Genomic DNA, 55,106 nt, shown 5'->3' with positions numbered 1-55,106 from the left:
ATCGGCGGGGTCAATGACACCGTCATCCCACAGCCGGGCAGTTGAGTAGTAGGGACTGCCCTGGTCCTCGTACTGCCGGCGGATGGGCGCCTTGAAGGCTTCCTCGTCCCCGGCGGCCCAGTCCTCGCCGGCCGCTTCGTACTGGTCCCGTTTTACGGTGGCCAGCACGCTGGCTGCCTGGTTGCCGCCCATCACGGAGATCCTGGCCGCGGGCCACATCCACAGGAAACGCGGCGAATAGGCCCGGCCGCACATGGAGTAGTTTCCCGCGCCGAAGGAGCCGCCAATGACCACCGTCAGCTTGGGCACGCGGGCCGTGGCGACGGCTGTCACCATCTTGGCGCCGTTCTTGGCGATGCCGCCCTGCTCGGCGTCCCTGCCCACCATGAAGCCGGAGATGTTCTGCAGGAAGAGCAGCGGGACGCCGCGCTGGTCGCACAGTTCAATGAAATGCGCACCCTTGAGCGAGGACTCGCTGAACAGCACGCCGTTGTTGGCCACAATCCCTACGGGGTGTCCGTCAATGCGGGCAAATCCCGTAACCAGGGTGCTCCCGTAGTCCTTCTTGAACTCGTGGAACTTGCTGCCGTCCACCAACCGGGCAATGACCTCGTGGACGTCGTAGGGCGCGTTGACGTCCGTGGGCACGGCGCCGTAGAGCCCTTCCGGGTCCACGGCGGGTTCGACGGCGGATTCCACCTGCCAGGCCGGCGCGGCCGGGGGCGGGAGGGTGGCAACGATGTCCCTGATGATCTGGAGGGCGTGTTCGTCATTTTCCGCCAGGTGGTCGGTGACCCCGGAGATTTTCGAGTGCACCTCGCCCCCGCCCAGTTCCTCAGCGGTCACGATTTCCCCGATGGCTGCCTTTACCAGCGGGGGCCCGCCCAGGAAGATGGTGCCCTGGTTCCGGACAATGACGGTTTCATCGCTCATGGCGGGGACGTAGGCGCCGCCGGCGGTGCAGGACCCCATGACGGCGGCGAGCTGCGGAATCTTGGCGGCGGAGAGGCGTGCCTGGTTGTAGAAGATCCGGCCAAAGTGCTCCTTGTCCGGGAAGACCTCGTCCTGCATGGGCAGGAAGGCCCCGCCCGAATCGACCAGGTAGATGCAGGGCAGCCGGTTTTCCAGGGCGATCTCCTGGGCGCGGAGGTGCTTCTTCACCGTCATGGGGTAGTAGGTTCCGCCCTTGACGGTGGCGTCGTTGGAGATGACCAGCACCTGCCGGCCGTGCACCAGACCGATCCCGGCGATGACTCCGGCGCCGGGAGCATCGTCGCCATACATGCCATTGGCGGCGAGCGGGGCGATTTCCAGGAAAGGGCTGCCGTCGTCCAGCAGCTGGTCGATCCGATCCCGCGGCAGCAGCTTGCCCCTGGCCACGTGGCGGTCCCGCGACTTCTGGGGGCCGCCCAATGCAGCATCCGCCAGCTTCTTCCGCAGCTCCCCCGCGAGCGATGACTGCTCCTCCCGATTGGCACGGAAGGACTCGCTTGCCGGGTCGAGCCGGGTGGCCAGGGTCTCCATCGACGCTCCGTCCTAAAGTGGGTCCGGGCGGCCATAAAGGCCAACTCGGTTAGTGACTAATAACTGAAATTCAGGTTAGTCTCGATTAACTGTGATGTCCAACACAGCATCGCATTGCTAGACTCTGGGACGGTCCAAGGAGGAAAAGTGTCCAGCAATACCGCGCAGCCGGCCCCTGCCGCCCAGGCGCCCACCACCCAGCGCGGCAAGGCCAAGGAGAACCGGCGGCAGGCGCTGCTCTCCGCCGCCGCCGCCCTGTTCGCGGCCAATGGCTTCAACCGGGTTTCGCTCGAAGACCTGGGCGCGGCAGCAGGTGTCAGCGGACCTGCCGTGTACCGCCACTTTTCCGGCAAGCAGGCAGTCCTGGCCGACCTGCTGGTCACCGTAAGCCAGGAACTGCTCGACGGCGGCCGGCAGGTCGTGGAGCGCACGGCCGACCCCATGGCTGCGCTGCGGGAGCTGGTGGAGTTCCAGGTCAACTTCGCACTCGGCAAGCCGGACGTCATCAGGGTGCAGGACCGGGACCTTCCCAATCTGTCGGAGCAGGACCAGTCCGCGGTGCGCGCCCTGCAGCGCAGCTATGTGGAAATCTGGGTGGACGTGCTGGCGCGGATCCATCCCGATACCGACGTTTCGGACCTGCGGATGCGGGCACACGCCACGTTCGGGCTCATCAATTCCACCCCGCACTCCGTCCGCAGCCATGGGCGCAGGATGGCCTCAAGGACCGCCCGGCCCCTCCTGGAGGCCATGGCCATGGCCGCCCTGACGGTGCCCGCGGCCTGACCCAACCCCGCATCCGGGACACCAACGGCCGCCGGCCGCACAACCGGCCCCGGGCAGCACCGCTTGTGCGGGCCGGGGCCGGTAATACGGACTCCGCTAGACCATGGTGAGCACCATGCCGGGCTCGGCCAGGATGGCTCCCACGTCCGCCAGGAACCGGGAACCCTGTTCCCCGTCCACCAGGCGGTGGTCGAAGGACAGGCTCAGCGTGAGCACCTGGCGCAGCGCCACCTCACCGCGGTATTCCCATGGCATGGTCCGGACAGCCCCGAGGCCAAGGATCGCCGCCTCCCCCGGGTTGAGGATGGGCGTGCCGGCGTCGATGCCGAAGACGCCGATGTTGGTTATGGAGATCGTTCCGCCGGAGAGCTCCGCAGGCGTGGTCTTGCCCGCCCGCGCGGTTTCGGCAAGCGCCGTGAGCTCCTGCGCCAGCCGCGGGAACGGCAGGGCGTCGGCGTCCTTGATGTTCGGAACCGTGAGCCCGCGGGGCGTGGCGGCGGCGATGCCCAGGTTCACGTAGTTGAAGGTGACGATCTCCTGGTTCTCTTCGTCCCAGCGGGAGTTCAGCGCCGGGTTCCGCCCCAGCGCGATCAGCAGGGCTTTGGCGGCCAGCGTCAACGGGGTGAGCTTGATACCGGCGAATTCCCTGCTGGTCTTGAGTTTGGCCAGGAGTTCAAGGCTCGGCGTGACGTCCACCGTGAGGAACTCGGTGGCATGGGGCGCGGTGAAGGCGCTCTGCACCATGGCGGCGGCGGTGTGCTTGCGCACCCCCTTGATGGGCGTGCGGGTCTCCCGCTCCCCCGGCCGGGCACCAGCCGGGGATACGGCTCCCCGCTGCTGCGTGGCCGGTTGTTCGGCGTGGCCGGAAAACTCCTGAACGTCCTCCCGCGTGATGAGGCCGCCGGGACCGGTGCCCGGAACCTGCGCGAGGTCCAGCCCCAGGTCCTTGGCCAGCTTGCGGACAGGAGGCGTGGACCGTGGACGTTCGGCTGGCCTGGTTTCGACCGGCTCCACCACCGGGGGCCGGGGTTCGGCTGGCCTGGTTTCGACCGGCTCCACCACCGGGGCAAAGTTCCGCGCCCGGCGCGTGGGGCGCCCGGAACCTTCGACGACGGCGCCGTACCCCACGAGGTTGGGTTCCCTTTTCGGCGTCTCCGCCACGGTCTCCGCTGACCCCGCGCCCGGGGTGCCGGCCGGCACCGAAGGTGGGGCGCCGGCGTCGTCCGCCACCTCAAAGGAGACAATCGGCTTGCCCACCTCCACCACGGAGCCGGGCTGTTCGTGAAGTTCCTTGATGACCCCGGCGAACGGCGAGGGAAGCTCCACCACGGCCTTGGCGGTCTCCACTTCGGCGATGACCTGGTTCAGGCTGACGGTGTCGCCAACGTCCACTTTCCAGCTGAGGATTTCGGATTCTGTGAGTCCCTCGCCCAGGTCCGGGAGCCGGAATTCCTTGATCATGGTGGCGGTCATCCTTCCAGTCCGCTCAGGGAATTGGGGCGGCCCAGGGCACGGTCCACGCCGTCCAGGATGCGGTCCAGGCCCGGCAGGTGGTGCATTTCCAGCTTGGAGTACGGGTAGGGGATGTCGAAACCCGTGACGCGTACCGGTGCCGCCTCAAGGTGGTAGAAGCACCGTTCGGTGATGCTGGCCGCCACTTCCGCGCCGAGCCCGCCGGACTGCCCTGCCTCGTGCGTGACCACCAGGCGTCCGGTCTTCCGCACGGACGCCACCACGGGCTCGTAGTCCACGGGCGCCAGCGAGCGGAGGTCGATGACTTCGATGGCGATGCCCTCGTCCGCTGCCGCGGAGGCCGCGTCCAGCGCTGTCTTGACCAGGGGCCCGTAGGCCACCAGCGTGACGTCGCTGCCGTCGGTCAGCACCCGCGCCTTGTCCATGGGCAGGGCCGAGGCGGGATCCGTGTTTTCGTCCACCTCGCCTTTGTCGTGGTAGCGGCGCTTGGGCTCGAAGTACAGGACGGGATCGTCACAGGCAATGGCCTGCTGGATGACGGTGTAGGCGTCCTGCGGGTTGGCAACGGTCACCACGCGCAGCCCTGAGGTGTGGGCGAAATAGGCTTCCGGGGACTCGGAATGGTGCTCCGGTGAACCGATACCGCCGCCGAACGGGACCCTGATGGTGATGGGCATCTTGACTGCCCCGCGGGTGCGGTAGTGCAGCTTGGCCACCTGACTGACGATCTGGTCGAACGCGGGGTAGATGAACCCGTCGAACTGGATTTCAACCACGGGCCGGTAGCCGCGGTAGGCCAGGCCGACGGCGGTTCCCACGATGGCGGACTCGGCCAGGGGGGTGTCCACCACCCGGTGGGTGCCGAAGTCCTTCTGCAGCCCGTCCGTCACCCGGAAGACGCCGCCCAGGGCGCCGATGTCTTCCCCAAGGAGGACCACCTTGGAGTCGTTTTCAAGGGACTTCCGGAGCCCGGCGTTGATGGCGCGGGCAAAGGTTAACTGGGTCATCAGCGGGCACCTTCTTCTGAAACGGCTCCTGCGGGATCACCGAAGGAAGCCAAATACCTGGCGTAGTGGTCCTGCTGGCGCTCCAGCGAGGAATTGGGCGTGCTGTAGACATGCTTGAAGATGTCCATGGGCAGGGGCTCGGGCATGGTGGTGCATCCACGGCGCATTTGCGCTGCCACCGTGTCGGCTTTGTCCTTCACCTGCTGCTGCAGCTCCGCGGTCAGCAGCCCCTTCCGTTCCAGCAGGCCGGCCAGCCGGGAAATGGGGTCCTTGGCGGCCCAGTCCTCCAACTCGTTGGCGTCACGGTAGCGGGTGGGATCGTCGGCGGTGGTGTGCGGGCCCATGCGGTAGGTGACGGCTTCGATGAAGGTGGGGCCGCCGCCGCGCCGCGCCCGGTCCAGGGCCAGCCTGGTGGCAGCCATGACCGCCAGGACGTCATTACCGTCCACCCGGAGGTTGGGGATGCCGAATCCGGCGGCCCGGTCCGCGAGCTGGATGTGCGACTGCAGGCGCACGGGCTCCGAGATGGCCCAGTGGTTGTTGGTGCAGAAGAACACCACCGGCGCCTGGAAGCTGGCCGCGAATACCATGGCCTCGTTGACGTCGCCCTCGCTGGTGGCACCGTCGCCAAAGTAGGTGACGGCCACGGCATCGGCACCGTCGTTCTGGATGCCCATGGCGTAGCCGGTGGCATGCAGGGTCTGGGCGCCGATGATGATCTGCGGAGTGGCCATATTGATGCTGTACGGGTCCCAGCCGCCGGAAGCGTTGCCGCGCCAGACCCGGAGGAGGTCCGTCAGGTCCACGCCGCGGCAGTAGGCCACGCCGTTCTCGCGATAGCTGGAGAACACGAAATCGTCGGCGCGCAGTGACCGCCCGGAGCCGATCTGGGCTGCTTCCTGCCCCAGGAGCGGGGGCCAGAGGGCAAGCTCACCCTGCCGCTGCAGCGCCGTGGCCTCAACATCGATCCGCCGGATGACGGTCATGTCCTCGAAGAGGGAGCACAGTTGGTCGTCGGTGATGTCCCTGACCCAGAAATCGAACTCCGGGTGGCTGATCCGCTCACCGCCCGGGGTGATCAGCTGGAGGAACTCCGGCCCGGTCACGCCAGCATTTCCTGCGTTGCCGGGGGTACTTGCGCCGCTATGGCCCGTTTGGTCTGTAGACACGATTGCCGCAACCTTCGAACGTCGTTGACCTGTGGTTTTGGGGCTTTTGGCTCCTGCCGCCACCGGCCTTCCGGGCGTCATTGCCCCAGATACTGTGACCCTACTCACAACAGCCAGGAGGTACAACCACTGCTGCCATTACTGAGCAATGTGCCCTGTCCGGGTCCGCTGCACCGTGCTAGCGTTGCGCATTATGCGAGCTTTGGATGGCACTGACACCCGGCTGCTGGCGGCGTTGGCGCAGGACCCCCGCCGGACCGTGGTAGCCCTCGCGCAGAAGCTGGGGCTGTCCCGCAATACCGTCCAGGCGCGCATGGCGCAGCTGGAAAAGAAGCACGTCTTCCTGTCCTTCGAGCGGCGCCTCAACCCGGCAGCCCTGGGCTATCCGCTCATGGCCTTCATTTCGGTCCACGTGCAGCAGCAGAAGCTCGGGCGGCTGGCAGGGGAAATCGCCGCAATCCCCGAGGTCCTTGAGGGTTACGGGCTGACGGGTTCGGCAGACCTGCTGCTGCGCGTGGTGGCCAAAGACGCCGAGGACCTCTTCCGCATCAACGGCAAGATCCTGGCCTGCGACGGCGTGGAGCGGGCGGACACGGCCCTGGCCATGGGCGAATTGATCCCCTTCAGGGTGCAGCCGCTGCTGGACCGGGGCTCCGAAGCCGGGTAGCGGCAGCGTCGGGCCGCAGCAACAAGGACGACGCCGGCGGGCGGAGTTATAGGCTGGTCCCAGTCATGCGCCGGGCCGGGAAGGTCCGGGCCACTTAGCCGGCGCCGCAGCGCCTGTTCGACGAAAGGCTCCCCCTTTGAGCAGTTCCCACGGTCCGGGCAGTTCCCACGGTCCGGGCAGTCCCGAGGACCCGCACCCGCAGGGCCAGGCCGGGTCCACCCCACAGGGGTTGCCCCCGATGCCGTCCCGGCCGGCGCCGTTCGGCCTCCCAGGGGAACCACCACCGCCGAGGAGCCGCCGGAGGCTCTGGATCATCCTGGGCAGCATTGGCGGGGTGCTGCTCCTGGTGATCCTCGGCGTCGTAATCCTGGTGAATGTGGTGGGCAGCGCCACGAACCAGGCCCGGGGCCTGGCCGACGACTTCACCAAGAAGGTGATTGCCGGCGATACCTCGGGCGCCTACGACCAATACCTTGACCCTGCCCTGCAGAAGCAGCTTTCCAAGGAGGCTTTCATTTCCGGCGTGCAGAGCCTGGAAATGGACAGTTCCTGCAAGCCCGCGTACAACGACCTCAAGGTGGCCACCGAGAACGGCGTCAAGTCCGCCGAGGTGGTGGGACAGATCAGCTGCGCGGGCAAGAAGGTGGACCTCGCCTATCGGTTCCAGGGCACCGACAAACTGCTGATGACCAACATTAAGCTGCGGCCTGCGGCCTAGCGCGGACCAGAAGGACGGAAAAAGGAAAGCGTACTGATTTTTTTACCCATCCGACCGCGGCAATGATCCGAATCGCTTCCGAGGGCCCCATCCGGGGGCCGCATCCGGCGGGACAATCCACCCGCCCTGAAGAAAGGATTCGGGCCATGCGCAATTCACCCAACCGCCTCGTCGCCTCCGTTTTCGGAGCCGTCTACCTGCTGGTGGGCCTCTTGGGCTTCGCCGTGACGTCCGGGGTCCGTTTCGTGGCCACGGAGGGCGCGAACCTCATCATCTTCGAGGTGAACCCGCTGCACAACGTGATCCACCTGGCCATCGGCGCCGCACTGCTCTTCGCCGGGCTCCGCGGGATTGACAGCGCGCGCACCGTGAACTCCGCCGTCGGTGCCGTCTACTTGCTGGTCGGCATCGTGGGGCTGTTCCTGCTGAATTCGCCGCTGAACATCATCGCCCTGAACGGTGCCGACAATGTCCTCCACCTCGCCAGCGCCGTGCTCCTCCTCGGCGTGGGCCTGTCCCTGGACAAGTCCCCGGCCGCTGCCCGGGCCTAGCATGCCAAGGTCCGGCATGGCTCCGATCCGGCCGGCGGCACCGCCCGCCCACCCGATGACGGTGAAGTCCACGGGTTCCTGGGTCCGCCTGGTCACCGGGTTTGCCGGCTTCGGGGCAGGCTCGGTCAACCTGGCCATCTCCGCCAGCTTCCTCGCAGCGGGTTCCCATGGACCAGCAGCGCTCCTTGCTAGCGCGGTGGCCGGGCTATGGGGCACCGCGCTGCTGGCCGGATCCGTGGCCTTCCTGGCAAAAGACCGGCTGGCCGGCAACCGGTGGACGCGGTACGCCCTCGCAGCCGCAGCCGCCGCCCACCTGGCCGCCATCGCATTCCCCAACCCCATCACCTCGGGGCTCAGCCTCACGCAGCTATCGGCGCTTCTGCTGACGCTGATGATCATCGCCTCGCTCAGCTGGCTCCAGCGGCACAGTTCCCGGCAGGACGGGCGGCAGCCGGCAGGGCCCGGCATGCGGCCGGGGAGGCTGTTGCTGGCAGCGTTCGCCGGCGCCGTGCTGGTGGCTGGCATTACGACGCCGGGCCTCGCCGCCTCGACGGCCGGCCAGTACGCCGTGCCCCACGGTGGACACGGGAACCTGGCGCCCGGCGGCCACCACCAGCGCTGACCGCCCGCGGGAAACCTACCGGGGCCCCAACGAAAGAGCCTCCGGCCGCAGTCCGCGGCCGGAGGCTCTTGGCGTTGCGCCGGAACAGGTCCGGAGCTGGACGTTGTGCTCCCTGTTTGGGGCGCCGGCCTAGTGGTCCACCGCCTTTTCGGCACCGATGCCGGTCAGTGAGCGGACTTCCATCTCGGCCTGCTTCGATGCGTCCTCCCGCTTCTTGTCCAGGGTTGTCCCCAGCCAGCCCAGGAAGAAGGCCAGCGGGATGGAGACGATGCCCGGGTTGCTGAGCGGGAAGAGGGCGAAGTTTGCCCCGGGGATCATGGAGGTCTTCAGCCCCGATACCACCGGGGAGAAGACTATGAGCAGGATCGCCGAGGCCAGGCCGCCGTACATGCTCCACACCGCGCCCTGGGTGGTGAACTTCCGCCAGAACAGCGAGTAGATGATGGTGGGCAGGTTCGCCGACGCGGCGACGGCGAAGGCCAGCGCCACCAGGAAGGCCACGTTCTGGCCGTTGGCGAAGATGCCACCCAGGATGGCCAGGACGCCGATGACCACCACGGTGCGCCGGGCCACGCGGACTTCCGTGGCGGCGTCGGCCTTGCCCTTGGCGATGACGTTGGCGTAAATGTCATGCGCAAAGGATGCTGCCGCCGTGATGGTCAGGCCTGCCACGACGGCCAGGATGGTGGCGAACGCGACAGCCGAGATGAAGCCGAGCAGCAGCGGGCCGCCCAGGTGGAAGGCCAGGAGCGGGGCGGCAGCATTCACGCCGCCGGGTGCGGACTTGATGGTGTCTGCCCCCACCAGGGCGGCTGCACCGTAGCCGAGCACCAGGGTGAACAGGTAGAACAGGCCGATCAGCCAGATGGACCAGACGACGGACTTGCGCGCTTCCTTGGCCGTGGGGACGGTGTAGAAGCGCATCAGCACGTGCGGCAGGGCGGCCGTGCCGAGCACCAGGGCCAGGCCCAGGGACATGAAGTCCAGCTTGGAAGTTTCGGTCTTGCCGTACTGCAGGCCCGGGTTGAGGACTGCCGGATTGTTGGCGGTTTCCACAGCACCGCCCAGCAGGGCCGAGAGGTTGAAACCGTAGATGGCCAGGACCCAGAGGGTCATCACTGCGGCGCCTGCGATCAGCAGCATGGCCTTGATGATCTGGACCCAGGTGGTGCCCTTCATGCCGCCGATCAGGACATACATGATCATGAGGGCGCCGACGACGATGATCACCAGTGCCTGTCCGCCCCAGTCGCTGATGCCCAGCAGGAGGGAGATCAGACTTCCTGCGCCGGCCATTTGGGCCAGCAGGTAGAAGAAGCAGACCGCGAGGGTGGAGATGGCGGCGGCGATCCGGACCGGGCGCTGCTTGAGCCGGAAGGACAGTACGTCTGCCATGGTGAACTTGCCGGTGTTGCGCAGCAGTTCGGCCACCAGCAGCAGAGCCACCAGCCAGGCCACCAGGAACCCGATGGAGTACATGAACCCGTCGTAGCCGTTGATGGCGATGGCGCCGGTGATGCCCAGGAAGGATGCCGCGGACAGGTAGTCGCCTGCGATGGCGGTGCCGTTTTGCGAGCCGGTGAACGAGCGTCCGGCGGCGTAGTAGTCAGCGGCGGTCTTGTTGTTCCTGCTGGCACGCAGCACGATCACCATGGTCACGGCCACGAACAGGCCGAAGATGCCCATGTTCAGGAGGGTGGTGTCCTTGAGCGCGGCGACATCCACCGCAGCGGGTATTGCGATCATTTGTTGGCTCCGCCCACTCGGTTCGGGTTCTTGTCGAATTCGTGGCCCTCGATCTCGTGTCTGATCTCCGAAGCAATGGGGTCCAGCCGCTTGTTGGAGTAGTGGACGTACCAGCCGGTGATGGCGAACGTCGACACGAACTGGAGCAGGCCCAGGATCAGTCCGACGTTGATGTTGCCCCAGACCTTGGTGGACATGAAGCCCACCGCGTAGTCGGCGAGCAGGACGTAGGCGAAGTACCACAGCAGGAAGGCCACTGCCATGGGGAAGACAAAGCTGCGGTGACGCTTGCGCAATTCCTGGAACTGCCCGGTCGACTGGACCTGCTCGAAGTCCACGGACGCCGCTGCGTCCGGAGTATGGGCATCGTTACCCATCGTTCCTCCTCATTGAGTTGCCGGAACACACCGGGCGGAGAGCCCCGGACTGCCGGACAGGGTCCCTGGCCGGCAGCACCACGCGGGGGCACCGCAGATGTGACACCAATCACTGTGCCGCCCTGCCGTGGCCCTGTTCCAGCACTTGGCCGCCCGCCGTCGCTCAACGGCTGCGATGCTGCGGCAAGCGGCACCCGCCGCTACGCTGGGCACCATGCCGGACTCCCCCCTCCTCACCGCCGCGGCCGTTGCAGTGATCGCCATGGCCATTGCCGTCGTCGTCGGCGTGGGCCTGAAGGTGCTCCGCTCGTTCCGGGAGCTGGGCACCGACGCAGAGCGCGCCACGTACCATACGCTCCACGCCGCCTCCCAGGCCGGGCAGCACCTGCGGCGCGGCCTGAATCCCGCCGGCGCCGCGAAAGCCAGCCGCCAGCTGCGGACCCTCCTCGCCTGCGATGCACTGGCCATCACCGACACGTCCGGCGTCCTGGCCTGGGACGGGGGTGCTGAGGACATCCGGCCGCGCCTGATGGAACTCGCAGCGGATGTCCTGGCATCCGGCCGGACAACAGTACTCTCCGCGGGGACGGAGGGAACCGGTGGCCAGCTTGCCGGCGTCATCGCCCCGGTACGCGCCGGCACCCGTGTGGTGGGCGCGGTGGCAGCCTTTGCACCGTCCGCCGGGGCAGGCCTGGTCAGGGCAACGGGGGAAGTGGCCGACTGGGTGGCGGTCCAGGTGGAACTTGCCGAACTGGACGCCTCCCGGACGCTCCTCATGGAAGCGGAGGTCCGGGCGCTGCGGGCCCAGATCAGCCCGCACTTCATCTACAACTCGCTCAATGCCATCGCCTCCTTCATCAATACCGATCCGGAACGGGCCCGGGAACTGGTGGTGGAATTCGCGGATTTCACCCGCTACTCCTTCCGGCGGCACGGCGACTTCACCACCCTCGCCGAGGAGCTCCGCTGCATTGACCGCTACCTGCTCCTGGAGCGGGCCCGGTTCGGCGAGCGCGTCCAGGTCAGCCTCCTGGTAGCCCCGGAAGTGCTGGGCACCGTCATTCCGTTCCTCAGCCTGCAGCCGCTGGTTGAAAACGCCGTCCGGCACGGGCTCGAGGCCAAGGAGGGCCCGGGGCACATCACCATCACGGCCGAGGACGCGGGGGCGTTCGCCGAGGTCACCATCGAGGACGACGGCGTGGGGATGGATCCGGAGCAGCTGCGGTCCATGCTGGCGGGCCATACAGACGGGGACCACGTGGGGCTGCGGAACGTGGATGCGCGCCTGCGCCAGGTGTACGGCAACGACCACGGGCTGGTGGTGGAAACGGCGCCGGGCGAGGGAACGCTGATCACCATGCGGGTCCCGAAGTCCCAGCCCGGGCACGATGCATGAGGCCGCCTGCCGCTGGAAGTAACCTAGGAGCATGATTAACGTCCTCGTCGTTGATGATGAGTTGCCCGCCGTTGAGGAGCTGGCCTTCCTGCTGGGCAGGGACGAACGCATCGGCAAGGTCCTGCGGGCCACGTCGGGCGCCGAGGCGCTCACGGCCCTGTCCGGCGGCAGCATCGACGCTGTCTTCCTGGACATCCATATGCCTGCGGTCTCGGGCCTGGACATCGCCGCCGCCATCGCCCGGAGCAGCAATCCGCCGGCCGTAGTCTTTGTCACCGCCGACGAGGACCACGCCCTGGCCGCGTTCGAACTTGCCGCCGTCGACTACCTGCTCAAGCCGGTGCGTGCGGAGCGCCTCGCGCGTTCGGTTGGGCGGATCTGCGAACTGCGCGACGGCGGAGCGGCGCCGGAGATGATCACGGTGGACCAGGGCGGCACCACCAGGATGATCCGGCGCGACGACGTCACGTACGTCCAGGCCCAGGGCGACTACGCCCGGCTCCACACGGCCGACGCAAGCTACCTCATCCGGGTGCCGCTGGCTGACCTTGAACAGCAATGGGCGGACGCCGGCTTCATCCGCACGCACCGCTCCTACCTGGTGGCACTCAAGCACGTGTCCTCGATGAAGCTGGCCGCCGACGGGCCGCGCGTCACGGTGGCCGGCGCCGGGCTGCCCATCAGCCGGCGGCACCTGCCCATCGTGCGGGAGAAGCTGGAGGCAACCAGGATCAGGCCGCACGCATGACCCGGGTCCGGGTTACGGCCCCCCGCGCGGCCGCCGGCACCGCCGTCCGTGGTGCTCCGCGCCCGTTTGAGTCGCGGGAAGCGGCGCAGGATTCCGAGGTAGGCCAGGTGTTTGTCCGGTCGCTGGTCAGGTCCCAGCTGCGGCTGGCCCTGGTGGTGGCCGGCGGCTTCCTGCTGATCCTGGCGGCATTCCCACTGACCTTGGTGCTGGTTCCGGGCCTGGCGGACACCCGGATCGCCGGCATCCCGTTCGACTGGCTGCTGCTGGGCGCGGGAATCTACCCGGTGATCGGGTTGGGCGCCTGGCTCTATGTCCGGACGGCGGCGCGCAATGAGGCTCGCTACCGGGACCTGGCCGGGGACCAGTGACGCGGCCGTGAACGCCGGAATCGCGATCACCGCAGTGACGGTGGTATCGGTCGCCACCGCCATCATCGGTTTTTACGGGCTGCGCATCTCACGCACCACGGGGGATTTCTACGTGGCGTCCCGGACCGTGCGGCCCTGGTGGAATGCGTCGGCGATCGGCGGCGAGTACCTGTCCGCGGCAAGCTTCCTTGGCGTGGCCGGGCTGATCCTGGTGTCCGGGACCAATGCGCTGTGGTTCCCGGTGGGCTATACCGCCGGTTACCTGATGCTGCTGCTCTTCGTCGCCGCCCCGCTGCGCCGGTCCGGCGCCTACACCATTCCTGACTTCACCGAGTCCAGGCTCGCCTCCCGGACTGTCCGCCGGGTCACCAGCCTGGTGGTGGTGATGGTGGGGTGGCTGTACATCGTGCCGCAGCTGCACGGCGCGGCCCTGACCATCCATATCGCCACGGGGCTGCCCAACTGGGTGGGTTCGCTTGCCGTCGTGGTGGTGGTGTGCCTCACCGTGGTGGCGGGTGGAATGCGGTCCATCACTTTTGTCCAGGCCTTCCAGTACTGGCTCAAGTTGACCGCACTGGCCGTGCCCATCCTGTTCATCCTGTTCGTGCTGGCCGGTCAGGGAACAGAACCCGAGTCCGCTCCCGCGGTGAACCCCACGGGCGCGGCACCCGCGGGGCTCTACCAGAACGTGTCCCTGCTGGTGGCGCTGCTCTTCGGCACCCTCGGCCTGCCGCACGTGCTGGTTCGGTTCTACACCAATCCTGACGGGCATTCGGCACGGCGGACCACCCTGATCGTCCTGGGATTGCTGTCCGTGTTCTACCTCTTCCCCACGGCGTACGGCCTGGTGGCAAGAATGTTTGCCCCCGATCTTGCCCGCTCCGGGCAGCCGGACGCCATGGTCCTGCGGCTGCCCGGTGAACTCATTGGCGGGGTGGCGGGAGACCTGCTCTCGGCCCTGGTGGTGGCCGGGGCTTTCGCAGCATTCCTGTCCACCACCTCGGGCCTGGTGGTGTCCCTGGCAGGTGTCATCAGCCAGGACGTCCTGGGCGGCAGCGTCCGTGGGTTCCGGCTCGCCGCCGTCATTTCCGCCGTCGTCCCGCTTGGCTTTGCGTTCATGACTGGCTCGCTGGCCCTGGCGGGCAGCGTGGGCCTGGTCTTCGCTTTCACGGCGTCTACGGTCTGCCCCGTGTTGTTGCTCGGCATCTGGTGGCGGGGCCTGACCGACGCCGGGGCCATCGCCGGCATGGTCACCGGCGGGGTGCTGTGCGGCGGGGCGATGATCGCCGGCGCACTGCCCGGATCCGGCCCCACGCCGCCTTGGCTGGCGCAGCCTGCGGCCTGGAGCGTGCCGGCCGCCTTCGCCGTGATGGTCATCGTGTCCCGGGCAACTTCACACCGGATTCCCGGGACCATGCCCCGCATCATGACCCGGCTGCACACCCCGGAACGGCCGCTGGCAACGGAGCGGTGATCGGGAGGACAATAGCGCCATGTCCACCGAGGACGGCGGCGCCTCCCACCAGCAAAGCGGGGTCCCTCCCTCCGTGCGGGCCCAGTTGCTCGCCACGGAACACTGGGGCCTGCTGGCGTCACGCAGTACGGCCCAGGGCGAGGTGCTGACCCGCATCAGCATGTTCCTGACGTTCACCTCGGCCAGCATTGTCAGCGTGGCCCTGGTGGGGCAGGCCACGGGCTTTTCGGATGCGTTCGTCATGCTGGCTGTGGCGGTCCTGCTAATCGACACGGCAATCGGGCTGCTGACCCAGATCCGGGTGATGAACGTGGCCCACGAGGACCTGATGTACGTCACGGCCATGAACAGGCTGCGGGCCGCCTACGTGGACCTTGATCCGGGCGTGGCGCGCTACCTGATGGCTGCGCACCATGACGACGAGGCCGGTTCGAGGCAGACCTACTACTTCTTCGGCAACCGCGGCTCGTTCAGCCACGTCGCGGGCAGCAGCATGATCTTCATGACGACGGCGAACGCCGCCCTGATTGCCATCGTCGCCGGGTTGCTGGTTACCTTGGCCGGGGCCGGGACATCAGGCGGGCTCATTGTTGGCGCGCTGTGCGGGCTGGCCTTCCTGGCAGGGGCCGCCGTTCACGGGTACCGGAGCTACCAGGAGGTGTGGCGCGGCTTCGCGCCGATCTCCCCCACCCCGCCGGCCGGCGACTGAGCCCCTGCAGGGCAGTCAGTCGATGGCTGCCATCAGTTCGACAACGCGGTCCAGGAAGGCGTCCACCTGCGATTCCTCGTAACCGTCCCGGCCCACGGCCGGGCGGAAGACCGCGCGGCGCACGCTGTCCACGCTCAGCGGCTTGTCCTGTTCCAGGTAGGCGATGAGTTCGTGGCACAGCCGGTCGACGTCGCCGGTGTTGTAGCTGCGTGCCCTGTTCTTGCCGGGCCGGCGGAAGCGGTCTCCGTCGGGCCGGTGCAGGCGTCCGCGGAGGATGCCGGAGAGGCTGCCGATTTCCCGCAGCCAGGCTTCTTCCCCCCGCGCCGCGATCAGCTCGTCACGCTCCCGGCGGGCGAACGCGTCCTCGAGCCGGTCCAGCGCGGCGTCCACGACGGCGGCGGAATAGCCGCCCTTGACGGGATCGAAGGAAACGGCCCGCACGTCGGCACTGTTGACGGGATCAGTGGCTGCCTGGGGCGTTTCCAGGGAGATCCGTGCCCGCTGCAGGAACTGGTCAACCTGCCGGGCGTTGTACCCGTACTCGCTGCGCTGCACGCGCTCAAAGGACGCAGGGATCTGCCGATGAATGTCCAATGCCACTTCGATTCCTTCAATGCTGTTCAGCCGTAGTGCTTCCGCACCAGTTTAGGTTGCCGGGACCAGCGCGGCCGCGGGTTCCCGGTTGTGTGTCATTTCCAGGCCTTGCGGCGCCGGAGGGGTTATGCGCCGGCCACCATGCCATACAGGATGAAGGCCACCGGTGAGGCGAAGACGATGGAGTCGAGCCGGTCCATCACTCCACCGTGCCCGGGCAGGATGGAGCTCATGTCCTTGACGCCCAGCTCACGCTTGACCATGGACTCGGCGAGGTCGCCGGCGGTGGACGCTGCCACGGTTCCGACGGCCAGGACCGCCCCCACCCACCACGGCTTGTCCAGCACGAAGATGGCGGCCAGGACGCCGATCAGCATGGCGCCCGCCACCGACCCGGCGAAGCCTTCCCAGGACTTCTTGGGGCTGATTTTGGGGGCCATGGGGTGCTTCCCGATGGATGCGCCCACCAGGTAGCCGAAGGTGTCGTTGGAGACCACCAGCAGCAGCATGACGGCGATCTCCCACGCCCCGATGGGGGCAAGGCCGCCGGGCCACAGTCCCAGCGGGGTGGTGCCGGCCGCGTGCAGCGGCAGCGCCGCGAAGCTGATGAAGAACGGGACCCACCCCAGGGTGAACACGCCGGCGAAGATGCTGTTCGCCGAGCCGGCGGCACTTTCGATCGACCGCCACAGCAGCACGGCGACGGCACTGAGCAGCAGGGCGAACAGCTGGCTCTCGATGCCGCCGAAATAGGCGGCGAATGGCATGGCCAGCGTGCCGGTCATGACCGGCACGATGGGCATCCTGGTGCCGTTGGCTTCCAGCGCCCGGTAGATCTCCCACACGCCAAAGACGGCGAAGGCAGTGACGATGGCGACGAAGGCCAGCGGGACGAACAGCAGGCCGCCCAGCACGGCGATGAGCATGGCCAGGCCCACCACGACGGCGGCGGGCAGGTTCCGCCCGGCCTTTGGCGTCGGGTTGCTCCTGGGCTGCTTCCCCCTTATGCGCGCCCGTGGTGCGGGGGCCTGATCTGCCTGGCCCATCAGACTTCGAGCAGCTCTGCTTCCTTGCGCTTGAGCAGCTCGTCGATGCCGTCCACATGGGCCTTGGTGAGGTTGTCCAGTTCCTTTTCGGCCCGGTTGCCTTCGTCCTCGCCGGCCTCGCCGTCCTTGACCAGGCGGTCAAGGGTTTCCTTGGCCTTCCGGCGGATGTTGCGGATGGAGATCTTGGCGTCTTCGCCCTTGGTCTTGACGATCTTCACGTATTCCTTGCGGCGTTCCTTGGTCAGTTCAGGAATGGTGATCCTGATGACGCTGCCGTCGTTGGACGGGTTGGCTCCGACCTCGGAATCGCTGAGGGCGCGTTCGATGTCCCGCATGGCGGTCTTGTCGAACGGGGTGATCAGGATGGTGCGGGCGTCCGGGATGGCGAACGAGGCCAGCTGCTGCAGCGGCGTGGGCGAGCCGTAGTAGTCCACCAGGACCTTGTTGTAGAGGCCGGGGTTCGCGCGGCCGGTGCGGACGGCGGCGAAGTCTTCCTTGGCTACCTCTACTGCCTTGTCCATCTTTTCTTCGGCTTCGAGCAAGGTTTCTTCGATCACGGTCTCTCCTGACGGTTCTGGTGCAGTCCGGGGCGCCGGTTCGCTGCACTCACGTGGTTCTATGTTGCCGTTTCCGTCCCCGCCGGGTGGGGCGGGGACGGAACTGTCCTGAAATCATCCTAGCCGCAGCTAGGCGGTGACCAGGGTGCCCAGCTTTTCGCCGAGGATGGCGCGGGTGACGTTGCCTTCACCTTCCATGCCGAAAACCACCATGGAGAGGTCGTTGTCCTTGCACATGGTCATGGCCGTCTGGTCCATGACGCGGATGTCGCGGCGGAGGGCGTCGTCGTAGCTGAGGGTTTCCAGCCGCTCGGCGGTGGGGTCCTTCTTGGGATCAGCGGTGTACACGGCGTCCACCCCGCTCTTGGCCATGAGGACCACATCGGCGTGGACTTCCAGGGCGCGCTGGGCCGCCACGGTGTCGGTGGAGAAGTAGGGCAGGCCTGCGCCTGCTCCGAAGATGACCACACGGCCCTTTTCCATGTGGCGGATGGCGCGCCGCGGGATGTAGGCCTCTGCCACCTGGCCCATGGTGATGGCGCTCTGGACGCGGGTTTCGACCCCCGCCTGCTCCAGGAAGTCCTGCAGGGCCAGGCAGTTCATGACCGTTCCCAGCATGCCCATGTAGTCGGCACGGGAGCGGTCCATGCCGCTCTGGGACAGTTCGGCGCCGCGGAAGAAGTTTCCGCCGCCCACCACGATGGCCACTTCCACTTCGGGAACGGCTGCGGCAATCTGTTTGGCGACGTTGCGGACGGTCTCGGGATCTACACCGAGCTTCCCGCCGCCGAAGACCTCTCCGGAGAGCTTCAGGAGGACCCGCCGCCGGCTCTTCTCCGAATGCGTGACAGTGTTGACGGCTTCCATGATGCCTTCCCGTTGGTGACTCTGAAAAAAAGGGTATCCTGCCGGCTCCGGTGGTCGGAACCGGCGGCGGTCCCAGCGGACTGTTGCTGCAGCCGTTTGGGCGCATGCAAAAGGGGCGGCCACCGAAGTGGCCACCCCCTTGCAGTTTCGACTAGGAGCCGACGCGGAAGCGTGTGAACGCGGTTCCCTTGACACCGGCCTCTTCGAGGACCTGTGCCACGGACTTCTTGGCGTCCTTGGCGAATGCCTGGTCAACCAGGACCTCGCCCTTGTAGAAGCCGGTTACGCGGCCTTCCACAATCTTGGTGAGGGCTGCTTCGGGCTTGCCCTCGGCCTTGGCGGTCTCTTCGGCGATGCGGCGCTCGGACTCGACGAGCTCGGCCGGAACGTCCTCACGGGTGAGGTAGTTCGGGGCCATTGCGGCGATGTGCACGGCGACGTCGTGGGCGGCGGCGGTGGCGGCTTCGCCTTCACCGTCGACGGCGAACAGCACGCCGACCTGGGCCGGGAGGTCCTTGGAGGTCTTGTGCAGGTAGGCGTCAACCGTTGCACCCTCAACGCGGGAGATGCGGCGGACAACGACCTTTTCGCCCAGGATGGCGCCTTCTTCGACGACAACCTCGGAGAGCGGCTTGCCGTCAACGTCGGTGGCCAGCAGGGTCTCGAGGTCGGCAGCGCCTGACTCGACGGCGACGGCCAGGACCTTGTCGGCCAGCTGGATGAACTTGTCAGCCTTGGCAACGAAGTCGGTCTCGCAGTTGACCTCGATCATGACGCCGACGCCGTTGCTGACCTTGGCGGCCACGAGGCCTTCAGCGGTGGAGCGGCCTTCGCGCTTGGTAGCGCCCTTGAGGCCCTTGATGCGGATGATCTCGATGGCCTTTTCGGCGTCACCGTTGGCTTCGTCAAGAGCCTTCTTGACGTCCATCATGCCGGCGCCGGTGCGCTCGCGCAGGGCCTTGATGTCCGCGGCAGTGTAGTTCGCCATGTGAACCCCTCTGTCTAGAAATGTGTGGTGGTGTACGGACCGACAGGACGGCAGCCCACGGTGGTGGGCTGCCATCCTGTCAGCAGCTCCGGCTGCGGACAGCGCGGAGAATCCGGTTTTTGTGTGACTTACTTGGCGTCTTCGGCGGGAGCCTCGGCAGCTGCCGGGGCTTCCTCGGCGGCCGGAGCTTCAGCGTTCTCTGCCGGAGCCGCAGCGGCTTCTGCCTTGCTGCCTTCGAGGAGCTCACGCTCCCACTCGGCCAGCGGCTCTTCCGGAGCTTCAGCAGCGCCCGTGCCGCGGTTGTTGCGGGCGATCAGGCCCTCTGCAACGGCGTCGGCAACAACGCGGGTCAGCAGGTTCACGGAGCGGATGGCGTCGTCGTTGCCCGGGATCGGGAAGTCGACTTCGTCCGGATCGCAGTTGGTGTCCAGGATGGCAACAACCGGGATGTTCAGCTTCTTGGCCTCGTCAACGGCGAGGTGTTCCTTCTTGGTATCAACAACCCACAGCAGGGACGGAGCCTTGGTCAGGTTGCGGATACCGCCGAGGTTGGACTCCAGCTTGGTGAGCTCGCGCTTGAGGAGCAGGAGTTCCTTCTTGGTGTAAGCGGAACCGGCGACGTCGTCGAAGTCGATCTCTTCGAGTTCCTTCATGCGCTGGATACGCTTGGCAACCGTCTGGAAGTTGGTCAGCATGCCGCCGAGCCAACGCTGGTTGACGTAGGGCTGGCCCACGCGGGTTGCCTGCTCGGCAATTGCTTCCTGGGCCTGCTTCTTGGTGCCGACGAAGAGCACGGTGCCACCATGGGCAACAGTGGCCTTGACGAACTCGTAGGCGCGGTCGATGTAGGACAGCGACTGCTGCAGGTCGATGATGTAGATGCCGTTGCGCTCGGTGAAGATGAAGCGCTTCATCTTCGGGTTCCAACGGCGGGTCTGGTGTCCAAAGTGGACGCCGCTGTCAAGCAGCTGGCGCATGGTTACGACGGGCATTCCGGCGCTCCTTATTTTCCGGCAGGTCATTCATGAGAAAACCCGGAGGCTTCTTACCCTGCCAATAGTTGACGGTTGATCAGCGTGGCCCGGACGGGCCGTGCTCCTGGCATCCCCCGCCCTTCCCATCAGGACCAAGCCTGACCGCAGGAAGCGCGGTCCTCCTTGGACAACGCCGGGGCGTTGTCTGCCGGAAGGCCGGATGCGCGTAGTCAGCCGCTGCTCCCCCACACTCCTGAATGAGATGTGCCGACGCCGTCCGGACAGGGGAATGCACCGCGGGGGTGGACCGCTGGGACGGAAGGCGTTGAGGGCGCAGCAGACTGCTCCATCAAGTGTACTACAGGCACCCCCACCCGCCGGACACCGCGCACCCGTATGGGACGTTGTCCACATAGCAGGAATCCGCCCTGCCGCCGGCGGGCCGGGGCGGGGAGTCTGGTGGCATGAAGACACCAGTCCTGCTGGCGGCAGTCCTGCTGCTGCCGGCCTCAGTTGCCTCCGTGGGCCCCGGCGTCCCACTCGCGCCGATCACCATGGGCCCCCCGGTCCAGGCAGCTGTTCCGTATCGGGCAGGAGTGCCGACGGCGGTGGGCCAGCCAGGTGCCCGGGCCTCCTGGCAGTGGCCACTGGCTCCCCGGCCGGCGGTGCTGCGCGGATTCGATCCCCCGCCGAAACCGTGGTTGAGCGGACACCGGGGCGTGGATCTCGCCACGCCCGTGGCCGGTGCCGGGGTCCACGCCCCGGCGGCAGGAACGGTGAGTTTCGTGGGCGTGGTGGTGGACCGGCCCGTGATCACCATCGACCATGGCGGCGGCCTGCGCAGCAGCTTCGAACCCGTGGAAAGCACGCTGCCGCAGGGCGCTGCCGTGGCGGCGGGCCAGGTGATTGGCACTGTACTGCCGGGGCACTGTCCGGCGTCGCAGTGCCTGCACTGGGGCGTGCGGGAAGGCGAGGACTACGTCAATCCCCTGCAGTTCGTTCTGGACCTGCGGCCATCCATCCTGCTGCCGCTGGCCGGTGGGCCATGACCACGGAACGCAGGAATTGGCCGCGGAACATCTGGCAGTCAGGCAACTGCCAGCCCGGGGCGTCCCGCCTACACGATGGCGGAGATGCCGGTGATGGCGCGGCCCGTCACCAGGGTGTTGATTTCGGCAGTGCCCTCGTAGGAGTAGATGGCTTCGGCGTCGGCGAAGATTTTGGCCATCCCGTAGTCGGTCACGATGCCGTTGCCGCCCAGGATGCTGCGGCCCAGCGCCACGCTCTCCCGCATGCGGTCAGTGGCAAAGGCCTTGGCCAGCGCTGACTGCTCGTCCTTGGCTTCCCCGGCATCCTCCAGCTGCGACAGCCGGACCATCATGCCCATGGAGCTGACGGTGTTGCCCAGGATCCGGACCAGCTGGTCCTGGATGAGCTGGAACGAGGCCAGGGGGCGGCCGAACTGCTGGCGCTCCACGGCGTAGCGGCGGGCAACATCGAACGCGGCCATCTGGAGCCCCACGGCCTGCCAGGCAACCGACAGGCGGGTGACCTTGAGTACTTTGTTGACGTCGCGGAAGCTGTTGGCGTTGGCGAGCTTGAAGTGGTCCGGGACCACCACGTCCTGTAGAACAATGTCGGCATTCTGGACGGTCCGGAGCGAAATTTTGTTCTCGATCTTTGTTGCGCTGTATCCGGCCAGCGTGGTGTCCACCAGGAAGCCCTTGACCTGGTTGTCCGCCACATCGCGGGCGTACACCACCACCCAGTCCGAGAACGTGGCGTTGCCAATCCACCGCTTTGCGCCGTTGAGGATCCAGTTGTCGCCGTCCCTGCGCGCGGTGGTGCGCGTCCCGCCGGCCACGTCACTGCCGCCCAGCGGCTCGGTCAGGCCGAAGGCACCGATCTTCTTCAGCGCATAGACGTCGGGGAGCCATTCATCTTTCTGCTCCTGGGATGCCAGCAACTCTATGGAGCCGGTGAACAGTCCGTCGTGCACCCCCAGGAAGGTGGCGATGGAGGCGTCGGCCCGGGTGGCCTCGGCGTGCAGCATACCGGCGAAGAGGTTGGAGTACCCCTGCCGCCGGACCGGGCTGACCAGGTCCAGACCGGCAAGTTTCGGAATCAGCTCCATGGGGAACTCCCCGAGGTTCCAGCAGTCCACGGCAATGGGCCTGACCTCGCGCGCCAGGAAGTCCCGGACTTCGGCGAGCCGGTCCTGCTCCTTGCCGGAGAGGAGCTGCTCGAACGCGAAGAAGTCGCCGTCGGCGTAGGGAAGCTCGGGGAAGTCGGCTGCGGAGGTGGCCATGGTTACCTTCTTTGGTGATCGGCGCTGACCATGCCGCGGAGTGGAGCACGGTATGTTACTGGTCAGTAACATACCGTAGGGTGCGGGGTTAACCAAGAAAACCGCGGCCAACAATAAATTGTCGGCCGCGGTTGGTGGGTAGGGCTACTCGGACTTGAACCGAGGACCTTAGGATTATGAGTCCCGCGCTCTAACCAGCTGAGCTATAGCCCCCAATCCCCGGAGAGCAGGCGGTGGACCGCCGTGCTCCGGCAGGGCAAAAACACTCTAGCAAACCCGGGAAAGGGTTCAGACCACTTTGTCCTCGTAGGACGCGCCGCGGTACAGGTCCTCGAAGGTCTGCAGCGTCCCCTGGATGCTGTGGGGTTCCACCATCTGCCGGCTTGCCCGGCCCATGGCGCGCTGTTCCTCCTTGGGCAGTTCCAGAACCTGGGTGATCTTCTTGGCCAGGTCGTCGCTGTCGTTGGGGGTGAAGAGATATCCGTTCTCGCCGTCGCGGACCAGGTGAGGCAGCGCCATGGCGTCCGCCAGGACCACGGGCGTGGAGGCGGACATCGCTTCCAGGGTCACCAGCGACTGCAGCTCCGCCGTTCCGGGCATGCAGAACAGGTCGGCACGGATGTAGGCGGTGCGCAGTTCCTCGTCGCTGGCCAGCCCCAGGAACTTGACCCGGCTGGTGAGTCCGAGCCGGCGCACCAGGTCCTCCAGTGCAGAGCGCACCTCGCCTCCGCCCACGATCTCCAGGTGCACATTCAGCTCCGGCGGCGTTTTGCCGATGGCCTCGATAAGTACGTCCACGTGCTTTTCCTCGGCGAGGCGGCCGGCGAACAGGACGGTGGGGTGCGCGTGCGGCTCGATGTGCTCACCGGGCTGCAGTTCGTAGGCGGCGGAGTCGATGCCGTTGGACAGCGGCAGGACTTTGCGGAGGAATGCATGCTCGTGCATGGCGCGGGCGGCAAGCGGGGTGGGCGTTGTCACCACGTCCGCCTGGCCCATGACCTTGCCCATGTCCTTCCATGAGACCCGCCCAATGATGTCCTTGAACCACTGCGGGAACGGCAGGAAGGGGTTGAGGTTCTCGGGCATGAAGTGGTTGGTGGCGATGATGCGGACGCCGCGCTTCACGGCTTCATACAGCACATGCTCGCCAATCATGTAGTGGCTTTGGATGTGCACCACGTCCGGCTTCACCCGGTCGAACAGGAGGGTGATCTCCTTCTTGATTTCCCAGGGGAAGCACAGCCGGAAGCTCTCGTGCGTAAACGCCTTGTGCGAGCGGAGCCGGTGCACGGTTGCCTCCTCGCGGAACTCGGTGAAGCTCTTTCCCTTGCTGTCGCGGGAGGCCAGGACGTGGACGTTGTGGCCCCGCGCCGTCATCCCCTTGGCCAGCCGGTATCCGAACTGGGCAGCACCGTTCACGTCGGGCGGATAGGTGTCTGCGGCGATCAGGATGGTCAGGGGGCGCTGGTCGGCTGGCGTGGTCATGGGGAGTACTCCTGATGGTCACGGTGCGGACAGCGTGGAACTGACAGCACGGTTGGCCACTGGCGCGGGGCGCCGGGCTTCGTGGGATTACTGGTGAAGTTGGACGGGAAACGGACTAGTGGGTCGGCCTTCCGGAAGCCTTCCGCGCATCCTTCTTGCGCTTGGTGACTTCCGGGTGGTGCCGGGAAAGGGCGATGACTCCAACGATAGCAAGGCAGGCCGCCGTTCCCATTGCAATGGCCATGACCGCATGCACGTCGGGCCGCAATTCGCCCAGGATGATGATGCCGATGGCTATGCCCACCATCGGGTCAACCACCGTGAGTCCGGCGATCACCAGGTCCGGCGGCCCGGTGGAGTAGGCGCTTTGCACGAACCAGGACCCCAGGCCCCCGGCGGCGATGATGGCCACCACGGAATACCACTGGACGTTCAGCAGGAAGAGCCCGTTCGGGTCCAGGAGGTGCTTACCGATGATCCGGGTGAGCACTGCCACAAAACCGAACAGGATGCCGGCGCCGAGGATATAGATGAACGCGTTCATCCGGTGCTTGAACGTCACAGCCAGCGTGCCGAACAATCCCACCGCCAGGGCCAGGAGCAGGACGATGGTGAGCTCGTCTTCCGGGCTGACATGGTGGTTCTCCTGGGTCACGTTGACCGCCAGGAGGACGAACAGCGCGGATCCGGTAACGCAGGCGGCGATGGAGACCGCCGTGGCCCGGTTAATGGTCAGGTCCTGGTCCCGGGCGTTGACCACCGTGGTGATCACCAGGGCAATGGCCCCGATGGGCTGGATCACCGTAAGCGGCGCAGAGACCAGGGCTACGGCATTCATGGCCATGCCGGTGCACAGCAGCAGGAGCCCCAGCATCCACCGGGGGTTGCGCAGGAGGCGCAGGAAACCGTTGGAACTCAACGCCAGGCCGCCGGTGTCGGCTTTGACGGCACTCCCCTGGCGCTGGGCACCCAGGGCAAGGCAGAAGGCGCCGAGCACCGCCAGGCCGACGGCAAGCCACACCATCAGCCGTTCCCGCCGTCGTGCTGTTGTTGTTCCCGGCCCTTGCGCAGCATGGCCCAAAAGTAGTTGTACGCGGCGATCCAGTGGCCCACCAGGCCCAGGCCCAGCACCACCCAGGCAGCGGTGAGGAGCGCGGCGGACATCCCGTTATCCAGGCGGGAGAGGAGCAGCAGTGGCGTGCCCAGCAGGAGCAGCCCGGTCCGCACCTTGCCCACCACGCTGACCGGGAGGTCCGGGTGGCCGTGGAAGAGGGAGAGCGTCAAGACCAGCAGGACGGCGTCGGGAACCACCAGTGCCGCCAGGTAAAGCCAATGGACGACGCCGGCAATCACCAGAGTGAAGGCCACCGCCAGCAGGGCCAGGCGGTCGGCGATGGGGTCAAGGACCCGGCCAAGCTTGGAGGCCTGGTCGAAGCGGCGGGCGATGTAGCCGTCAATCCAGTCCGTCCCCGCCATGACGGCCAGGACAACCACGCCGGCGCCGTACTCCTTTTGGGCCAGCACAAGCCAGATGAAGAGCGGAACACCCATGAACCGCACCACGGTGAGCAGGTTGGGGATGGTGGCCACACGGTCATGGTCCACTTGGGGACGGCCGGGGCGGGCGCCTGCACCAATGAACTTCACCCGTCCCCCTCTCCTTCCTGCTGCGCCGGAGCGCGGTGTTCAGTGCTTGTTGTGTACCGGGCAGTGCTTGCAAAGCAGCAGGCTAGTTGGCGCGGAAAAGCCTGCGCAGGAGGACCACCATGACCGTGCCTGCTGCGACGAAGGCGGCCAGCGGCTTCCAGCGCCTGGACAGGTCGGCGGAGCCGGACACGGCCGCGAACCGCTGCCCCGCCGCTTCCATGCCGTGCCGCGCCAGCACCTGGCCCTCGCGCGCCTTGACCTGGGCGGCTGCGAGCAGGTACCGGGCCTGGGTCTTCACGTCCAGCTCCGTGCCGAGTTCGTCCCGGACTTCGGTGAGGTGGTGGCGGCGCTGGCTCAGGCGGCGCACCAGGTCGGCTTCTGACGCGTGCGGGAATTCCTGCTCGTGCTGGGCGGCCTTGGCTTCCTTCTCTGCCTTGGCCTTGGCGGCTGCTTCGGCCTTGGCCGCCTTGGCAGCCTTGGCCTCGGGGCTCTCCGGGTCAAGGATGGCCGGGTTGAAGGCCGAACCCTCGCGGGCCACCCCAATATCGTGCCTGATGCCGCGGATGGTCTCTTCCGGCATCAGCGGCATGGCCTTCTTGAACCGCGCGAGGCCCACGAGGCCACCGATGAGGGCTATCAGCAGGAAAGCGGCGGAAACCAGGAGGGCTGCCAGCCAGGCGGGCATGATGGTGGCCAGCCCCATGATGGCGGCAACAATCAGTCCGACCACCAAGAATGCGAGGAAGAGCAGCGCGACGGCGAAGAAGGCCGCAGCCACCCCCACCTGGATTCCCTTGCGCTTGAGTTCGATCTTGGCGAAGGCGATCTCGTCGTTGAGCTGGCGGGGGGCCAACCGGAAAAGGAGTCTTGCCGTCCCGGGCAGCGCAGTGATGCGCAATCCCGGGCTGGTACGCCCGCTGTGACGTCCGCTCATCGGTTCCGCCTTACTGGTTCATGGGTCGATACTGCATCCGTTGGGTGTGGAATGTGCAGCCGCACAGTCCACGCCACCAAAACTACCATTCAGGTTCAGGGCGAACTTCGGGGCTTGCCGAAGGGCGCGGCCTACAACGCTGCAAAAACGGTCACGCCCGGGCCTAGGATTGTTCTCCGTGACCAATCCCCCCAATCCAGGCGACCTGCTGAGCCGCCGCCGGAAGCTCCTGTACATCCTCCTGCTGGGTGCCCTGACCGCCCTTGGTCCGTTTACCATCGACCTCTACCTGCCCGCCTTCCCGGCGCTGGAGGCAAGCCTGGGCGTCACGGAGGCCCAGGTCCAGCTCACCCTGGCCGGCACCACGGTCGGATTCGCGTTCGGGCAGCTGGTGGTGGGCCCCTTCAGCGACAAGTTCGGCCGCAGGACCCCGCTGATCCTGGCCACGGCGCTGCACATCGCGGCGTCGCTGGGCGCGGCCTTGTCCACCGACATCACCACGCTGGGAATCTTCCGCGTGCTGATGGGCGTGGGCGCAGCGGGCGGCGGCGTGGTGGCCATGGCCATGGTCCGTGACCTGTTCTCCGGGTACGCCATGGTGCGCATGTTCTCCAGGATGTCCCTGGTCAACGGGCTGGCACCCATCCTTGCCCCCGTCATCGGCTCACAACTCCTCCTGGTGATGCCGTGGCCGGGCATCTTCGTGTTCCTGGCAGCATACGGAACCCTGGTGATCGTCGCCGCGCTCCTCCTGGTGCGTGAAACACTGCCGCCGGAAAAACGGGGCCGGACCGGCATGACAGCCCGGCAGCGCTACAAGGCCCTGTTCAGCGACCGGATCTTCGTGGGACTGCTGATGGTTGCCGGATTCAACTTCGGCGGCCTGTTCACCTACCTTTCGGCCTCGCCGTTCCTTTTCCAGGACGTCTTCGGCTTCTCAGCCCAGCAGTACGGCCTGCTCTTTGGCATCAACTCCCTGGGCATCGTGGCGGGCGTGCAGACCAGTTCCCGGCTCATCCGGGTCGTCCCCCCGCAGTGGATCCTGGCCGGCGCCACGGCATGGATGTTCCTGATGGCCCTTTTGATCGTGGTCTTCGACCGCGCCGGCCTGGGGCTGTGGGGCGTCATGGTCCCGCTGTGGTTCTACATCCTGGGCACCGGATTCATGTTCCCCTGCGTCCAGGTGCTCGCCCTGGCCGGGCACGCAGCCCAGGCCGGCACGGCAGCGTCCCTCCTGGGAGCCGCGACGTTCCTGATGGCCGGGCTCATTTCCCCGGTGGTCGGCTGGCTTGGCATCACCAGCGCCGCGCCCATGGGCGGGGTGCAGGCAGCCTGCATCCTCCTGGCGGCCGCGGCGCTGTGGCTGGTGGTCCGGCCACGCACGGTACCCTCGATCCACTGACCCAGGCCATCATCAGGGGCGCCTGCCAGCCCCGCACCTCCCATCGAAAGGCAGCCGGTGAACCGCAAACCGCACCGCAACGGACGGGGACTGTTCCTCGGGGCGGTGCTTGGCGCCGTCGCGGGCTACTTCGCCGGCCGCGCCCTGGGGAACCCGGGCTGGGGAATCATCCTGGGGACGCTGGCAGGCGCCGCAATCCTGTACCGGGTCAACCCGGGCTCCCGCCGGCGCCGCTGAACTCCCGGCCCTGATTGCCCTGGCCGGTCCGGTGCGGCTTTACCTGCCGTCCGGGTCCCTCCCGCGATAAAATGATGCCGTGCCCAACTGGCAGAACCAACCGCCACTTCCGGCCACATGGCAACGGTGCGACGCCCGGATCCTGCCACTGTGGTGGGAACGGCTGTCTGCGCAGGCAGGCCAGCAGTCGGCGGCCCTGTATGCCGCGGGGCTGTTCACCGAAGACAGGCGCCGCCCCATCGCCCAATGGTTCAATCCCGCCTTCAACGCCGCCCTTCTGGTGGCGCCGGAAACCTCCCCTGAATGGCCGGTGCAGCGCTTCGGAATCTTCTACGCTCCCCCGGACGCCGGCTTCGTCCGGATCCATTCCGCGCCGCACGAATGGAACCCCCGCGAGCCCCGGAAGTCGCCAACCGAGAAGGAGGCCTTCCAGGCGGCCATTGCCGAGGCGGAAAGGTTCCTGCAGGTGGAAATGGATTTTGTCTGATTCGCTGCAGCGCCGTTAAAGAAAAATCCCCGCTCCTCCAAACCGGAGGAACGGGGATTTTTCGTTGCGCTCCTCCTGCTGGACTTGAACCAGCAACCCTTCGATTAACAGTCGAATGCTCTGCCAATTGAGCTAAGGAGGAATGAAGCAGGTATGACCTTAGCAAAGGAGTCCGGCAAAAGTGAAATCGGCGCAGATGCGGCCCGGCGGGCCACGTGGCGGCGCCCAAAAAGGCAGAAAAAATCCCCGTTCCGGCGGCCGGAACGGGGATTGAAGCTCCTCCTGCTGGACTTGAACCAGCAACCCTTCGATTAACAGTCGAATGCTCTGCCAATTGAGCTAAGGAGGAATGAAGCGGGTACCAGCCTAGCAAAGACCCGTCGGGGAAGTGAAATCGGACGGCCGTGACCTGGCCCACGCCGGGTTCGCGGTCCGGGCCGCCCTTACGCTTCGGCCCGCAGGGCGCGGCGTTCCATTTCCAGCATCAACAATTCCCGGTTGAGCCGCTGGTAGGTCTCCGGGTCCGCTGCAGCGTCAAGGCGCTGCAACTGGCCCATTTTGTCCGCCTTGACCCGGGTGATCTGCAGCTCGAACAGCCGGGACAGGATGTCGCGGCAGTACTTCAGGACCGCCTCCTCGGTGTGGGCCGGCAATGGCACCACGGCAAGTTCGGACACCAGCGGCCGGAGGGGCTCGGGAACCTCGTGCATCACGTGTTCCACCCAGCGCACCGGATCAACGGTCAGGCCGGGGCCGGTGGCACGCATGGCGTCGTGGACGGCCTGGAAGGCAGGGATAGCGAACCGGGCAGCGGCAAAGCGGTCCCAGACCGCGCCGGCCAGCAGCGCCGGCTGCTGCAGCGCCACTTCCAGCGCCTGCCGCTCCATGGAGGCCACGGGATCGCGGGGGTCGGGCCGGTGGAAGGACGGGACAACGCCCGACGACGGCCCGGCAGCGACGCCCGGTGCCCCGGCCTGGGCGGGGGCCGGGCGGGAGGGGCCGCCTGCCTGGGGCTGGCCCGGAGCCGGGGACCGTCCCGGTTCGCCGCGCTTTCCGGCGTTCTTCACTTCCGCGTTGACCAGGCGCAGGACCTCGTTGGGGTCCGGCATGCCCAGCCAGCCGGTCAACGCCTGGCAGTAACCGGTCCGGGTGGAGGCATCGCGGATGGCGGCCACCACCGGCACGGACGCCTTGAGGCCCTGGACGCGGCCCTCAACGGTATCGAGGTTGAACTGCCTCAAGGTGCTGCGGATGGCGAATTCGAACAGCGGACGGCGGGACTGGATCAGGGCGTGCACAGCGTCATCCCCCCGGCTGAGGCGCAGGTCGCAGGGGTCGGCACCCGTGGGTTCCACGGCCACATAGGTCTGGGCGGTGAAACGCTGGTCCTCCTCGAAGGCCCGCAGGGCGGCCTTCTGCCCGGCGGCGTCGCCGTCGAAGCAGAAGATGACCTCTCCGCCGGTGCCGTCGTCCGAAAGAAGCCGCCGGGCTACCTTGATATGTTCGGTGCCGAACGCGGTCCCGCAGGTGGCTACCGCCGTCGTGATCCCTGCAAGGTGGCAGGCCATGACGTCCGTGTAGCCCTCCACCACCACCAGCTGCCGGTCCTTGGCGATGCTGCGCTTGCCGAGGTCGATGCCGTAGAGGACCTGCGACTTCTTGTAGAGGGTGGTCTCCGGGGTGTTGAGGTACTTGGGGCCCTGGTCGTCCTCGTACAGCTTGCGCGCGCCGAAGCCGATGGTGTCCCCGGCCATGTCCTTGATGGGCCAGATCAGGCGTCCGCGGAAGCGGTCGTAGATGCTCCGGTTTCCCTCGCTGAACATGCCGGTGAGCTTGAGCTCGGCATCGGTGAAGCCGCGGCCGCGGAGGTGCTTCAGGAGCGCATCCCAGCCCTGCGGGGCGTAGCCGCAGCCGAAGTGTTCTGCGGCGGCACGGTCGAAGCCGCGGCCAAACAGGAAGTTGCGGGCCGTGGCCGCCCCGGGCGTGAGCATTTGGGCCCGGAAGAATTCGTCCGCGATCTTATGGGCGTCCAGCAGCCGCTGGCGGCGGCCCACTTCCTCGCGGTTGGGGCCGGTGCCGCCGTCCTCGTAGCGGAGCTCGTAGCCGATGCGGGAGGCGAGCTTCTCCACGGCTTCCTGGAAGGAGCTGTGGTCCTGCTTCTGGACGAAGGCGATGACGTCGCCGTCCTCGCCGCAGCCGAAGCAGTGGTAGCGGCCTACCTGGGGGCGGACGGTGAAGGACGGCGAGCGCTCGTCGTGGAAGGGGCACAGGCCTTTGAATGTTCCCAGCCCGGCGCCCTTGAGCGTGACGTAGCCGTCAACCACTTCCTTGATGTCCGTGCGCTGGCGTACTTCGTCAATATCTTCACGTTTAATCAGCCCAGCCACACAGCAATCTTAGTGTCACCGCCCGGCTTCACGTTTCCGGCGCCCGCTTCTGCGGTTCCGGCGCCTTTCCCTCCAGCAGGCTCAGGGCCAGCTTGGGGCACAGGATGACGGCCTCCTGCGCGGCTTCCCGGTCGGCGTCACGCAGCGGAACATCTGTCCGGTCGCGGCCCACCTTGCCCCGCGCCACCGGGTACCCCCAGTCGTCCCGGTCCAGGACGCCGGGAAGCAGCTCGACGCACAGTCCGCGGCCGTCGCAGCTGGTCCAGTCGATGTGCAGGTGGGTTTTCATGCCGCTGCCCCTCCCGGGCCCGTGCAGTATCCGGAAAGGTGGGCGCGGAAGTCCCCGGCGAAAACCTCCAGGGCGCTGCTGACCAGTCCGGTTGTCCCTTCCGGGTGGCGGCAGGCGCCACGTCCCGAAACCAGCTTTCCCAGCCGGTCCAGCTCGGAAGCGAGCCGGTGGTTGGTCTCCCCGCCGGCGATCCGGTTGAGGACGGACGCCATGGCCGGGAGCCCGAACATGCAGGGTCCGCATTGCCGGGCGGACTGGTCGGCCAGGTAGCTGACGATCCTGGCGGTGGCCTGGATGCCGCACGTCTGCAGGTCCAGGGCATGGATCACGCCGGCCCCGGGCCGGACGGTGCGGCCGGGCTGCCCCGCTGGGGAGAGCGCGTGCGCGGCGGGCCGCACCCACCGCCCGTGATAGCCACCCACCAGGACGGCGGACAGGGTGGCGGGGTCCATCCCCGCTTCCTGGAGGACCGCCGAAAGTTGCGCACCGCCGGGCACCTCCAGCACCACGTCCGGCACCGGTGCGGGGCCGGAAACGGACACGAGCCGGGTGCCGGGGTCCGCCGGTGTCCCCGCCTGGCGGAACCACGGCGCCCCGTAACGCGCAATCAGGGCAACCTGGGCCAGGGTTTCGACATTGACCACCAGCGTGGGCCGGCCGTTGAGGCCGGATTCGCTGAGGCGGCGCCGCTGGTCCGTGGGGACGGCGCTGCCATTGGCAATCATGTTGACGACGGCGCTCGACTCACCCGAGATGAACGTTTCGGGGGCCTGGACCATGCGGATCCGCTTGCCCCGTGGACGTTCTCCGACGGCCTGCTCCAGGCGGGGAAGTCCGGCCCCCGGCGCGTACATGTACATGCTTGCCCCGCCCAGTGCTTCGGCCAGGGCCACCAGCCCGTCGATGACCAGGTGGGGTGCATGGGTGAGGAGGGTCCGGTCCTTGAAGCTCAGGGGTTCGCCTTCTGCACCGTTCGCAATCACCACCGGCCTGGCGGCGAACATGCCTTTCCGTCCGGACCCTGCAGCGGCACTGGCCTTGCGCCAGGTTTCGAACGCGGCGCCGCCGCGGCCCGTGAGCCCGGCCGCGGCGAGGGTGTCCAGCAGCCCGGGTCCGGCAGCCTGCGCATCCCAGGGCCCAAACGCCTCATTGTGCTGTGCCCAGCCTGCGTCAGGGCCTGCGGCCAAGAGCCGCGGTTGCTGGCGCAGACTGTCCTGTTCCGTGTGGAGTGGCACCGGCTGGTGGGTGTCATTGGGGTGGCTCACGGGAGGTTTCCTTGCCTGGCGTGGGAGGTTTCGAGGAAGGAGGGGCTCAGGCGCCACAGCAGGGCCGCCGCCACGGCGACCGCCGACACGACGGCGAGCAGGAGGAACCATCCGCTGGAGACGTCGGTGCCGTTGCCCAGGGCGTGCGCCATGGCGACCGGCCAGACGCCGTAGCTGAGCCAGTGCACGGCCTTGAAGCTGCGCTGCCCGATCCGGTGCCGCAGCAGGCCCGTGACCACCACGGCGAGGACGAGGTCCAGGGCCACCGTCCCCAGTCCTTGCCAAAACGGCTGGTACGAGCCCAGGAACGGGATGACGATGTCCACCGGGTTCAGCTTGGCAAACGAGTCCAGGAGCAGGGATCCCACGTGCAGCCCGAGGAACACTGCGGCGAGCAGCGCAATGTTCCGGTGCAGGAGGCTGATGGAGAACCGGGGCAGCACCATCAGAGGGCGGCCGGATCTGTTGAGGATCCCCAGCAGCACCGACGCGGTGAACAGTGCCAGTGACACGAAGCCGCTGACCCGCCCAAAGGCCCACATTGCCTCATCCACGGCGGCCACCCCCGGCAGGGGAGCTTCCGGCGACCGGGGAAGGGCTGCCGTCTTCGGCAGGCCAGTCCGCGGTGGTGACCACCCTGCCCTGGCTGTCCACCAGGCGGGCAGCTATGCCTTCGGTCCGGAACCAGTCCACGGCGGCGAAGCCACGGACGACTGCCGCCGTGCTGTACGCGTTCGCTTCCAGGCAGGTGGGGGCGGCAACGGTCACCGACCGCCAGACGGGCGCGGCCGGCAGGCCGAACCGGGGGTCGAGGATGTGGTGCACCTGGGTCCCCTGGTGCTTCCAGCGGCGCTTTTGCGTGCTGGACGTGGCCAGGGCAAAGCCCGGTGCCAGGGAAACCTGCTGGCCGGGGTCGGCAGGGAGGTCCTGCACCATGACCTGCCACTGGCCGGGCCCGCTGTCCTCCTGCGGCCCCGGGCCTGCGCTTGCCAGGTCGCCGCCCAGGCCGACGAGCACCCCGCAGCCCTGCGCTTGGTGGACGGCGGCAGCGGCGAGGTCGGCCGCGACTGCCTTTGCTGTTGCTCCCAGGTCCAGGCGGAGGCCGGCCGGGAGGGTCAGGGTTGAGGCCCCAAGGTCCAGGCGGGACCAGCCGGGTGCGGGCGGTTCCGGAGCCTGCCGGGAAGGTGCCGGCTGCGGAAACACCGGGACGCTGGCGAGTCCTGGCCCCTGCCATTCGGGGCCATGGCCCAAGGCAGCCAGCTCGGCTCCGAGGGTGGGGTCCACATCGCCACCGGTGAGCCGGGCCGCGTCCAGCGCGCGTTCGAGCAGAAGCCGGAACAGGGGGCTGATGCCTACGCCCTGCGCCATCCGGGACTGGACCCTCATCAGTTCGGAGTCTTCCCGGAAGCGGCTGCAGGCGAGGTCCACGGCGGCCACAACGCCGCGGACGGCCTCCTCGGCTGCAGCGAGCATATCCGGATCGGTGACGGTGACCCTTGCCTCAAGTTCCCAGACAGTCCAGCTGGACTGTGCAGTGTTGCCTGCTGGTGCAGTATGTCCCGCGCGTGCGGATTGTTCGGCGGTCATGGTGCCGGCTGTGCCGGGAGCGGCCCTGCCGGAGCCTGCCATCTCAGGACCCCGAGGACCGGCCGTGAACGGTACTGCCCTTGCCCGGCTGGACCGGAGTTGTGCTGCCGGAACTGCCGTACGACTTTGAGCGGCGCGAGGTGTCGTTTTTGGTGGTTCCGCGGTCACCATCGTCGGAGCGGGCCGATCCGGATTGGGGCGTACTTGGCTGTGTGGTGCTGCTGTCCGACACCGCAGTGGTCCTGGCGATCACGGAGGGCGTGGCGGCGTAGACGGCGGACGCCGCCACCCCGGCGGCGGCGAAGCTGCCAACACCCACGGCCGCCGTGATCCCGGTGGCCAGGCGCTTGCCCCTGCTGCGAGTACTCATGACCAGCTCCCGTTCCTAGCGGCCTGTCTTTCCTCCCATGGTGCGCTTCCTTCCTGTGAAGATGCTTTAAGGAAGCTGTTGATCGGGCGGATGTCCTGCCGGACGGAGTGGTCACCAGAGCGAGGGCAGGCTTCCCACCAGGCGCTCGTACATGGCCAGGGCGGAGCCGTCCGTCAGGGACGCCACCTGGTCGATGACGACGCGAAGGCGCGCGCCGTCGTCGTCCGCCGCCCGCCAGTCCGCCGCGAACATCGGATCCAGGTGCCGGTCCCCCGTGGCGCTGAGGGCGGTGACCAGGGCGTGGAGCACTTCCCGTTGCCGCTCGTAGATGGGCTGCCGGTGCTCGGTGGTCATCACGAACGTGGTGGCCAGGCCCTTCATCACCGCGATTTCCATGACGGTTTCGTCGGGAACCATGAGTTCGGCGTTATAGCGCGTCAGGTTTTCCGGCCCATAGACGGCGCGGGTGGTTTCCAGGGCGCTCTGGCAGAACCGGCCAATCAGCTGGCTGGTCATGTTCTTCAGCGCTGCCATGGATTTGCGGCTGCCATCGGCCTCGCGCACCCAGACATCCGTGGCTTCCAGCCGGGCCAGGGCCGCATCAATGGCCGCGGGGTCGTTATGCGGCAGGTACCACTGCTTGGCGTAGCCCACCACGCGGGCCCGGTGGTCCGGGTTGTCCATCCAGCGCAGCTGGAAGTGGCCGGCAACAATCGCGTCCTCCACGTCGTGCACCGAGTAGGAGATGTCGTCCGCGAGGTCCATGACCTGGGCTTCCAGGCAGCTCCGGCGTTCCGGCGCCCCCTCGCGGAGCCAGGTGAAGATGGGCAGGTCGTCCTCGTAGGCACCAAACTTGCTGGTCCGCTGGCCGTGGATCACCGGCGCTTCCAGGGCAGACCACGGGTATTTCGACGCCGCGTCAAGGCTTGCGCGGGTCAGGTTCAGTCCCGCGGGCTGGCCGTCAGCCGTGAGCACCTTGGGCTCCAGCCGGGTGAGCAGGCGGAGGGTCTGGGCGTTGCCCTCGAAGCCGCCGATGGAGTGCGCCACCTCGTTCAGCGCCGACTCGCCGTTGTGGCCGAAGGGCGGGTGGCCAAGGTCATGGCTGAGGCAGGCCGTGTCGACCACATCCGGGTCGCAGCCCAGGGCCCGGCCCAGTTCGCGGCCCACCTGCGCCACCTCCAGGCTGTGCGTGAGGCGGGTGCGCACGAAGTCGTCAGTGTCCGGGGCCACCACCTGGGTCTTCGCGCCCAAGCGGCGCAGCGCGGACGAATGCAGCACCCTGGCCCTGTCCCGTTCGAAGTCCGAGCGGTACGTGTTCTTGGGCGGCTCTTCCACCCAGCGGGCGGAATCGTGCGTGTCGTAGCCGGGCAGGGCCAGGGCCGCGGTGGGGGTTCCCGTGGACTGGTGCCCGGCGACCGATGCTTCAGCCACCGGAGACGTCCAGTTCTGCGGCCGCAATGTCCTTGGACTGGTCCTCGTTCAGTGCCCGGGAGTCCAGCCAGTCCTTGGGCAGGGCCGGCCTTTTCGGCGAACCGGCGCGGCCGCGGGGGCCTTCGGCGTCCACCCCGGGGTAGGGCGAATCCAGGTCCAGTTCGGCCAGCGTGTCCCGCAGCACCTCCAGGCTGGTCACCAGGGCCAGCCGGGTGCGCAGTTCCCCGCCCACCACATAGCCCTTGAAGTACCAGGCAATGTGCTTGCGGATCTCGCGCAGCGCCTTGCCTTCGTCGCCAAAGGTTTCCACCATGAGTTCAGCGTGCCGGTACACCCCCTCGGCCACCTGGCGCAGGTTGGGGCGGTGCCGGACGTCGCTGCCTTCGAACGCTGCCTGCAGGTCCCCGAAGAGCCACGGCCGTCCCTGGCAGCCGCGGCCCACCACCACGCCGTCCACGCCGGTTTCGCGGACCATCCGGACGGCGTCCTCGGCGGACCAGATATCCCCGTTGCCCAGCACGGGAATGTCGGGCAGCGCCTCGCGGAGCCGGGCAATGGCGGACCAGTCGGCCTTGCCGGAATAGAACTGGGCTGCGGTCCGGCCGTGGAGGGCGACAGCGGCGACACCGGAATCGCGGGCGATGCGGCCGGCGTCGAGGTACGTCAGGTGGTCATCGTCGATGCCCTTACGCATTTTGATGGTCAGCGGAATATTGGCTTTGGAGGCCTCCTTGACGGCGGTCTGCACGATCGAGGTGAAGAGATCGATCTTCCAGGGCAGTGCCGAGCCGCCGCCGCGCCGGGTCACCTTGGGAACAGGGCAGCCGAAGTTGAGGTCGATGTGGTCGGCCCGGTCCTCCTCCACGAGCATCCGCACGGCAGCGCCCACAGTGCCGGGATCCACGCCGTAGAGCTGGACAGAGCGGACTTTCTCGTCGTCATCGTGCGAAATGATGCGGAGGGATTCGGGGGTCCGCTCCACCAGCGCGCGCGAGGTGACCATCTCCGCCACGTACATGCCGCCGCCGTATTCACGGCAGAGCCTGCGGAAGGCGGAGTTGGTGATGCCGGCCATCGGGGCCAGGATCACGGGGGTGTCAACCGTGAGGGGTCCCAGCTTCAGGGGCGGGAGTTCCAGCTTGGGGGCGGGCGGAGTTGCAGCAACAGTCACCTGTCCATTGTTGCAAAGCCGGGCAAATCGGCGCTTCCGGCCAGCGCCAAAGTACCTGTCCCCCGTCCAGGTTGGGACGCAGGTCAGCCGCGGGCCGCCCGCCGGCCGCGCCGGGTGGGGGGTGCTTCCGGGGGCGCCGTTACTTCGGTGTCCACGGCGGCGGGTTCGACGGCGGTGCGCCGGCTGCGTTCCTCAAGCACGGCGGCGGCGAGCGCCCCCGTGTCCGCGACGTCGTCCGCGTGGCTGTGCCCGTCGTCGTGCTTTCCGTGCCTTAGCGCGGCGACGGGTGGATGGACTCCGCCTGCCGGAACCCCGGTGGCCTTGACCACCATCACTGCGATCAGCGTGGTGACCGGAATGGCCAGGACCAGCCCGATGGAACCCACGAGCGTCCGGATGACTTCCTCGGACAGTTCGGCGCTGGTGAGGGTGTCCATCAGTGGCCGGTCGTAGAGCATGACGATGATCAGGATGGGCAGCGCGGCCCCGGCGTAGGCGAAGGCGATGGTGTACACCGTGGAGGCGATGTGGTCGCGGCCGATCCTCATGGCGGACGTGAACAGCTTCCGGGCACTGCTGGCCGGCGCCAGTTCGTAGAGCTCCCAGACGGCCGAGGACTGCGTGATGGTGACGTCGTTGAGGACGCCCAGGCCGGAAATGATGAGCCCGCAGAGGATCACCCCGGAAATGGAGATGTTGTGCGAGGTGTTCACCAAGGTGGCGGCGTCGTGGCTGCCCACGCCGGCCAGGTTGGCGGCGTCCGTGGCCCAGGCTGCGAGCAGCGCGGTGATGGCCAGCCCGAAGACGGTGCCCAGGAGTGCCGTTGACGTGCGCGCCGAGAACCCGTGGGCGAAGTACAGCACCCCGATCATGATCACGGTGGATCCCACCAGGGCCACCAGCAGCGGCGGTTTGCCCTCCACCAGGCCCGGGAGCAGGAAGTTTGCGAGCACGAAGTAGGCGCCCACCAGCCCGATCAGGGCCCGGAGCCCGCGCCACCTGGCGACGGCGATGACCACCACGGCGTAGAGCACGGCGAGCAGGATGATGGGCAGGGTCCGGACGAAGTCCACGAAGATGTACGCCGGGGACCCCTGGGACCCGCCGGCGCCCTGTGCGTTGGACAGGTTCAAGTACCGGATCTGGTCTCCGGGCTTAACCCCGTGGGATGAGGCCACGTCCGGGTTGATGACCACTTTGACCGGGCTGCCGCCCTTGTCCGGCTCGGTGTAGGCGAACGTGCAGTCTGAGCCCTGGCCCGGCTGCTGCGGGCCTTGTTGGCTTGTCCCCTGTGAGCTTGTCCCCTGTTGGCCGGGTGCCTGTTGGCCCGGCCCCTGCTGGCTGGTCCCCTGCATGCAGTTCTCGGTCACCACGTTCTGGATGGTGCCGGTATCGAAAGTGACGCCGGGGGCCGTGGAATACGGGTTGGCGAGCGAAATGCCTTCCTTGCTCCCCGAAGGCCACAGCGCGGCCATCCCGGCCAGGGTCAGCAGTGCCAGCGGAATTAGCACAGCGGCCAGTATCCGGTTCGCTTTGCTGCGGGCAGCCATCGCCTGGGGCGTCGGCTCCGAATGATCCAAGAAAGAGTGGGAGTGACCGGCGCCCATCAGCAGTACAACCTCATGGTTGAACTCTACGTGCGGCGCCATAGGGTTTATAAATGGACCATCGGGATGGGGAGGAACCTGGCATGGATAACCGTGGTGGGCGTGGGGGCGGCAGCAATGGAGTACCTGGGAAGGGCGGTGTTCAGACCGGGCAGGCGCCTGAGGTTACCGCCCATCAGCCGGTCCTGAGCGTCCTTGAAGCATCCGGCAACACCCGGGGCGTCGTCCTGGTCCTGCACGGCGGCAAGGCCCACAGCCGGGATCCGGTGGAGGCCCGGCACCTGAGCCCGGCCAGGATGGTCCCGTTCGCCAGGCAGCTGCACCGAGCCGGCCGGAAGCACGGGCTGGCGGTGTGGTCCCTGCGCAACAGCGTCCGCGGCTGGAACGGGCCGGACATGTCCCCGCTGCAGGATGCCCGCTGGGCCCTTCAGCAGATCGCGGACCGCCACCCGGGCGTTCCCGTCTTCCTGCTGGGCCACTCCATGGGCGGCCTGACCGCCATGTGCGCGGCAGACCATCCTCAGGTGGAGGCCGTGGTAGCACTGGCACCTTGGCTGAGCCCGGAAACCCCCGCCTACAGGGTCGCCGGCAGGAAGGTGCTGATCATCCATGGCACCACCGACCATATGACCAGCCCCTCGCAGTCGCTGGCCTTTGCCCGCCGGGCGTCCGCGGACGCGGCGAGCATGCAGTACGTCTCACTCAAGGGCGTGGGGCACTTCATGCTTCGGAAGGTCCGCGTATGGCACACCCTGGCCACCGGGTTTGTCATTAAGTCCTTCGCCGACAGCACGGGCGCCGGAGTCCAGCCGTCCCGTGCGTTCGTGGAGCTGCTTCCCGAGTCCTCCGTCCACGTCACCCTCTAGGGCCCGGTCTTATGACGTGGCGTCCGCCGCCCAACGACCGCTTCTACCGGCTGATCGTCCGCACGGGGCAGCTCCTCCGCTGGACCCTGCAGCTGGACGTTCGTGCCACGGGCGTGGAGAACCTGCCCGCCCCCGGACCGCGGAAGGGGCCATCCCGGCAAGCGGTCCGTGGAGGAGGGGCAGTCTTTGCCGTGACGCACTTCGGCTACGTCGACTTTGCCGTGCTGGAACTGCTCCTGTGGCGCCATACGCGCGCCCAGTTGCGGTTCCTGGTGCACCAGGGCGCAGCGGACCACTGGCTGGCCGGGCCGGCCATCAGCGCCAGCGGCCATGTGGTGGTGGGATATACGGGCCGCGCAGACGCCTACGCGGCTGCGGTCGCCAGGCTGCGGGAGGGCGAATACCTGGCCGTGTTTCCCGAGGCGGGGGTCAGCAGGAGCTTCACGGTCCGTGAATGCCGCACGGGGGCTGTCCGGATGGCCGCGGAGGCCGGCGTTCCCGTCATTCCGGTAGCCATTTGGGGCGCCCACCGCATCCTCACCCGCGGGCACGGCTTTTCCTTCCGCCGCAGCTGGCGGGCGCCGGTCCGGGTCCGGGTGGACGCACCGGTGGTATATGCCGCCGACGTTGATGTGGAAGCGGCAACCGAAGCCCTGCGCGGCACCCTGCAGGCGGGAATCGACCGCTGCATCGCCGGCTTTCCGATCCGCCCGGAGCCTGGAGCCTGGTGGATGCCGGCACGGCTGGGTGGTGGGGCGCCCACGGATGCCGAGCGGCAACTGCTGGACGCTGCCGACGCCGCCGCGGGCCGCCGTCGGGCTCCCCACACCAAGTAGCCGGCTTAAACTGCAGCGCCACGCGCCGTCCGGGAACGGCGCGTGGCGCACTGCAGTGGGCAATGCCCTAGTCGGAGACCACCAGCGTTTCGGCGCCGGCCAGGCGGGCCTTGCCGCCTGCCAGGAGGGGTTCGACGGCGGCACGCAGGGCGGTCATCGAATCGTCCAGTTCCAGCATGACGGGGTGCTGGTAGGCGATCAGCGCAAGCATGTCCCGGACCGCCTCTGCCGCGTCGTCGGCATCAAGCGACGGCTCGTGCCCCACGAAAACGTCCGTGGGAGTGTCGGGTCCCGTGCCCGCTTCCGTTTGCGGTGCGTCGTCAGGGCCGGCAGGGGCTGCGTAGCTGACGGCGAACGCCCGGATGCGGCCCTTCTTGCTGGGCGCCACGCCCTGCCCGAACGCCGATTCCGGCTGGGCCCGGAGCACGATGGCGCCGTGGGCCCCGGTGAGCTCGTCCAGGAAGAGCTTCTGCACCTGGCCCACGGACAGCACACCGGGTGAGTCCCAGCCGTGGATGGAGGTGTAGTACCGGCCCACCACGTCCGTCAGCTCCACCGAGCCGGTGGCCAGGTCCATGACGATGTCGGAACCGGCGTTTTCACCGTCAATGGGGCGGCCGCCATGGTCCTTGTCCGGGAAGACAGGCAGCCTCAGGGCGCCGGGCTCCACGATGACCAGCCGGGAACGCTGGATGGGTGCCAGGCCGGCCGCTTCGGCAAATGCGGCCCCGGGAGTGCCCGGTTCCACCTTGGCGCGGAGTTTGGTAACGCCCGACGGCGCGTGCCCGGCTTCGCGGCGCAGCATGGCCAGGAGGGTGGCGCCGATGCCGCTGCGGCGGTGGTCCTTGGCGACTTCGATGTAGGTCCAGAGTCGTTCCGGGTGGAGGGACGCTTCATAGACGACGCCGGCCGCGACCGGGATCCCGACGCCGTCAACGACGTCCTCGGCCACGATGCAGCGGCGCCACGTCGTGCCGTTCCCTCCGTTGGAGGACACGGCCAGGGCGCCACGGAACTGGCGGGCCTGGGCGGTCTCGGGGCCGCCCCAGATTTCCAGCAGCGCGAGGTCGTCGCCGTCCCGCCATTCGCGGTATTCGATGGCCACGCTCAGGCGCCGATCAGCCGTGCCGCCAGGTAGCCTTCCACCTTGTCCAGGGAGACGCGTTCCTGGCTCATGGTGTCCCGCTCGCGGATGGTGACGGCCTGGTCCTCGAGGGTGTCGAAGTCCACAGTGATGCAGAACGGGGTGCCGATCTCGTCCTGGCGGCGGTAGCGGCGGCCGATGGCGCCGGCGTCGTCGAAGTCGATGTTCCAGTTCTTCCGCAGCTGGGCGCCGAGGTCCTTGGCTTTCGGGGACAGGGCTTCGTTGCGGCTCAGCGGCAGCACGGCGGCCTTGACCGGGGCCAGGCGCGGGTCCAGCTTCAGGACGGTGCGGACGTCCACGCCGCCCTTGGCGTTGGGGGCCTCGTCCTCGGTGTAGGCGTCCACCAGGAACGCCATGAAGGAACGGGTGAGGCCGGCGGCCGGCTCGATCACGTACGGGGTGTAGCGCTCGTTGGTGGCCTGGTTGAAGTAGCTCAGGTCCGTGCCGGAGGCCTTGGCATGGGTGGACAGGTCAAAGTCGGTGCGGTTGGCGATGCCTTCCAGCTCGCCCCACTCGGAACCCTGGAAGCCGAACCGGTACTCGATGTCCGTGGTGCCCTTCGAGTAGTGGCTGAGCTTCTCCTTGGGGTGCTCGTAGAAGCGGAGATTCTCCTCGCGGATGCCCAGGCCGGTGTACCAGGCCATGCGCTCCTTCATCCAGTACTGGTGCCACCCTTCATCCGTGCCGGGCTCGACGAAGAATTCCATTTCCATCTGCTCAAACTCGCGGGTGCGGAAGATGAAGTTGCCGGGCGTGATCTCGTTGCGGAAGGACTTGCCGATCTGGCCGATGCCGAACGGCGGCTTCTTCCGGGAGGTGGTGAGCACGTTGTTGAAGTTCACGAAGATGCCCTGCGCGGTTTCGGGCCGCAGGTAGTGCAGGCCTTCCTCGCTGGCCACCGGTCCCAGGTAGGTCTTGAGCAGGCCGGAGAACTCCTGCGGCTCGGTCCACTGGCCGCGGGTTCCGCAGTTGGCGCAGGCGATGTCCTTCAGTCCGTTCTCGGCGGGCCTGCCCTTCTTTTCCTCGTATTCTTCCTCGAGGTGGTCGGCCCGGTAGCGCTTGTGGCAGGAGAGGCATTCCACCAGCGGATCGGAGAAGACCTCTACGTGGCCGGAGGCTTCCCAGACCTGGCGGGGCAGGATCACCGAGGAGTCCAGGCCCACCACGTCCTCGCGGCCGCGGACCACGGACTGCCACCACTGGCGCTTGATGTTCTCCTTGAGCTCGGCTCCGAGGGGCCCGTAGTCCCAGGCAGAGCGCGAACCGCCGTAGATCTCACCGGCCTGGAACACGAAGCCCCTCCGTTTGGAGAGGGAAATGACCTGGTCGAGGACGGATTTTGCTGCCATGGGTAACTCCAATTTCTACAGGGCCGCTGGGTGCGGTCCGCGGGTTGTCGGGCCCCTGCTGCCATGTGCCTGCGGCACGGCGGCAACGGGTCGGGGCGGATGAAGGAAGATCGTGGGAAAGCTTGTGTCCTAGCGTACCGGCCGCTGCCCGCGCAGCGCGCCCCGGGGCCAGGGCAGGGTGGCCAGGATGATGGCGCCGAGGGTGAGCAGGGTTCCCAGGACCGTGGCCGGCGCGACGACGGTTCCCGGGGCGGGCAGGGCAAGGTCCAGGCCCAGCGAGCCGAGCAGTTGGCCCGCGATCATGCCCAGGCCGGTGACCAGTACCCCCAGGCTGCGGACCAGCAGGGCGCCCAGCCCGATGAAGATGCAGCCCATGGGTCCGCCCAGGTAGTACCACCACTCCCCCGGCAGCGGGTTGGCGGGGCCGGCCACGGCCAGCTTCACGGCGAACGCGGTCCACAGCACGATGCAGCCGGCCACGAAGTTCACCAGGGTGGCGGCAATGGGAGTGCCGTAGTGGAGGGTGGCGGTACCGTTCATGGCCTGCTGGAAGCTCATGAGGAATCCCGCCGCCACCGGCAGCAGGAGGGGAACCAGCAACCCGGCCGCCCCGTCCCCGGAACCGCCGCTGCTGAACCTCGGCGAGACCGCCCAGGCCACGGCGGCGATGGTCAGGATGCAACCGATGATGCGGATGGCGGTTACTGACTTCTTCCCGGCCGGGCCTATGCCCAGCCGGTCCACCAGCAGGCCGCTGACGGTCTGCCCGGTGACGGTGGCCACGGTGAACAGGGCCACGCCGAGGATGCCTACGGTGAAGGACTGGGCAAAGACGAACAGGGCTCCGATGGCGCCGGCCACCACGTAGATGCGGGGAAACGCGCGGCGGCGGACCGCCGGGATGATGGCGGCCAGGCCGGCCCTGCCGCGTGGCAGCACCAGGGAGATGATGACCATGACCAGCAGGCCTGTGCTGAAACTCACGGCCGCCGCAGCGATTCCGTCATCCAGGCGTGCCCCCAGGGCGCCGTTGATGCGGCCCTGGACGGGGATGGCCAGGCCGGAACCCACGGCCAGGGGCAGGCCTGCAAGCGCCGGCAGGCGGGAAGGGGAGGTCATTGAATCCACCTTAGTTCAGGCATTATTGCTCTATGAGCAACCCCATCGAGGACGTCCCCATCCGCGACACCATGATCCGGCTCGGCCAGCTGCTGAAGCTGGCCAACCTCGTTGAGGACGGGGTGGAAGCGGCGGAGCTCATTAAGAACGGGCTGGTCAAGGTCAACGGCGAGATCGATGACCGCCGGGGCCGGCAGCTGCACAACGGCGACAAGGTCACCGTTAACGGCCAGACCGTGCGGGTCGTGGCACCCGCCGCGGACTAGCCGCACGGCTGGCGCGCCGCCGTCGTCCGTCCTATTTGTTCAGCACCTCATGCGTGAGGAACTCCCCCACGTGCCCGATTTCCTGCTGGTTGATGCCGTGCCACATGCCGGTGTAGAGGACCTTGGTGAGTTTGACGTGCTTGCGCACCCAGCCCATGGTGAATTCGATCTTGTCCTGGGTGATCACCGGGTCCTGCTGGTCCCGTCCCCAGAACATGGGCACGGTTCCGTCCAGCTCGCCGTCCTTGAAGGACGGGTCCCCGGCGGCGTCCACCACGAACCCTGAGAGTCCGACGACGGCGGCGAAGTCCGTGGGCCGCTGGCGGAGGAGCGTGGTGGCCATGGCCATTCCCATGGAGAAACCCAGCAGGGTGACGGACGGGTGCCCCACCCGGATGGTGTCGATCCATTCCAGCACGTACGCGGACGCCTTCTTGACCCGGTCCAGCGAGTACTCGATCGAGGCCGTCAGCGGGAACCAGGTGAAGCCGGGGCCCATCGCGATGGGCGCCCGCAAGGACGCGACGGCGAAGTCCCCGGGCAGCATGTCGGCCAGGCTGAGCAGGTCCTGTTCGTTGGCTCCGTAACCGTGGAGCAGCACCAGCAGCGGCTTGCCGGCGCGCTGGTCTTCCGGATGGGACCACAGGACAACGGGGGCAGGAAATACTTCGGCGTCAGTCATGGTTTCCATTCTTACAGTTACCGGAAAGTAACAACCTACGTTCGCGTAGGCAGAGGAGCGGAAGGCAGGATAGGACCGTGACTGATGCAAGCGCCGATTCCACTACTCCTTCGCCCGCCGGTTCCCATCCCTGGACCCGGTACGTGGCGATGGGCGATTCCTTCACCGAGGGCATCGGTGACCCCGAACCCTCAAGCCCCGGTGGCCACCGTGGCTGGGCCGACCGCGTGGCCGAAGAACTGGGCCGCACCCAGCCGGACTTCGCCTATGCCAACCTCGCCGTGCGCGGCAGGTTGCTCCAGCAGATCGTTGACCAGCAGCTCGCCCCCGCCCTGGAATTGAAGCCGGACCTGGTGACCCTCTCCGCCGGCGGCAACGACCTCATCCGCCCCGGCGGCGATCCCGATGCCTTGGCTGAGAAGCTCGATTCCGTGGTGCAGATCCTGTCCATGGGCGGCGCCACGGTGGTGCTGTTCAACGGGCCGGACACGGGGTCGTCGGTGCTGGGCAGGATCCGCAGCAAGGTGGCCATCTACAACGAGAACCTCCGCACGGTGGCAGCGCGGCATGACGCGGTCATTGCGGACATGTGGTCCCTGCGGCAGCTGAGCGACCCGCAGATGTGGGATCAGGACCGCCTGCACTTCTCCCCGCTGGGCCACCACACCATCGCGGCCATGGTGCTGGACGCGCTGAACGTGGAACATTCACTGGAACCGCTGCAGCCCAAGCCGCTGCCGCCGCGCACCTGGCGCGAGGCACGCAGCGGGGACTTCGTGTGGGCGCGCGAGTATTTCGTACCGTGGGTGCTGCGACGCCTGCGCCACCAGTCCTCCGGCGACGGCATCACGGCAAAACGTCCGACGCCGGGTCCCGTCTTTGGCCCTGGCGTTCCACTGGGCTCCGGCGAGGGTCCGCTTGGCACCTCCGAACCCAGCCGCCGCTAGGGCTGCCGGGGTTACGCTGGAAGGACAACACCCGAGAGGCGCGGCACCGTGAGCAGCTTGTTTTTCTGGATTATCATCCTGTCCTTCGTTGTCCCCATGGCGATGCGGGCATACCGGCGCGCCATGGCGCGGCGGGACCGGGATCAGGGCCTGCCCGGCCAGTTCCCGGGCTCGAACCAGTTCCCGGGCTACGGCCAGTTCCCTGGGTCCGCCGGGCCGCAGAGCAACCAGCCGCGTGACGGCTACACCCAGCAGGATTACTTCTCCGGCGGTTTCCGCCAGTTCGGCCAACCGCAGGGTCCTTTCGGCGGCCAGCAGCCGCCCTACCAGTACGGGCAACCGCCCATGGCGGACCCCCGCTACGGCGCTGGGTCGCAGGACTTCGGGCAGGAACCGCCGTTCCAGCAGCAGCCCCGGCAACCGACGTTCGGGCAGCAGCCGCCCTACCCGGGACACGAGCCGTCCTCCGGGCCGGCCACGCCCCCGCCGCCGGCAGCTCCCCAAGGGTACCGGGCGCGGAAGCTCGCGGAACTGGACCAGCAGTACAGCAACGGTGAGTTGTCCATGGAGGAGTACATGAAGCGCCGTGGCGACATCATGAATGGCTAGCACACCGACACGCAGCAGGCCGGGGACCGAATATTGGTCCCCGGCCTGCTGTCTCTTAACCCGCGTGCCCGGTCAAGGTGCTAGTCCACCTGGGGGAAGCCCAGGTCGATGACGGAGGTGGACGGGTCCGGCCAGCGGGTGGTGACAACCTTGCCGCGCGTGTAGAAGCGGATGCTGTCGGGACCGTACATGTGGGTGTCGCCGAACAGCGAGTTCTTCCAGCCGCCGAACGAGAACGTACCCACCGGGACCGGGATGGGGACGTTGACGCCCACCATGCCTGCCTCGACGTCGAACTCGAACTGCCGTGCCGCCCCGCCGTCGCGGGTGAATATGGCCGTGCCGTTGCCGAACTGGTTGTCGTTGACAAGCTGCACCGCGTCGCTGTAGGAGTCGACGCGGACCACGGACAGGACCGGGCCGAAGATCTCGTCGTCGTACACCTTCATGCCCGGCTTGACATGGTCCACCAGGCTGACGCCGATGAAGAACCCGTCGGAGTCGAACTGCTGGGCGCGGCCGTCCACCACCACGGTGGCTCCTTCGCCCTCTGCTCCGGAAACGTAGGATGCCACCCGCTCGCGGTGCTCCGCGGTGATCAGGGGGCCCATCTGGGAGGCCGGGTCGGTGCCCGCCCCGATCTTTAGGTCTGCCATACGGCTGGAGATCGCCTTGACCAGGTCGTCGGCGATGTTTCCGACTGCCACCAGGACGCTGACGGCCATGCAGCGTTCGCCGGCGGACCCGTACGCGGCGGACACCGCAGCGTCGGCGGCCATGTCCAGGTCGGCGTCGGGAAGCACCACCATGTGGTTCTTGGCGCCGCCCAGGGCCTGCACCCGCTTGCCGTGCTCTGCGGCCCGTTTGTAGATCGACTGGGCCACGGGCGTGGACCCGACGAAGCTGACTGCCTTGACATCGGGGTGCTCGAGCAGCACGTCGACGGCTTCCTTGTCACCCTGGACCACGTTCAGGACCCCGGCCGGCAGGCTCGCCTCGGCGAAGGCTTCTGCAATGAAGACGGCGGCCGACGGATCCTTCTCGCTGGGCTTCAGCAGCACCGTGTTGCCGCACGCCAGGGCGCTGCCGATCATCCACAGCGGCACCATGGCGGGGAAGTTGAACGGGGTAATGCACGCCACCACACCCACGGGCTGGCGGACGGAGTGGACGTCGATGCCGCTGGAGACCTGCTCCGAGCGTTCGCCCTTGAGCATGTGGGACAGGCCGGTGGCGAAGTCGATGTTTTCCAGGCCGCGGGCGATTTCACCTTCGGCGTCGGAGAGGACCTTGCCGTGCTCGCTGGTGAGGATCGCGGCGAGTTCGGACTTGCGCTGGGTCAGGATTTCGCGGACCTTGAAGAAGATGGTGGTCCGTCGGGCCAGGCTGGTTGCGCGCCATTCCGGCAGCGCGGCGCGGGCTGCGGCGATCGCTTCCTCTGTCCGGGCTGCGGAGGCGAGCGCCACCTGCTTCTCCTGCCGGCCGGTGGCGGGGTTGAACACCGGGCCGAAGCGGTCGGCATCGGTGACGCGGGAGCCGTTGATGTAGTGCGGGATGGTTTCCAAGAGAGTCTCTTTTCCTGCTGTGCTGGCGGCGCGGTTAGTTGGATGGTGCCTGGTCGGCCGGCTGGAGGGAGCCGTCCACGAGCTTGATGATCATGGAGCAGTCCTTGCCCGCGTCGCCGGCGTCGATGAGCCGCTGGAACAGCTGCTGGACGTGCTTGCCGATCTCCAGGGGCGTGCCGGTGTCCTCGGCGGCGCTGATGGCCAGGCCGATGTCCTTGTTGGCAAGCTCGGTGGTGAAGGTGGGTGCGAAGTCGTTGTTGGAGGCCGCTGTGGGCACCACGCCGGGGACCGGGTACCAGGTCCGCAGCGCCCAGGAGTCCCCGGAGGACACCGAGGCGATGTTCCAGAAGACCTGCTTGTCCAGGCCCAGCCGGTCAGCCAGGACTGCGCCCTCGGCGGTGGAGGCAAGGTTGATGAAGAGCATCAGGTTGTTGCAGATCTTGGCTGCCTGGCCGGTGGTGGGGCCGCCGGTGGGAATGATGTTTCCGGACATGGGCCCGATGTAGTCCGAGGCGTCTTTGACGGCACCTTCTTCTCCGCCGACCATGAAGGTCAGGGTCCCTGCTTCCGCGCCGCTCATTCCGCCGGACACCGGGGCGTCCACGAAGCGGAAGCCGGCGGCGGCAGCGGCGTCGTGCAGTTCCTGCGCGGACGCAATGTCAATGGTGGAGGAGTCGATGAGCAGCGTCCGGGTACCCGCATGCGCCAGCACGCCGTCGTCCCCGAGGTAGACGGCACGGGCGTGTTCACCCTTGGGCAGCATGGTGAATACGGCATCCGCGCCGTCCACTGCTTCGGCGATGCTGGCTGCGCGCTTGACGCCACCTGCCTCGGCAGCTGCCAGCGCCGCGGGGTTGAGGTCGAAGCCGCGCACGTCGTGCCCGGCCTTCACCAGGTTCACCGACATGTGGCCGCCCATGTTGCCCAGGCCGATCCATCCGATAACTGCCATGCGTAAGCTCCTTTGCTTTCATTCCGGCGTTGCTGCCGGCATGCCTGTGTCTACGATCACACCCTGCTAGAGTGCAATCAAGGGGAAAAAACACAGACGCTCTGTGCATTGATGCACACACCAGGAAGGCCACGCGTGGACTCGAGACGCTTGCCCAGCCCCGACGACCTGCTCATCCTGCTGACCGTTGCGCGCCTGGGCCGGTTCAACGCGGTGGCCGAAACCCTGGGCACCACCCACACCACCATTTCCCGCCGCATACTGGCCCTGGACAAGCAACTGGGCGGCCGGACCCTGGAACGCAGCCCGCACGGCTGGGAGTTGACGCAGCTCGGGGCAGCCGCGGTGGCGGCGGCGGAGACAATCGAAGACACGCTCGGCTCCCTGTCGAGCCTGATCAGCCAGGACCAGAGTGCCCTGGCCGGGCTGGTGCGCGTCGCCACCACCGACGGAGTGGGAGCGGTGTTCGTCACCCCGTCGCTGGTGCGGCTCCAGCAGCAGAACCCGCAGCTGAACATCGAGATGCTGAGCGCCACCAGGAAGGTCAGCCAGAACCGGTCGGGCGTGGACCTGGAAATCGTGGTGGGCCGGGCCGACGTCAGCACGGCCCAGACCATCTTCCTGAGCAACTACTACCTGCGCCTGTACGCCAGCCACGGCTATGCCGCGCGGCACGGCCTGCCGGAAACGCTCGACGACGTGGGGCAGCACGCGTTCGTCTCGTACGTGGAGTCTGCACTCCAGGTGGCGGAGCTTGGGCCCCGTTGGTCATCGCAGCTTCCGACGCCCAGGACCAGTTTCCAGGCCACCAGCGTGTTCGCGCAGGTGGAAGCGGTGCGGCAGGGCGCGGGCATCGGACTGCTGCCCAACTTCATGGTGGCGGACCGTGACGACTTCCTCCCCGTCCTGCCAGGAGACTTCGAGCGCCAGCTGCCCATCTGGGCCGTTGCCCGTCCGGAGTCGCTCCGGTCGGCCCGCGTGCAGGCGGTGATCGCGGCCCTGAAGGACGAAGTGAAGGAGCGCTCGGTGCTGCTGGCCGGGTGAGGAGCGGGGCCGGCGGTTCAGGCCGGCCCGGCGGCTCGGGCCGATGGTGAGGGTCGGCGGTCCAAGCATTCAGCTCAGGCCCGGAAGAGCCGCCGCACCACCTGCCCCGCCGCGAGCGCATCAAGGCCCTCGTTGATCTCGCTCAGTGGCCGCGTGTCGGTGTGCAGCAGCTCAACCGGCAGCCTCCCCTCCCGCCAGTACCCGAGGTACTGCGGGATATCCCGGGCGGGAACGGCGTCACCCATATAGGAGCCCAGCAGCCGCTTGCCGGCACCGGCGAATTGGAGGGCCGGGACGGTCAACTCGGCGGACGGGTGCGGCAGGCCCACCGAGACCACTGCCCCGCCCCGGGTGACCCGCTCCAGGCAGGATGCGATCACCGCGGCCGAACCCACCGCTTCAATGGCTACATCCACGCCGTCGCCCGAAGCTTCCCCAATCAGCCGGCCGGCATCCTCCGACGTTCCCACGGCGGTGGCTCCGGCGTCGAGCGCGAGCTGGTGCTTGCCCTGGTTCGGATCAATGGCGATCACGCTGGCAGCTCCGGCCAGGCGTGCCGCCATGACGGCGGAAAGGCCCACCGCCCCCAAGCCGAACACTGCCACGTGCTGCCCCTGGCTGACTCCCGCCGTGTTGAACACCGCGCCCATTCCGGTGAGCACGGCGCAACCAAACATCGCCGCGACCGTGTCCGGGACGTCGTCGTCAATTACCACCACTGATTCCCGCGCAACCACTGCATAGTCCGCGAAGGCGGAAACGCCCAAGTGGTGGTTGATGCGCTCCCCCTCCGGCGTCCGCAACAGGGCAGGCCCGTGCAGCAGGTCCCCCGAACCGTTGACCTCTGCTGCCCGGTGGCAAAGCGCGGGCCGCCCGGCCAGACAGGCCCGGCAATGGCCACAGCTGGGCACAAACACCAGCACCACGTGGTCGCCCACGGACACGTCCTCTACACCCTGGCCAACGGACACTACGCGCCCCACCGCCTCATGGCCCAACGCCATGGGAAGCGGCCGGACCCGTGAGCCGTCCACCACGGAGAGATCCGAATGGCACAGGCTCGAATAGGTGATGGCAACCCCCAGCTCACCGGCGCGGGGCTCCGGCTGCTCGAGCTCCTGCACCAGCAGCGGCCGGGCATCGGCGTAGCTGCTCTTACCGGGGGCGTTTCCAGTGGCGGGGACGGTTGCGTACAGGACGGCGGCTTTCATGGGATCCCTACTTCCTGCTGGCGGCCAACAGGTCGGCGGTGCCCTTGGCGTCGGCTGCATCCACGTCGTGGAGTGAGACGCCGCGGGTCTCCTTCAGGAAGAAGACCGCGACGGCGGTGACGGCGCAGGCGATGAGCAGGTAGACGGCCACCGGGACCGAGGACTTGTAGGTGCCCAAAAGTGAAGCGGCGATGATCGGGGCCAGGGAGCCGGCCACGATCGAGGTCACCTGGTAGCCCAGGGAGACGCCTGAGTAGCGCATCCGGGTGGGGAACATTTCCGCCATGATGGCAGGCTGCCCGGCGTACATAAAGGCGTGGAACACCAGGCCGATCATGATGGCGGCCAGGATGATGAAGTCGTTCTTCGTATCCATCATGGGGAACGCGAAGAACCCCCAGGTGGCCCCCATAATGGCGCCGGCCATGTAGACGGGCTTGCGGCCAAAACGGTCCGAGAGCTTGCCGATCATGGGCACCACGGCGAAGTGGACGGCATGGGCCAGGAGCAGCAGCAGGAGGATGCGTGTGGTGTCGGCCTGCACCACGGTCTTGAGGTAGGTGATGGAGAACGTCACCACCAGGTAGTACAGGATGTTTTCCGCGAAGCGCAGGCCCATGGCGGTGAAGACGCCGCGCGGGTAGCGGCGGAAGACCTCGGCCACGCCGTAGCCCTTGTGGCCGGCATCCACTTCCTTGCGGGCCTCGAGGAAGATGGGCGCGTCGTTGACCTTGGTACGAATGTAGTAGCCGATCAGGACGATCACCGCGGACAGCCAGAAGGCAACGCGCCAGCCCCATCCGAGGAAGGCGTCCTGGGTCAGTGTGGAGGACAGGACGAACAGCACGGCCGTGGCCAGCAGGTTGCCCAGCGGCACGGCGGACTGCGGCCAGCTGGCCCAGAACCCGCGTGACTTGCTGGGGCTGTGCTCTGCCACGAGGAGGACGGCGCCGCCCCATTCCCCGCCAACAGCGAAGCCCTGCGCAAACCGGAGGATGACCAGCAGCGCCGGAGCCCAGTAGCCGATCTGCGCGAAGGTGGGCAGGCAGCCCATCAGGAAGGTGGAGACGCCCACCAGCACGATGCTCAGCTGCAGCAGCTGCTTGCGGCCGAACTTGTCGCCGAAGTGGCCGAACACGATGCCGCCGATGGGACGGGCCACGAAACCCACGGCATAGGTGAGGAAGGCGGCGATGATGCCGTCCAGCTCGGTCCCGGCGTTGGGGAAGAAGGCCTTCCCGAACACCAGGGTGGCGGCCGATGCGTAGAGGAAGAACTCGTACCACTCCACGACGGTGCCGGCCATGGAGGCGGTCACCACTTTCTTCAGGCCTGATGCCTTGACGTCGGTTTCTTCGGTGAGCCTTGCGGCGGAGCGTTCCGTACTCATGCGAACTCCTTCGGCGTCGTCGTCGACACCACGGGGACAGTCGATGGCAGCCGCGTGTGATGTACACCACGAAAGCCGGCTTCGATGAGTATGGTCTGCCTGCCCGTGCAACCTCAACGCCCATTAGTGCAGAAGGCATCTGCACTAATGCACATTGCTGGCGGTTTGCTGGATGCCCCTAGACCAGGAAGCTGCTCCTCAGCTGTGCCCCCAGTTGCCCAATTTCGGTGAGGAACCCGTCGTGGCCGATGGGCGCCTGGATGACGTGGACGTCCACGTCGCCGGGCAGCGACTGCGCCAGCTCCCGCGACTGGGACGGGAAGTAGAGCCGGTCGGAGTCGACGGCGGCCACGAAGAAGCGTGCAGTAGCAGCCGCCAGCGCTTCGGTCAGGGTTCCCCGGCCCCGGCAGACGTCGTGGCTCATCAGTGCCTCGGTCAGGGCGATGTAGCTGTTGGCGTCAAAGCGCTTCACGAGCTTGTTGCCCTGGTGGTCCAGGTAGCTTTCCACCTGGTAGCGGCCGCGGGCTGCGAGCACTTCCCCCTGAAGGGGCGACTCGGATGCCTGGGCTGACCGGCCAAAGCGGCCTTCCAGTTCGGCGGCGGACCGGTAGGTGATGTGGGCGATGCGCCGGGCAAGGGCCAGGCCCTCTTCAGGACAGGGACCGCCGTAGTAGTCGCCGCCGTTGAAGTTTGGATCCTGCCGGATGGCCAGGGTCTGGGCCTGGGCAAAGGCGATTTGTTCTGCGGTGCTGGCAGCCCCGACGGCGATGACGGCGCAGCGCTGCACCCTTTCCGGGTACGTCACTGCCCATTCCAGTGCGCGGGCGCCGCCCATGGAGCCGCCAAGGACCGCGAACCAGCTCTTGATTCCCAGCTGGTCTGCGAGCCGGACTTCCGCCTCGGTGCTGTCCCGCAGCGTGACCAGGGGGAAGCGGGAGCCCCAGGGCGATCCGTCGGGGGCGGGAGAGGAGGGGCCTGTGGAGCCGTAGCAGCCGCCCACAATGTTGATGGACACCACGAAGAAACGGTCGGTGTCCACGGGGGCGCCGGGGCCCGCGAGTTGTTCCCACCAGCCTTCTTCGTCCGTGTCGCCACGGGTTACGTGCGTGCTGCCGGTCAGCGCATGCTCGATCAGGATGGCGTTGCTGGCGTCCGCGTTGAGGGTGCCCCAGGTTTCGTAGGCCAGGGTGACGTCCGGGAGGTATCCCCCGGCTTCGAGTTCCAGTCCCCCGATGGAGGCGTAGCGGACAATTCCGTGTTCGGGGATGGTTTTTGGGGCGACGGTAACCGTCATGGCAAGACCTCTTCTACGCGCTTGCCCGCCGTCATTTGACCGGCAGGCCAGGTCCTCACCCGGGGCACCCCACCGCGGATGGAGGGTTGCCGGCCAGCACGCCGGGGCTGTCACTGGCACTCATGACCTGGATCGAGTGTACGAAATACTCCCCGGTCCAGGCCAAGAGTGTGACTGGTTGTGACTTCCCGGCTTGCTGCCCGCCCCGCCTTACCGCCCGAGTGGAGGCCCGGCGTCGTACTTTGCCCGTCTAGGCGCTCTTCGCAGCCCTGAAGCCTGCTTCCAGGTCGGCGAGGATGTCGTCGATGTGTTCCAGCCCCACGGAAAGCCTGACGAGTCCCGGGTGCACCCCGGCCACAGCCTGCTGCTCCGGGGAGAGCTGGCTGTGGGTGGTCGACGCCGGGTGGATGACCAGGGAGCGCACGTCGCCGATGTTGGCCACATGGGAGTGCAGCTCCAGGGCGTCGACGAAGCGTTTGCCCGCCTCCGCTCCGCCGGCCAGGTTGAAGGCGACGACGGCGCCCGTCCCCTTGGGCCCGTACTTGCGGCCACGCTCGTACCAGGGGCTGGACGGCAGCCCGGCATAGGCGACCGATTCGACGTCGTCCCTTGCCTCAAGCCAGCGCGCCACTTCCGTGGCGTTGGCAACGTGGCGCTCCACCCGCAGGCTCAAAGTCTCCAGGCCCTGGGAAATCAGGAAGGCGTTGAAGGGCGAGACCGCCGAGCCCAGGTCGCGCAGGAGCTGGACCCGCGCCTTGAGGATGTAGGAGAGGTTGGCCCCCAGCGCTCCATCGGCTCCCAGATCGCGGGCGTAGACCAGCCCGTTGTAGGTGGGATCCGGGGTGTTGAAGCCTGGGAACCGTT

General features: G+C 67.4%; 56 protein-coding genes, 3 tRNA genes and 1 riboswitch (2 of these 60 running past the window's edge). Of the genes, 20 read left to right on the top strand and 39 right to left on the bottom strand.

All coding sequences use genetic code 11. From position 1 onward, the window contains the following. On the bottom strand, nt 1-1,524 hold the 5' portion of the coding sequence (locus ACFVTD_RS07300) for a carboxyl transferase domain-containing protein (RefSeq protein WP_387560240.1). It extends 84 nt beyond the left edge of the window; 1,524 of the gene's 1,608 nt are visible here — the first part of the coding sequence; the start codon lies at nt 1,522-1,524; the stop codon falls past the left edge of the window. Between the two features lie 147 nt (nt 1,525-1,671). Here ACFVTD_RS07300 and ACFVTD_RS07295 point away from each other — a divergent pair, with 147 nt between their 5' ends. After that, nucleotides 1,672-2,310 (top strand): TetR/AcrR family transcriptional regulator, encoded by a 639-nt coding sequence (locus tag ACFVTD_RS07295; RefSeq protein ID WP_387560237.1) that lies wholly within the window; start codon nt 1,672-1,674, stop codon nt 2,308-2,310. Between the two features lie 96 nt (nt 2,311-2,406). On the opposite strand, the gene ACFVTD_RS07290 is transcribed toward ACFVTD_RS07295, so the two are convergent. Genes ACFVTD_RS07290 through pdhA form a run of 3 tightly spaced genes read right to left on the bottom strand, consistent with a single transcriptional unit; the run spans nt 2,407 to nt 5,959 of the window. Next, nucleotides 2,407-3,783, bottom strand: a complete 1,377-nt coding sequence (locus ACFVTD_RS07290; RefSeq protein ID WP_387560234.1) for a dihydrolipoamide acetyltransferase family protein — start codon at nt 3,781-3,783, stop codon at nt 2,407-2,409. After that, nucleotides 3,780-4,790, bottom strand: a complete 1,011-nt coding sequence (locus tag ACFVTD_RS07285) for an alpha-ketoacid dehydrogenase subunit beta (RefSeq protein WP_387560231.1) — start codon at nt 4,788-4,790, stop codon at nt 3,780-3,782. The genes ACFVTD_RS07290 and ACFVTD_RS07285 overlap by 4 nt, the downstream gene beginning before the upstream one ends. Next, nucleotides 4,790-5,959 (bottom strand): pyruvate dehydrogenase (acetyl-transferring) E1 component subunit alpha, encoded by a 1,170-nt coding sequence (gene pdhA / locus ACFVTD_RS07280; protein ID WP_387560228.1) that lies wholly within the window; start codon nt 5,957-5,959, stop codon nt 4,790-4,792. Before pdhA ends, ACFVTD_RS07285 begins: the two co-directional genes overlap by 1 nt. A 193-nt stretch (nt 5,960-6,152) precedes the next feature. On the opposite strand from pdhA, the gene ACFVTD_RS07275 reads away from it, so the two are divergent. The 4 genes from ACFVTD_RS07275 (at nt 6,153) to ACFVTD_RS07260 (ending at nt 8,517) form a co-directional block, all read left to right on the top strand. Further along, a complete protein-coding gene (locus ACFVTD_RS07275) occupies nt 6,153-6,626 on the top strand; it encodes an Lrp/AsnC family transcriptional regulator (protein WP_387560226.1) in 474 nt (157 codons plus the stop codon). 136 nt (nt 6,627-6,762) lie between these two features. Beyond that, the gene (locus tag ACFVTD_RS07270) at nt 6,763-7,344 is read left to right on the top strand and encodes a hypothetical protein (protein WP_387560223.1); all 582 of its coding nucleotides are present in this window, start codon (nt 6,763-6,765) and stop codon (nt 7,342-7,344) included. A gap of 146 nt (nt 7,345-7,490) precedes the next feature. Continuing rightward, nucleotides 7,491-7,895 carry a DUF4383 domain-containing protein gene (locus tag ACFVTD_RS07265; RefSeq protein WP_387560220.1) on the top strand — a complete coding sequence of 135 codons (405 nt, stop codon included), beginning with the start codon at nt 7,491-7,493 and terminating at the stop codon, nt 7,893-7,895. Nucleotides 7,896-7,911: 16 nt separating this feature from the next. Continuing rightward, nucleotides 7,912-8,517, top strand: coding sequence for a hypothetical protein (locus tag ACFVTD_RS07260; RefSeq protein WP_387560217.1), 606 nt, complete (start codon nt 7,912-7,914; stop codon nt 8,515-8,517). Between the two features lie 129 nt (nt 8,518-8,646). Here ACFVTD_RS07260 and ACFVTD_RS07255 read toward each other — a convergent pair whose 3' ends face one another. Together ACFVTD_RS07255 and ACFVTD_RS07250 are read right to left on the bottom strand one after the other, a co-directional pair. After that, nucleotides 8,647-10,263: a cation acetate symporter gene (locus tag ACFVTD_RS07255; protein WP_387560214.1), complete on the bottom strand. Its 1,617-nt coding sequence runs from the start codon at nt 10,261-10,263 to the stop codon at nt 8,647-8,649. Beyond that, nucleotides 10,260-10,640 carry a DUF485 domain-containing protein gene (locus tag ACFVTD_RS07250; protein ID WP_387560211.1) on the bottom strand — a complete coding sequence of 127 codons (381 nt, stop codon included), beginning with the start codon at nt 10,638-10,640 and terminating at the stop codon, nt 10,260-10,262. The genes ACFVTD_RS07255 and ACFVTD_RS07250 overlap by 4 nt, the downstream gene beginning before the upstream one ends. Nucleotides 10,641-10,854: 214 nt before the next feature. On the opposite strand from ACFVTD_RS07250, the gene ACFVTD_RS07245 reads away from it, so the two are divergent. The 5 genes from ACFVTD_RS07245 to ACFVTD_RS07225 are packed head-to-tail and all read left to right on the top strand — an operon-like array spanning nt 10,855 to nt 15,335. Next, a complete protein-coding gene (locus ACFVTD_RS07245; RefSeq protein ID WP_387560208.1) occupies nt 10,855-12,036 on the top strand; it encodes a sensor histidine kinase in 1,182 nt (393 codons plus the stop codon). 31 nt (nt 12,037-12,067) lie between these two features. Next, nucleotides 12,068-12,784, top strand: a complete 717-nt coding sequence (locus ACFVTD_RS07240) for a LytR/AlgR family response regulator transcription factor (RefSeq protein WP_387560205.1) — start codon at nt 12,068-12,070, stop codon at nt 12,782-12,784. Next, nucleotides 12,781-13,152: a hypothetical protein gene (locus ACFVTD_RS07235; protein ID WP_387560202.1), complete on the top strand. Its 372-nt coding sequence runs from the start codon at nt 12,781-12,783 to the stop codon at nt 13,150-13,152. The genes ACFVTD_RS07240 and ACFVTD_RS07235 overlap by 4 nt, the downstream gene beginning before the upstream one ends. Further along, complete coding sequence (locus ACFVTD_RS07230; protein WP_387560199.1) at nt 13,115-14,626, top strand: cation acetate symporter; 1,512 nt, start codon at nt 13,115-13,117, stop codon at nt 14,624-14,626. The genes ACFVTD_RS07235 and ACFVTD_RS07230 overlap by 38 nt, the downstream gene beginning before the upstream one ends. 19 nt (nt 14,627-14,645) lie before the next feature. Beyond that, nucleotides 14,646-15,335: a hypothetical protein gene (locus ACFVTD_RS07225; protein WP_387560196.1), complete on the top strand. Its 690-nt coding sequence runs from the start codon at nt 14,646-14,648 to the stop codon at nt 15,333-15,335. 15 nt (nt 15,336-15,350) lie between these two features. On the opposite strand, the gene ACFVTD_RS07220 is transcribed toward ACFVTD_RS07225, so the two are convergent. The 6 genes from ACFVTD_RS07220 to rpsB form a co-directional block, all read right to left on the bottom strand. Then, nucleotides 15,351-15,935 carry a DivIVA domain-containing protein gene (locus tag ACFVTD_RS07220; protein ID WP_387560193.1) on the bottom strand — a complete coding sequence of 195 codons (585 nt, stop codon included), beginning with the start codon at nt 15,933-15,935 and terminating at the stop codon, nt 15,351-15,353. Nucleotides 15,936-16,054: 119 nt separating this feature from the next. Beyond that, nucleotides 16,055-16,975, bottom strand: a complete 921-nt coding sequence (locus tag ACFVTD_RS07215; RefSeq protein ID WP_387560190.1) for a phosphatidate cytidylyltransferase — start codon at nt 16,973-16,975, stop codon at nt 16,055-16,057. Then, nucleotides 16,975-17,532 carry a ribosome recycling factor gene (gene frr / locus ACFVTD_RS07210; protein ID WP_387560187.1) on the bottom strand — a complete coding sequence of 186 codons (558 nt, stop codon included), beginning with the start codon at nt 17,530-17,532 and terminating at the stop codon, nt 16,975-16,977. Before frr ends, ACFVTD_RS07215 begins: the two co-directional genes overlap by 1 nt. Nucleotides 17,533-17,661: 129 nt before the next feature. Beyond that, nucleotides 17,662-18,399 carry a UMP kinase gene (gene pyrH, locus ACFVTD_RS07205; protein WP_159632390.1) on the bottom strand — a complete coding sequence of 246 codons (738 nt, stop codon included), beginning with the start codon at nt 18,397-18,399 and terminating at the stop codon, nt 17,662-17,664. A 151-nt stretch (nt 18,400-18,550) separates the two neighbouring features. Further along, entirely contained in the window at nt 18,551-19,387 is an 837-nt protein-coding gene (gene tsf, locus ACFVTD_RS07200; protein WP_141161028.1) for a translation elongation factor Ts, read from the bottom strand. A gap of 128 nt (nt 19,388-19,515) precedes the next feature. Continuing rightward, nucleotides 19,516-20,379 carry a 30S ribosomal protein S2 gene (rpsB, locus tag ACFVTD_RS07195; RefSeq protein WP_141161029.1) on the bottom strand — a complete coding sequence of 288 codons (864 nt, stop codon included), beginning with the start codon at nt 20,377-20,379 and terminating at the stop codon, nt 19,516-19,518. 446 nt (nt 20,380-20,825) lie between these two features. Here rpsB and ACFVTD_RS07190 point away from each other — a divergent pair, with 446 nt between their 5' ends. Further along, nucleotides 20,826-21,410: a murein hydrolase activator EnvC family protein gene (locus ACFVTD_RS07190; RefSeq protein WP_387560182.1), complete on the top strand. Its 585-nt coding sequence runs from the start codon at nt 20,826-20,828 to the stop codon at nt 21,408-21,410. A 68-nt stretch (nt 21,411-21,478) separates the two neighbouring features. Here the strand turns inward: ACFVTD_RS07190 and ACFVTD_RS07185 are convergent, their stop codons facing one another. From ACFVTD_RS07185 to ACFVTD_RS07160, 6 genes are all read right to left on the bottom strand, one after another. After that, nucleotides 21,479-22,669 (bottom strand): acyl-CoA dehydrogenase family protein, encoded by a 1,191-nt coding sequence (locus ACFVTD_RS07185; protein ID WP_387560179.1) that lies wholly within the window; start codon nt 22,667-22,669, stop codon nt 21,479-21,481. A gap of 139 nt (nt 22,670-22,808) precedes the next feature. Further along, a tRNA-Ile gene (locus ACFVTD_RS07180) sits at nt 22,809-22,882 on the bottom strand. Nucleotides 22,883-22,957: 75 nt separating this feature from the next. Continuing rightward, nucleotides 22,958-24,154, bottom strand: coding sequence for a glycosyltransferase (locus ACFVTD_RS07175; RefSeq protein ID WP_387560176.1), 1,197 nt, complete (start codon nt 24,152-24,154; stop codon nt 22,958-22,960). A gap of 115 nt (nt 24,155-24,269) precedes the next feature. Next, nucleotides 24,270-25,178, bottom strand: coding sequence for a DMT family transporter (locus tag ACFVTD_RS07170; RefSeq protein WP_387560173.1), 909 nt, complete (start codon nt 25,176-25,178; stop codon nt 24,270-24,272). After that, the gene (locus ACFVTD_RS07165; protein ID WP_387560170.1) at nt 25,178-25,801 is read right to left on the bottom strand and encodes a CDP-alcohol phosphatidyltransferase family protein; all 624 of its coding nucleotides are present in this window, start codon (nt 25,799-25,801) and stop codon (nt 25,178-25,180) included. Before ACFVTD_RS07165 ends, ACFVTD_RS07170 begins: the two co-directional genes overlap by 1 nt. Before the next feature lie 82 nt (nt 25,802-25,883). Further along, nucleotides 25,884-26,735: a phage holin family protein gene (locus ACFVTD_RS07160; RefSeq protein ID WP_387560167.1), complete on the bottom strand. Its 852-nt coding sequence runs from the start codon at nt 26,733-26,735 to the stop codon at nt 25,884-25,886. Between the two features lie 178 nt (nt 26,736-26,913). Here ACFVTD_RS07160 and ACFVTD_RS07155 point away from each other — a divergent pair, with 178 nt between their 5' ends. The 3 genes from ACFVTD_RS07155 to ACFVTD_RS07145 all read left to right on the top strand — a co-directional run bounded on the left by ACFVTD_RS07155 (nt 26,914) and on the right by ACFVTD_RS07145 (nt 28,861). Further along, complete coding sequence (locus ACFVTD_RS07155) at nt 26,914-28,137, top strand: multidrug effflux MFS transporter (RefSeq protein ID WP_387560164.1); 1,224 nt, start codon at nt 26,914-26,916, stop codon at nt 28,135-28,137. 57 nt (nt 28,138-28,194) lie between these two features. Beyond that, a complete protein-coding gene (locus ACFVTD_RS07150) occupies nt 28,195-28,374 on the top strand; it encodes a glycine zipper 2TM domain-containing protein (RefSeq protein ID WP_387560161.1) in 180 nt (59 codons plus the stop codon). 79 nt (nt 28,375-28,453) lie between these two features. Further along, nucleotides 28,454-28,861 carry a hypothetical protein gene (locus ACFVTD_RS07145; RefSeq protein ID WP_387560158.1) on the top strand — a complete coding sequence of 136 codons (408 nt, stop codon included), beginning with the start codon at nt 28,454-28,456 and terminating at the stop codon, nt 28,859-28,861. Nucleotides 28,862-28,930: 69 nt separating this feature from the next. Here the strand turns inward: ACFVTD_RS07145 and ACFVTD_RS07140 are convergent. The 11 genes from ACFVTD_RS07140 to ACFVTD_RS07090 all read right to left on the bottom strand — a co-directional run bounded on the left by ACFVTD_RS07140 (nt 28,931) and on the right by ACFVTD_RS07090 (nt 38,911). Then, nucleotides 28,931-29,003, bottom strand: a tRNA-Asn gene (locus ACFVTD_RS07140). 134 nt (nt 29,004-29,137) lie between these two features. Then, nucleotides 29,138-29,210: transfer RNA gene (locus tag ACFVTD_RS07135), tRNA-Asn, on the bottom strand. Between the two features lie 94 nt (nt 29,211-29,304). Continuing rightward, the gene (gene dnaG, locus ACFVTD_RS07130; RefSeq protein ID WP_387560155.1) at nt 29,305-31,248 is read right to left on the bottom strand and encodes a DNA primase; all 1,944 of its coding nucleotides are present in this window, start codon (nt 31,246-31,248) and stop codon (nt 29,305-29,307) included. 28 nt (nt 31,249-31,276) lie between these two features. Then, on the bottom strand, nt 31,277-31,537 hold the full coding sequence (locus ACFVTD_RS07125) for a ferredoxin (protein ID WP_387560152.1): 261 nt from the start codon (nt 31,535-31,537) through the stop codon (nt 31,277-31,279). After that, the gene (locus ACFVTD_RS07120; protein ID WP_387560149.1) at nt 31,534-32,802 is read right to left on the bottom strand and encodes an NADH-ubiquinone oxidoreductase-F iron-sulfur binding region domain-containing protein; all 1,269 of its coding nucleotides are present in this window, start codon (nt 32,800-32,802) and stop codon (nt 31,534-31,536) included. Before ACFVTD_RS07120 ends, ACFVTD_RS07125 begins: the two co-directional genes overlap by 4 nt. Then, on the bottom strand, nt 32,799-33,356 hold the full coding sequence (locus ACFVTD_RS07115; protein WP_387560146.1) for a ferric reductase-like transmembrane domain-containing protein: 558 nt from the start codon (nt 33,354-33,356) through the stop codon (nt 32,799-32,801). Before ACFVTD_RS07115 ends, ACFVTD_RS07120 begins: the two co-directional genes overlap by 4 nt. Beyond that, the gene (locus ACFVTD_RS07110; RefSeq protein ID WP_387560143.1) at nt 33,349-34,389 is read right to left on the bottom strand and encodes an FAD:protein FMN transferase; all 1,041 of its coding nucleotides are present in this window, start codon (nt 34,387-34,389) and stop codon (nt 33,349-33,351) included. The genes ACFVTD_RS07115 and ACFVTD_RS07110 overlap by 8 nt, the downstream gene beginning before the upstream one ends. Nucleotides 34,390-34,432: 43 nt before the next feature. Then, complete coding sequence (locus ACFVTD_RS07105) at nt 34,433-34,759, bottom strand: hypothetical protein (RefSeq protein ID WP_387560140.1); 327 nt, start codon at nt 34,757-34,759, stop codon at nt 34,433-34,435. 111 nt (nt 34,760-34,870) lie between these two features. Next, a complete protein-coding gene (locus ACFVTD_RS07100; protein WP_387560137.1) occupies nt 34,871-36,190 on the bottom strand; it encodes a deoxyguanosinetriphosphate triphosphohydrolase in 1,320 nt (439 codons plus the stop codon). Next, nucleotides 36,183-37,361, bottom strand: a complete 1,179-nt coding sequence (dusB, locus tag ACFVTD_RS07095; protein WP_387560134.1) for a tRNA dihydrouridine synthase DusB — start codon at nt 37,359-37,361, stop codon at nt 36,183-36,185. The genes ACFVTD_RS07100 and dusB overlap by 8 nt, the downstream gene beginning before the upstream one ends. Before the next feature lie 83 nt (nt 37,362-37,444). Next, complete coding sequence (locus tag ACFVTD_RS07090) at nt 37,445-38,911, bottom strand: YibE/F family protein (protein ID WP_387560132.1); 1,467 nt, start codon at nt 38,909-38,911, stop codon at nt 37,445-37,447. Between the two features lie 140 nt (nt 38,912-39,051). Between ACFVTD_RS07090 and ACFVTD_RS07085 the strand changes: the two genes are divergently transcribed. Continuing rightward, complete coding sequence (locus ACFVTD_RS07085; protein WP_387560129.1) at nt 39,052-39,834, top strand: alpha/beta hydrolase; 783 nt, start codon at nt 39,052-39,054, stop codon at nt 39,832-39,834. 11 nt (nt 39,835-39,845) lie between these two features. Continuing rightward, nucleotides 39,846-40,670, top strand: a complete 825-nt coding sequence (locus tag ACFVTD_RS07080; protein ID WP_387560126.1) for a lysophospholipid acyltransferase family protein — start codon at nt 39,846-39,848, stop codon at nt 40,668-40,670. A gap of 67 nt (nt 40,671-40,737) precedes the next feature. Here ACFVTD_RS07080 and ACFVTD_RS07075 read toward each other — a convergent pair whose 3' ends face one another. The 3 genes from ACFVTD_RS07075 to ACFVTD_RS07065 form a co-directional block, all read right to left on the bottom strand. Next, nucleotides 40,738-41,775, bottom strand: a complete 1,038-nt coding sequence (locus tag ACFVTD_RS07075) for a GNAT family N-acetyltransferase (protein WP_387560123.1) — start codon at nt 41,773-41,775, stop codon at nt 40,738-40,740. Between the two features lie 2 nt (nt 41,776-41,777). Further along, a complete protein-coding gene (locus tag ACFVTD_RS07070) occupies nt 41,778-43,163 on the bottom strand; it encodes a glycine--tRNA ligase (protein ID WP_387560120.1) in 1,386 nt (461 codons plus the stop codon). Nucleotides 43,164-43,292: 129 nt separating this feature from the next. Then, complete coding sequence (locus tag ACFVTD_RS07065; protein ID WP_387560117.1) at nt 43,293-44,282, bottom strand: DMT family transporter; 990 nt, start codon at nt 44,280-44,282, stop codon at nt 43,293-43,295. 32 nt (nt 44,283-44,314) lie between these two features. On the opposite strand from ACFVTD_RS07065, the gene ACFVTD_RS07060 reads away from it, so the two are divergent. Beyond that, on the top strand, nt 44,315-44,548 hold the full coding sequence (locus ACFVTD_RS07060) for an RNA-binding S4 domain-containing protein (RefSeq protein WP_387560114.1): 234 nt from the start codon (nt 44,315-44,317) through the stop codon (nt 44,546-44,548). A gap of 31 nt (nt 44,549-44,579) precedes the next feature. On the opposite strand, the gene ACFVTD_RS07055 is transcribed toward ACFVTD_RS07060, so the two are convergent. Beyond that, the gene (locus ACFVTD_RS07055) at nt 44,580-45,230 is read right to left on the bottom strand and encodes an alpha/beta hydrolase (RefSeq protein WP_387560111.1); all 651 of its coding nucleotides are present in this window, start codon (nt 45,228-45,230) and stop codon (nt 44,580-44,582) included. Nucleotides 45,231-45,379: 149 nt separating this feature from the next. Between ACFVTD_RS07055 and ACFVTD_RS07050 the strand changes: the two genes are divergently transcribed. Next, entirely contained in the window at nt 45,380-46,177 is a 798-nt protein-coding gene (locus tag ACFVTD_RS07050; RefSeq protein ID WP_387560523.1) for an SGNH/GDSL hydrolase family protein, read from the top strand. 48 nt (nt 46,178-46,225) lie between these two features. After that, a complete protein-coding gene (locus ACFVTD_RS07045; RefSeq protein ID WP_387560108.1) occupies nt 46,226-46,786 on the top strand; it encodes a hypothetical protein in 561 nt (186 codons plus the stop codon). Between the two features lie 80 nt (nt 46,787-46,866). On the opposite strand, the gene ACFVTD_RS07040 is transcribed toward ACFVTD_RS07045, so the two are convergent. Together ACFVTD_RS07040 and mmsB are read right to left on the bottom strand one after the other, a co-directional pair. Further along, nucleotides 46,867-48,351: a CoA-acylating methylmalonate-semialdehyde dehydrogenase gene (locus tag ACFVTD_RS07040; RefSeq protein ID WP_387560105.1), complete on the bottom strand. Its 1,485-nt coding sequence runs from the start codon at nt 48,349-48,351 to the stop codon at nt 46,867-46,869. Nucleotides 48,352-48,385: 34 nt separating this feature from the next. Further along, a complete protein-coding gene (gene mmsB / locus ACFVTD_RS07035; RefSeq protein ID WP_387560102.1) occupies nt 48,386-49,303 on the bottom strand; it encodes a 3-hydroxyisobutyrate dehydrogenase in 918 nt (305 codons plus the stop codon). A gap of 111 nt (nt 49,304-49,414) precedes the next feature. Here mmsB and ACFVTD_RS07030 point away from each other — a divergent pair, with 111 nt between their 5' ends. Continuing rightward, nucleotides 49,415-50,347 (top strand): LysR family transcriptional regulator, encoded by a 933-nt coding sequence (locus ACFVTD_RS07030; protein WP_387560099.1) that lies wholly within the window; start codon nt 49,415-49,417, stop codon nt 50,345-50,347. A gap of 74 nt (nt 50,348-50,421) precedes the next feature. On the opposite strand, the gene ACFVTD_RS07025 is transcribed toward ACFVTD_RS07030, so the two are convergent. The 4 genes from ACFVTD_RS07025 to ACFVTD_RS07010 all read right to left on the bottom strand — a co-directional run. Then, the gene (locus ACFVTD_RS07025) at nt 50,422-51,558 is read right to left on the bottom strand and encodes a zinc-binding dehydrogenase (protein ID WP_387560096.1); all 1,137 of its coding nucleotides are present in this window, start codon (nt 51,556-51,558) and stop codon (nt 50,422-50,424) included. Between the two features lie 7 nt (nt 51,559-51,565). After that, nucleotides 51,566-52,948: an MFS transporter gene (locus ACFVTD_RS07020; RefSeq protein WP_387560093.1), complete on the bottom strand. Its 1,383-nt coding sequence runs from the start codon at nt 52,946-52,948 to the stop codon at nt 51,566-51,568. A gap of 178 nt (nt 52,949-53,126) precedes the next feature. Then, nucleotides 53,127-54,242, bottom strand: coding sequence for a homoserine O-acetyltransferase (locus tag ACFVTD_RS07015; protein WP_286403009.1), 1,116 nt, complete (start codon nt 54,240-54,242; stop codon nt 53,127-53,129). A gap of 12 nt (nt 54,243-54,254) precedes the next feature. Further along, nucleotides 54,255-54,370: riboswitch (SAM riboswitch) on the bottom strand. 122 nt (nt 54,371-54,492) lie between these two features. Next, nucleotides 54,493-55,106, bottom strand: partial view of a bifunctional o-acetylhomoserine/o-acetylserine sulfhydrylase gene (locus tag ACFVTD_RS07010; RefSeq protein WP_387560089.1) — the end only. Its footprint extends 703 nt past the window's final position; 614 of the gene's 1,317 nt are visible here — the last part of the coding sequence; the start codon falls outside the window, past its right edge; its stop codon occupies nt 54,493-54,495.

This window comes from Pseudarthrobacter sp. NPDC058119 (genome assembly GCF_042884655.1).
Taxonomy (GTDB): domain Bacteria; phylum Actinomycetota; class Actinomycetes; order Actinomycetales; family Micrococcaceae; genus Arthrobacter.
This window is presented reverse-complemented; position numbering and strand designations above follow the sequence as displayed.

Coding starts and splice junctions, on each gene's coding strand:
- ACFVTD_RS07020 (WP_387560093.1), bottom strand. CDS start 52,948: ATGAGTACGGAACGCTCCGCCGCAAGGCTCACCGAAGAAACCGACGTC.
- ACFVTD_RS07080 (WP_387560126.1), top strand. CDS start 39,846: ATGACGTGGCGTCCGCCGCCCAACGACCGCTTCTACCGGCTGATCGTC.
- ACFVTD_RS07060 (WP_387560114.1), top strand. CDS start 44,315: ATGAGCAACCCCATCGAGGACGTCCCCATCCGCGACACCATGATCCGG.
- ACFVTD_RS07290 (WP_387560234.1), bottom strand. CDS start 3,783: ATGACCGCCACCATGATCAAGGAATTCCGGCTCCCGGACCTGGGCGAG.
- ACFVTD_RS07225 (WP_387560196.1), top strand. CDS start 14,646: ATGTCCACCGAGGACGGCGGCGCCTCCCACCAGCAAAGCGGGGTCCCT.
- ACFVTD_RS07245 (WP_387560208.1), top strand. CDS start 10,855: ATGCCGGACTCCCCCCTCCTCACCGCCGCGGCCGTTGCAGTGATCGCC.
- ACFVTD_RS07255 (WP_387560214.1), bottom strand. CDS start 10,263: ATGATCGCAATACCCGCTGCGGTGGATGTCGCCGCGCTCAAGGACACC.
- ACFVTD_RS07110 (WP_387560143.1), bottom strand. CDS start 34,389: ATGACCGCCGAACAATCCGCACGCGCGGGACATACTGCACCAGCAGGC.
- ACFVTD_RS07055 (WP_387560111.1), bottom strand. CDS start 45,230: ATGACTGACGCCGAAGTATTTCCTGCCCCCGTTGTCCTGTGGTCCCAT.
- ACFVTD_RS07070 (WP_387560120.1), bottom strand. CDS start 43,163: ATGGCAGCAAAATCCGTCCTCGACCAGGTCATTTCCCTCTCCAAACGG.
- tsf (WP_141161028.1), bottom strand. CDS start 19,387: ATGGCGAACTACACTGCCGCGGACATCAAGGCCCTGCGCGAGCGCACC.
- ACFVTD_RS07190 (WP_387560182.1), top strand. CDS start 20,826: ATGAAGACACCAGTCCTGCTGGCGGCAGTCCTGCTGCTGCCGGCCTCA.
- ACFVTD_RS07250 (WP_387560211.1), bottom strand. CDS start 10,640: ATGGGTAACGATGCCCATACTCCGGACGCAGCGGCGTCCGTGGACTTC.
- rpsB (WP_141161029.1), bottom strand. CDS start 20,379: ATGCCCGTCGTAACCATGCGCCAGCTGCTTGACAGCGGCGTCCACTTT.
- ACFVTD_RS07265 (WP_387560220.1), top strand. CDS start 7,491: ATGCGCAATTCACCCAACCGCCTCGTCGCCTCCGTTTTCGGAGCCGTC.
- ACFVTD_RS07240 (WP_387560205.1), top strand. CDS start 12,068: ATGATTAACGTCCTCGTCGTTGATGATGAGTTGCCCGCCGTTGAGGAG.
- ACFVTD_RS07170 (WP_387560173.1), bottom strand. CDS start 25,178: ATGGTGTGGCTTGCCGTCGGCCTGGCGGTGCTCGGCGCCTTCTGCCTT.
- ACFVTD_RS07015 (WP_286403009.1), bottom strand. CDS start 54,242: ATGACGGTTACCGTCGCCCCAAAAACCATCCCCGAACACGGAATTGTC.
- mmsB (WP_387560102.1), bottom strand. CDS start 49,303: ATGGCAGTTATCGGATGGATCGGCCTGGGCAACATGGGCGGCCACATG.
- ACFVTD_RS07050 (WP_387560523.1), top strand. CDS start 45,380: ATGGGCGATTCCTTCACCGAGGGCATCGGTGACCCCGAACCCTCAAGC.
- ACFVTD_RS07275 (WP_387560226.1), top strand. CDS start 6,153: ATGCGAGCTTTGGATGGCACTGACACCCGGCTGCTGGCGGCGTTGGCG.
- ACFVTD_RS07160 (WP_387560167.1), bottom strand. CDS start 26,735: ATGAGCGGACGTCACAGCGGGCGTACCAGCCCGGGATTGCGCATCACT.
- ACFVTD_RS07285 (WP_387560231.1), bottom strand. CDS start 4,790: ATGACCCAGTTAACCTTTGCCCGCGCCATCAACGCCGGGCTCCGGAAG.
- ACFVTD_RS07235 (WP_387560202.1), top strand. CDS start 12,781: ATGACCCGGGTCCGGGTTACGGCCCCCCGCGCGGCCGCCGGCACCGCC.
- ACFVTD_RS07185 (WP_387560179.1), bottom strand. CDS start 22,669: ATGGCCACCTCCGCAGCCGACTTCCCCGAGCTTCCCTACGCCGACGGC.
- ACFVTD_RS07175 (WP_387560176.1), bottom strand. CDS start 24,154: ATGACCACGCCAGCCGACCAGCGCCCCCTGACCATCCTGATCGCCGCA.
- ACFVTD_RS07215 (WP_387560190.1), bottom strand. CDS start 16,975: ATGGGCCAGGCAGATCAGGCCCCCGCACCACGGGCGCGCATAAGGGGG.
- ACFVTD_RS07090 (WP_387560132.1), bottom strand. CDS start 38,911: ATGGCTGCCCGCAGCAAAGCGAACCGGATACTGGCCGCTGTGCTAATT.
- ACFVTD_RS07230 (WP_387560199.1), top strand. CDS start 13,115: ATGAGGCTCGCTACCGGGACCTGGCCGGGGACCAGTGACGCGGCCGTG.
- ACFVTD_RS07085 (WP_387560129.1), top strand. CDS start 39,052: ATGGATAACCGTGGTGGGCGTGGGGGCGGCAGCAATGGAGTACCTGGG.
- ACFVTD_RS07025 (WP_387560096.1), bottom strand. CDS start 51,558: ATGAAAGCCGCCGTCCTGTACGCAACCGTCCCCGCCACTGGAAACGCC.
- ACFVTD_RS07065 (WP_387560117.1), bottom strand. CDS start 44,282: ATGACCTCCCCTTCCCGCCTGCCGGCGCTTGCAGGCCTGCCCCTGGCC.
- ACFVTD_RS07125 (WP_387560152.1), bottom strand. CDS start 31,537: ATGAAAACCCACCTGCACATCGACTGGACCAGCTGCGACGGCCGCGGA.
- ACFVTD_RS07260 (WP_387560217.1), top strand. CDS start 7,912: ATGGCTCCGATCCGGCCGGCGGCACCGCCCGCCCACCCGATGACGGTG.
- pyrH (WP_159632390.1), bottom strand. CDS start 18,399: ATGGAAGCCGTCAACACTGTCACGCATTCGGAGAAGAGCCGGCGGCGG.
- ACFVTD_RS07105 (WP_387560140.1), bottom strand. CDS start 34,759: ATGAGTACTCGCAGCAGGGGCAAGCGCCTGGCCACCGGGATCACGGCG.
- ACFVTD_RS07030 (WP_387560099.1), top strand. CDS start 49,415: ATGCACACACCAGGAAGGCCACGCGTGGACTCGAGACGCTTGCCCAGC.